Source organism: Dyella sp., assembly GCF_035503745.1.
In the GTDB taxonomy this organism is placed as follows: Bacteria; Pseudomonadota; Gammaproteobacteria; order Xanthomonadales; family Rhodanobacteraceae; genus Dyella_B.
In genome coordinates this window covers 57,672-115,342 of record NZ_DATJTC010000002.1, presented here as the reverse complement: position 1 = coordinate 115,342, position 57,671 = coordinate 57,672, and the positions used below count along the sequence as shown (strand labels likewise).

Genomic DNA, 57,671 nt, shown 5'->3' with positions numbered 1-57,671 from the left:
CTCGCCTTCCAGCGCCAGCTCACCGGGCACGAGCAGCAACTGGACGGCATGTTGCGCATCACGTCCTCCGACTGGTTCGCCGAATACATGCTGACGCCGGTGATCGCCGATTTCTCCCGGCAGTATCCGCACGTGGTCGTCGAATTGCTCACCGATTCGCGCTTTTTCAGCCTGTCGCGGCGCGAAGCGGACCTCGCCTTTCGCATCCAGCCTTTCGACGAACCGGACGTGGTTTCGCGCAAGCTGCTGCGCATGCCTTATGGCGTGTACGTCGCGGCCGATGCGCCAGTGCCGGCAGCCGGCGACGGCACCGGCGCATCGCTGCTGGTGATGAATGTGGCCTTCGGCGGCATGCCCGAAGTGGAATGGCTGCAACGCAAATTGCCCCATGCGCGCGTGGGCTTTCGCAGCAATGCGCGCGCGGTGCAGGCACGCATGTGCGTCAAAGGCGCGGGTGTCGCGGTTTTGCCGCGTCCGCTGGGCGACACCATCGATCACCTGCAACGCATCGACCTGGGCGAGGACCCGCCCGCGCGCGATATCTGGGTCGGCTACCACCGCGACATGCGCCGCCTCGCACGCCTGCGCGCCTTGCTGGACATGGTAGTTGCGCAATTGGCCAGCTGAGCCTTTCTGGCGTAGAAGCACGCACGCATGTGAGGTTCGGCACGGTTGCTTCAAGCCGCTGAAATTTCAATGTAACCTGTTCCCGCTCACATTCGTTTAGTTTGCAAGCAACCAGGCGTGTGTCGTTCGATACCCGCAAACTGAGTCAAGACATGGCACTACGGGAGAGCAAGAGAATGAAAACGCGTTTGGTGGGAACGACGTTGCCGGTGCTGGAAGTGGGCCTGGAGCAAGGCGACAGAATTATTTCCGAACCGGGCCGGTTTTCCTGGATGACCCGCAACATCGTGTTGCAGACCACCGCGCAAACGGCCGGCGCGAAGGGCTTTCTCGGCGTGGTGGGGCGCGCGCTTTCCGGCGGCGGCCTGTTCATGAATGAATACGAGACCTCCGGCTCGCCCGGCATGGTCGCCTTCGCGGCGAAAGTGCCCGGCTCGATCGTCGAGGTGCAGGTCAATCCGGGCCACACCTATTTCATCCACCGCCATGGTTTCCTGTGCGGCTCCGAAGGCGTGGAACTGAGCATCGGCTTCCAGCGCTCGCTCGGCGCCGGCATCTTCGGCGGCGACGGCTTCATTCTGGAAAAACTCAGTGGTAACGCGCGCGCCTGGGTGGAACTGGGCGGCGAAATCGTCACCTACACCCTCGCCCCCGGCGAAACGCTGCAAGTACACCCGGGCCACATCGGCATGTTCGAAGGCACGGTGAACTTCGACATCACCCTGCTGCCGGGCCTGAAGAACAAAATCTTCGGTGGCGACGGCTTGTTCATCGCCCAACTCACCGGCCCCGGCCAGGTGTGGCTGCAAACCCTCACCATGCCCAACCTCGCCCACGCGCTATCGCCCTATATCGGCCGCGAAGGCGCATCTACCACCTCCGTGATGAGCGGTATCGGCGGCGATGCCGGTGGACTGGGCGGCGCCATCGCCGGTGGCGTGATCGGTTCGGTGCTGGGTGGGTTGTTCAACAAGGACGACTGATCGACACAACGCGCGCCCGCAGCGAGCGCGTCGATTTTCAAAAGAGGCTGGCGCGCACTTCCCACCGGAAACCGCCCGGCCTCTTTCGTTTCACCGACACCCGATTCAAGCCGCCGCACATGCCGGTCGATAACGTTAGCGAAACGTGACGACCACTACCTGATTCGGGGAACCACCATGAAAGGGATCGTGCTGGCGCTGGTGCTCCACACCCAGATGTGCCCACAGTGTTCCAACGGCGAAGCCTGCCAGGAGGGCGAGCGGCTGCATGACAAATGGTTTGATCATGTGGTGAAAGCTGCGTTGGGAACGGAGGGAAATCAGCGGGATGTTCCCTTGGCCGCCTGATCCCATGGCGGCAACAAGTCATGCACGCTTATGCGCTTGCCGCCCACTCTCCCGTGAAATCGACAACGCCATCCCTGCACCATGCATGGCAGCCGGTCCGCGGCGAAAACGCCCCCATGCGCCTCGTTCGCGAAAAAAATTAATTGGGAGGTGCCTTTCCGACTCCGCGTAGATTGACCACCTTTCCCAGCAGCCCAAACCAGAAAGGTGCGCCAAACAGCGCCGCGCTTGCCGTCACTATCCATCCGAAGGCCGCCCAAACTATCGCTTCGTCGCGAATGGCCGGATTCAACGGCCACAGGCGGCTCCACCCGATGGGAAGCCTGTCGAATGTAGCCAAGGCATCATCCACCGAAGTTATCGCCTTGGGGTCTGTGGGTATCGCCGGCCCGTGGTGGTTGATCGCCAGGTTCCACAGGGCGGTCATGACTTGATGCGCGTCGACGTTGAAAATTACCGCCACGGCGAGAGCAAAAATAAAGGTCCACAGCTGCGCCTTGCGCTTGTAGGCACCGGAGACTCTATCCATGGCGGAATCGAACCAGCGCGCAACGCTGTCTTCAAACTTCTCGGTGCTTCCGACCGAGCGGTTGTACATACCTAGCAAGCAGGTTTCCAATTGCTTATCGCCGATGGTTGCTATGACGGCGGGCAATTGTTGAAAAGTGGCCCCGTCTTTTTGCAGTGAATCGACCAGAGCCCTGGAGAAATCCTCCGGACGTATATATGAGGGCGCATATTTCATCGATATATCCGCCATCGTACTGGCGCCGCCATCGGAACGCGGATTGGCCAGCGCATGGTTGTAAATATCAACAACCAGATCCCTGCCATTAAGCAAATTGCTGATGCCGGCCAGCAGCGTCCTCGCTCGCCACCGCAAAATGGATGCGACAGCCTCTTGAATGCTGCTGGCAATCAAAGCCACCGAACCAAAACAAAGGATCATGCCAAGCGCGACTTCGCAAACATTGCTGCCGAACATATAACCCCCTTCCCAGCGTAGACTTTGGGCCCGCCCGCGGTTAACCACGCAACCTTCGTTCTTGCATCATCCGCCGGGGCCTGACGGCAGGGCATATTGCGCATGATAATGCTCTGTCAATGCCTGAAACCCGTCGATAGTCAGATCCGTCATGCGATCTTGGCGATGAATCCTACCGCGTCGGCGACATAGCCCAGTACCTTCGTGGCAGTACCGACATCGCTGATAAGTCCCTTGATGGATTTTTCGTCCGTCTGCAGGGTATTGGTCTGCGCCTTGATATTGGCGACCGAAGACTTGAACGTCGCGTCATCGCGCACATTCTGCAACTGCAGAAGCTGGCTAAGGCACGCGTTGAGCTGCTGGTACGCATGATTGAGCTTTATGGCAGATACCGGATCGGTGGCGTCGCTAATCTGGCTGGTCAGCAAATTGGCCGCATTCTGGATCGCCTGTATGGCATTCAAAATGTTCTGTTGCGACATTGTGCTTGTCATGACTTACCCCTCGGTCAAGATTCACGTCATCACTTAGAAGCGTTGTAGACCGCAACAGCCTTCTGACCTTCGCTGACCAGGTTTGAAATCTCCTGCACCGCGCTTGCCTTGTCGCCGCTGGCCATGGCTTTGTTACTTGTAACCAGTGCATCGAGCGCTTTGTTTAGCTGCGTCACGTCCGACGGCACGGCAAGCGAACTGAGCAAGGCGTGGGCGTTGGCAACATCCATGAAGCTCGCCGCGCCCCGATGAGCCCGCGCCGCCAACATGGCGATCTGAAATTCGTTCTTTACTCCGTTCAGTTTTACCTGGATTCCGGCAGCATCATTCGTGTTCGCAGCCTTGAGGGCATTGACGATAATCTCCAAGGACGGCTCCACCTTCGCCGCCGCATCCTTGACATTGTCATACTCGTGACGATCGATGACCCATTGCGTAACGGCAATCACGGCAGCATTAAGACCTGCCACTTCGTTGCCGCCAATGGATGTAAAACCTTCCTGCTTGGCGACGCCTTGGATCGCCTTCGCCATCGTTTCGCCGTCCGTATCCAGCGTCTGGTCGCTGTTGCCATTCATCAGCGTTTGCATGGCATCGCCGTAGGCAGCGAGCGCATCCATCAATGACTGGCGCGTTTGCAATTGGGCGGCGGTCAGTTCTTTGGGCTGGCAAACAGGCAAGAGATCCAGCGGCGAAGCAACGTATTGATGCGTGCGAGGATCCTTATCCGCCGTCGCGAACGCGAAGGCGGCGCTGTAAAAGTCGCTGATGCATTCGCTATTTTGCACTTGGCGTAAAAAAGCGATTTCCGCAGAATCCACCGCGTGGGCACCGGCCGCAAATTGCTTTGTGGCACTCTGTTCTTGCGTCACTGGGGCCATGGATGCGCAGGCGCACAGCGTGCTCGCCCCTAGCAGGGCGATGCCTAGCTTCAAGTTCATGATCCCCTTCCCCCGTGGTCAGCGATGCGGCGTTCACGCGGCATCGGAAAACGTGACGAAGCTAACAATTTAGCAGTGAAGCCATCGTCAATGGTTAGTGACTGCATTTCTTGCTGGATGCATGCGCCGACAAACGGAGGAGCCCGGCATCCGTACCGTGAGAGGCGCGCACAAGAAGTTGCGAATCCTCGTGAGCCACCCTCCTGCCTGCGCTGTGTGATGGATGCCCTGGCGATGGGGTCCAGCCCAGGCGTCGCCGCCAGGCCACATCGACAGCTCCACCTCTTCGGCGAAGGTTGTCGATAGATGGCCGCTAGCGGATTTGCGCGCGATGGCGACATTGCATGTGCAGAGGTGCTGCCCAAGGTCCCTGGCTCAAAGCAGTGTTGGCAGGTGACTTAATCGCCACCACGCTCAGCGCGGGGGCAAGGGTTTTTCGGAAAGCCAGCGCACGGACGCACAGACCGGCCGCTATGCCGATGCGGTGGCCGACATGCCTGGTGCGTATCTTGAAAGCCTTGCGGGAAAGCGGAAGTAGCCCGAACACCCCTTCGTCTAAGGAACACCCAACAGCCCCCGCAGGGTCGTGCTTATCGGGTGAGGGCCATTTTTCAACCTGGTCGGCCGAAACGATAAGCGATGGGGCAACGACTTTTTGCCGTCTTCGCACGGCACCCTTTGTGAGATGCCCGCTTTTGTTGTCAATAAATTAAACATTGTTAATGATAAAAGATCAGGCGCGAAGGGTCCGACCGTGAATTTGGACATCAGCCATGCCATTCATTATCACCTCGGCAAGCCCCCCTTTGTTGAATCTGGCCCGGCTCATGCCAGGACTGCTGAGTGCCACTACCGCGCTGGCTCGCTACGACCAGATGCTACGCAGCCTGCACAACAGTGAAATCTTTCTTGCACCGTTGCGCGGACAGGAAGCGGTGGTCTCCTCGCGCATGGAAGGCACCACCAGCACCCTGGACGAAATCCTCCAGCTGGAAGCCACACAACACATCAGTGATTTCTACGACGAGACGAAACCGCGCTTTATTGAGTTTTTAGCGTCCAAATACGCCGTGGCGGCGCTGGACTATTTGTTTACCAATCCGGTGTTCAACAACAGCCGCTTTACGCGCAATGCCGGCATACCGTCACAAACTGCTGCCCGCTTTACCCGGGTCTTGCTCAATAACGGCATCCTCCAGGTGGTACGCGAAGCGGCCGGACGCCGCCCGGCGATATACCGATTTGAACCACTGATGGAACTGGTGCGCGTGTAGCGGCGTGCGGGTTAAGGTCATACGTGACACGACCTATTTGTCAGCACGCACATGGTGCTCTTGCCGCCAAGGCGCGCGCCGATTGATTGCACCTAAAGAAAAAGGCGGCATGCCGATGTGGACATGCCGCCCTACCACTGATCGAGCCGGGTCCTAGGCCGGCTCGATGGGTTCACGCCTTACCAACCAATACCAAACGCCATGTGCTCCGGATTCTGCGTGGCGATGGTGGTGCTCTGGTTGTTGTTGTCGTCGTAGGAGAAGCCGTAAGCCAGTCCGCCGACCGAGTGCTGATGCCAGAACCACGAGTAGAAGTTGGCGGGCGAAGATTGATAGTACGTCGACGCGTTGGCCCAGCTGCCCGGTGTCAGCAGCACGCCGCGGTTGGTGGCTGCGCAGATCTGGTTTTCCAGTTGCAGCTGGATGGCGTTTTCGTCTTGTTGCTGCGGCGTGCCGCCCGCCACGCCGCTGGCCATGGTGCCGGCGCATTGCAGGATGTCCTGGGTGGACGGTTGCTGCACCACGAAGGTTTCACCCACGTTGGCGGCCGACGGATTCACTTCGCTGAAAGTGAGAGTGCTACCCGAAGCGGTACCGGTGAACTGGCGGCCGCTGACGGTGAGGGTCAACGGCGCGGTGCCGTATTGCGTCCACGCATTGGCAATGTAGCTGTCAAAGTAGTTGCCGTTGGTGCCGCCGTTGCCGAAGGTGGTCTGCGCGGGTGCGATGATGCGCAGATTGTTCGGCGCAGGCGTGTGGAACGCGGCGGGTGTCTGATTGATGTATTCCTGGTCGATGTTGGCGATCGATTCGTTGATGCCCACCTGCATGTGGAAGGTTTCGTTGGACGCCCACACGTCCAACAGCAGCGGCAGGCCGAACTGGTTCACCTGGGTGGTGTTGATGAAGATGCCGCCGTTGCTGCCGTAGGTGAACTCATACCAGTCGTAGTGCACGTTGATGTTGGGATCGGTGGTGTTCAACGGGTTGGGCCCGGCATAGCCGTTGTTGCCGCCATTGGCGCCAGCCACGATCGACATGTACAGCGGACTGCCTTCGGATATGTAGATGCGGCCGGCGGTGAGCGGCGGCAATAACAACGTGTGGTTGGCCTGGGCCAGGGTGAAGGCGTAGTTGGGATAGGTTTGCCCGTTCGGCGCCACCAGCGCGTTGCTGGCGGTGTTGTCCGCGACGTTGGCCGGTGTGAGCGTGCCGTTGTAGTTGACCCACGACAGCACGCCGGTGACCGGATCGTTGCCGAGAATTTCGACGTAGATCTGGCTATCGGACCAGTGGCCGTTGGTGTTGTTGTTGAGGTCGGTAACGATGTAGCCCGGCACCACGGTGTAGCTGGGCGAGGTGTTGACGCTCAGCGTGGCAGCGGACGACGTGGCGGAGCCGGAGGAGTTGGTCACCGTGACGGTGAACGCGCTGGCGTTGTCGCCGGCGGTGGTGCCCGGCGTCGTATAGGTGGAACCGGTGGCGCCGTCGATGGCCACGTTGTTCTTGTACCACTGGTAGGTCAACGCACTGCCGCTGGCCGCCACGCTGAAGGTGGCGGTCTGGCCGATCGTTACCGTCTGGCTGCTGGGCGACGTGCTGATGCTCGGCGCCGTTGCCGTGGGCGGTGCGGCGGTGGTGCTGATGGCGGTGTTGGAGGCTGGCGACGTACCGGCCGCGTTCACCGCTTCGACCACGTAGGTATACGTGGTCGAAGCGGCTAGCCCGGTGTCGGCGTAGGCGGTGCCGGTGAGGCCGCTTGCCACGGCGGTACCGTTGCGCAGCGCCGTGTACGTGACGCCCGAGGTGGTCGAGGCAAGCCAGCTCAGATCGATCTCGCTGCTGGATGCCGCGGTCGCCGTAAGGTTGGTCGGCGCATTGGGAATGGCCATGGTGCTGGCGCTGGCCTGTTGCGTCGGCGCGGAAGTGCCGGCCGCGCTGGAGGCTTCCACCACGTAGTAATACGTGGTGTTCACCGCCAGGCCCGTATCGGAGTAGCTGTTGCTGCTGACGGTGGCGATCTGGTTGGCGCTGGATGGCGTGAAGCCGGCACTGGTGCTGCGGAACACGTCATAGACCACGCCACTGGCGGAGGAAGCCACCCAGCTCAGGTTGATCTGGCTCGACGACACGGCAGTGGCAGTGAGGCTGCTGGGCGAGCCCGGCGGCGGCGCGATCACTTCGATACCGTTGATCTCGGCATTGTCCGTGATGGTGGTGAATTGCAGCACGATCTGGCCTTGCACATTCGCCGTGGCGGTGAAGGGTTCGACGACGGCGATGTCCTGCCCGCCCGCGGTAGCGATGATGTCGAACTTGCTCAACACCTGCGTGCCGTTGATGGCGACGTTGAACACGCGCTGGCCCGCTTGCGTCCAGTAGAACTCGTCGAAGTGCAACCGCACCGTGTAGGTGGCGCCGGCGGTGAGGCCGGGCAGCGTGTAGCTGAAGTTGTTGCCCGAGCGCTGGTGCTGGTAGACCGACTGCGGCGCTGGGTTGGTGACACCGGCGGTGTTGATGGTTGCGCCCGTGCCGGAGGTGCCGCCACCGTTGAAGTACTCGTCGGCCGCGTAATCGCCCGAGGCGGTGCCGCCTGCGCTGATCGCCAGCGCATCCGTGCCGCAGCCGGATACGCAATCCACGTCGAAGGTGGTGGCGGTGGCGGTGTTGGAGGCCATCGACGTGCCGGCCGTATCCACCGCTTCGATGGTGTAGGAGTACGTGGTGGAGGATGTCAGCCCCGTGTCGCTGTAGGTGTTGCCGGTGAGGCCGTTGCTCACCGGTGCGCCATTGCGCAACACCGTGTAGGTGACGCCGGAGGTGGCCGAAGCCGTCCAGCTCAGATTGATCTGGCTGGACGAGGCGGTGGTGGCGGTGAGGTTAGACGGTGCACCGGGCGGCGTGTTGCTGGCCGTCGCGTTCTGCACTTCGATGCCGTTGACGGCCGCGTTGTCGATGACCGACGCGAACTGCAGCACGATCTGGCCCTGCGCATTGGCGGTGGCGGCGAATTGCTCGGCGATGGCGATGTCCTGCCCGCCCGCCGCGGCAAGGATGTCGAAATTGCTCAACACCTGCGTGCCGTTGATGCTGACGTTGAACACGCGCTGGCCCGGCTTGGTCCAGTAGAACTCGGCGAAGTGCAGGCGCACCACGTAGGTGGTGCCGGGCGTGAGGCCGGGCAGCGTGTAGCTGAAGTTGCCGAAGCGCTGGTTCTGGTACACCGACTGCGGTGCGGGATGGGTGACGCCATTGATGTTGATGGCGGCATTGCTGCCCGACGGCGTGCCGCCGTTGAAATCTTCATCGGCGGCGAAGTAGCCCGCGCCGGGTCCGCCCGCGCTGATCGCGATCGCATCCGGGCTGGTGCACTGGCTGGTGCAGGTGGAAACCGGCGTGGTCACCGTGGCGGTGTTGGACGATGCCGAGGCGCCGGCCGAATCGCTGGCTTGGACGATGTAGTAGTACGTGGCTGCCGCCGCCACGCTCGCGTCCGCATAAGTGGTGCCCGAAGTGGTGGCGATCTGGTTGGCGCCTGACGGCGTGAAGCCATTCACTTCGCTGCGGTAGATCGTGTAGCTCACGTTGCAGCCGCTGCCCGCGGTGCTTGCCCCCCAGCTCAGGTTTACCGGGCCGGACCCGCTGAGCGACGCCGCCAGGCCATTGGGTGCGCCGGGCACGGCCGTGCACAGGTTCTGCTGCACGGCAAGCGTAGCGGCGCTGCTGGTGGTGGCGCCGAACACATCGCCCACCGCTACCGTGAACACCGAACCGTTGTCGGTCACCGCCGTGGCGGGCGTGGTGTAGCTGGGCTGGGTGGCACCGATGATCGGCGTGCCGTTCTTCAGCCACTGATAGCTCACGCTGCCAAGGCCGGTGGCCGCCACGGTGAAGGTGGCGGTTTGTCCCACGGTCACCGATGCGTTGGCCGGTTGCGTGGTGATGGTGGGCGCGGCACCGGCATCCGTGCCGGCGGTGCACAGCGTGGCGCCAGGGTAGTTGTCGGTGACCTGGTAGGAGGAGGTGCCGTCGAAGTTCACCACCGCGCTCTTGGTGGAGTCATCCGGATCGACGGTGGACGTCCACGTGCTCCACGTACCGGAGAACGCACACGTGTTGTTGTTGGCGCCGCTGATGGTGGTCGCTTCAGACTGCGTGGGCACGCGCATGTTGATACCCGCGCAATACGACTGCGCATTCACGCCGGTGAACTGCGAACCGGGCGTGGTGTAGGTCATCACCGTACGCGTCCAGGTAAGACCGGTGAGGTTGTCCGTCACCAGGTTCGGGTTGGCGGCATTGACGGTGTAGCGCTCGCTGCTGCCGCCGCATTGGGGCACGTTGTAGACCTGAAATTCGTAGACCGAATAGCCGTACTGCGTGGCGCGCTGGGTGCCGTTCAAGCGGATGTAGCGGGCGCTGACGGTTGGGAAGGTCAGCGTTTCGGTGCCGCCCACGCCGGCGTTGTTGGTCGTGGCAACCTGCCAGGTCGGATGGGTCGCGGGATCCTGGTTGGTGTAAAGGATCTGGTACTGCGTCGCGTACGCGTTTTCCCAATTGATGACGACGGTATTGAATGACTGCGTCGAACCCAGGTCGATCTGCAGCCACGACGGATCTACGCCCGGCACGGCCGGCGTCGGCGGCGCATTGGCCGTGGCCGAACCCCAGCGCGAGGAAAGATTGCCGTCCACCGCGTTCTCCGGACCCAGGCAACCGGTGCCCGAATACGGCGGCGAGGTGGTGCCGTCGGTGCACGCGTTCTGCGTGCTGCTGGAGGTGGCCACGGCATCGAGCGCCAGGTTGGTGCCCGGCGGCGCGAGCGTGATCTGCGCGGCGTTGCTGGTAGCCGGCGCGCTGGCGGCGTTGTTCACCGTCACTGTATACGCACCGACATTGGCCGCGCTCACCGCCGCGATGGTGTAGCTGAGCGTGTTCGACTGCGAGGTGCCGCTGCTCAAGATGATGGGCGAACCGCCCGCGGCGGTGAATTGCCATTGATACGTATACGGCGCGGAACCGGCGACCACGGCGGTGATCTGCACCGGCTCGTTCACCGGCACGATCGCATTGACCGGCTGCGTGGTGAACGATACCGGCGTCGCCGCGCCGACCGTCACGGTTGCGTTGTTCGATTGCGCCGAATCGATGTCGTTGGTCACCACCGCGTAGTAGCTCGCGCTGCCGGCGGTGTTGAAGATCGGCGTGACGTAGGTGGCGCTGGTCGCACCGGCAATGGCGCCGACGCCTGCCTGGTACCACTGGTAGCCGAGCGGCGGCGAACCGGTGGCCGCCACCGTGAGCGTGGCCGATTCACCCACCACGACCGCCTGCGACACCGGCTGCGTGCTGATGACGACGTCGGCCGGCGCATCGACCGTTAGCGTCACCGGCGTCGATGTCACCGAACCTTGGCTGTTGGCGATCGTCACCGTGAAGGTATCGCCGCTGTTGGCCGCGGTGGTCGGCGGCGTGGTGTAGATGGCGCTGGTGGCGCCGGCAATGGGGCCGTTCTTGTCGGACCATTGATACTGCAGCGTGCCCGAGCCGGACGCCACCACACTGAAGGTGGCGGTGTAGCCGGAAGTCGTCTGCGCGCTGACCGGCGCCACGATGATCGCCGGCGCCTGGTTCTGCACCGGCGCGGGCGGTGCCACCGAACTTAAGGTGACGCTGCCGCTGGCAAGACCGGGCGCACTGGCGGTGATGGTGACGGTGCCCGGCGTGAACGTGCTGCGCAGCGCGATCTTCTGCAAACCGCCTTCGAAGTTCAGCTCCGGATCGCCGGGTGAATGGAAGAACGCATACGGCAGGCCCTGGATCACATTGGCGTTGGCTTGCGAGAAAGCATCCTGGTAGTAATTCGTCCACGACGGATCGGCTACCAGCTGCTGCGTGCCGCCCATGTAGGTGGCAGGGCCGGACACCGAGAAGGTGACGTTGTCCGCCGCGGTGGGCACGAGGTTGCCGTCGGCATCTTCCACCTGCGCCACCACGAAGGCGGCGTCCGAACCGTTGGCGGTCCACTGGAAACTGCTGCCGTCGGGCTTGGTCACGTCGGGCACGACGCTAAGCACGATCTTGGCTTCGGGGCCGGCGGTGGTGCGCGTGTCGCTGACGCCTGGCACCGGATTGCCGTTCGCATCCAGGCATTGGGCGGTTACCGTGCCCGGCGCCCAGTTCACCATCCAGTGCACCTGGCCCGGCATCACGGTGGTGTTTTGCGTGAGATTGCTACTGGAATTGATGTTCCACGGATTGGGCACCTGATCCTGCAGCACCGTACCGGTAGCCGGATCGTTGGGCACGCCGTTGATCAACAAACGCACGCCCGGGCAGTTGCTGAAGGCGTTCTCTTGCAGCGGCGTACCGGGGGTGTATTCGTAGGCGCGGTTCCAGTGATGCGCCAAATGCACCACCGGCTGCACCGTATAGGGAATCCAGTTGGCCTGATAGATGTAGTAAAGCAGGCGCGGAAAACGATTTGCGTCGGTGGAGGAGTAACCCAGCGAACGCACATAGTTCAGCATGTTCGGGTTGTTCTGGTATTCGGCCCAGAGGCTGATTTCGCCGGGCGATTCGGCGAAATACCACTGCGCCATGCCGAACGCGTTGGCCTCCCTGCCCTTGCGCCAGTCGTCCAGATACGGTGCGGCGAAAGCCAGCTGGTAATCATAGGCCAGGCCGCGGCCGGTACCCATGTTGTCCCAGTATTCGGCACCGAACGCAGGATTGTTCGGGTTCTGCTGCTTGTTGCCGGCTTCGCAGCCGGCGCCGTCGCATTCGTCGATCAGGCCGAACGACGGGCTGAACGTGCGATCGGCACTCCCGCGCGGGTTGATGTTGTCCCAGGTGGTTTCGATCGTGCCCAGCTCGCTGGCGAGCGTGGTGTTCATGCCGCCGTTATCGCGTTCCCAATCGAGAATGGACGGATGGCTGCGATCGCGGATGATCATGTCCCGATGCAGCTCCTGCTTCAGCTGCAGGTCGTCGGCGGTGGGGTTGGAGCTGGCGTTCCAATAGCCTTCGCCGTCGCCGCTGGGCTGGTCGATCATGATGCCGTAGGCGTCGGCGGCGGCGACCAGCTCTTCACTGCTGGTGGAATGGCCGGGGCGCCAGATATTGCCGCCTTGCGCGGCGATCTGCTGCATGTCGCGCCACACTTGCTCGTCGGGCACGGACGAACCGAGCGCCGGATAGTCGTAACGACCCGAGCCGCCCCACAGGTACACCGCGTGGCCGTTGAAGTACGGGAAGTTCGCATCCCAGGTGATGGTGCGGATGCCCAGCGTGTCCTGAGTGGCATCGACCACCACGCCGTTGACGCTGACGATATGGTAGACCTTGTACAGATACGGCGAGCCGCACAGCACCGGCGGCGTGCCGCAGGTGGCGTTGTTGGGATACCACAGCGTCGGGTTGTCGATCGTGATCTGCTGATCGAACATCGGCGTGGCGCCGGATGGGAAATTGGCGGCCGTCATCGGCGGCACCGCCTGCGTTGCCGGCGGTGCGGTGGCAACGACGTTGCCTTTGGCGTCCACGATCTGCGTGGTCAGCGTGACCTGCTGCGTCGAGGTGGTTTCGTTGACCACGTTGGTCTGCACTTCGACCACCGCCGACGCCGCGGTCGCCGTGCCCTGCGCGGCCGGCACTTCCGACACCGTACCGACATAGGTGCCCCAGGTCTTCTGGTTCGAATAGACGTTGGGCGGAATGTGCACCGGGTTGGTGATGTAGAGCTTCACGTTGCGGAACAAACCCGCCATCGCCTGGCCGAAGCGGAACGCACCGGAAAAACCGGGCTGTTCGAACCACGACGCACCGCGCGATACATCGATGGCGATGACGTTGTCGGTCTTGCCGTCCGCGGCGATGTACGGCGTGAGATCCACGATCACCGGAATGAAGCCCACCACATGCGTGGCCTGCGCGTCGGCGGCCACCGCGCTTACGCCCGGAAGCAGCGTGCCGTTGATGTAGACCTGCACGCCGGTGTGCGAACCTTCCAACTTGAGCAGAAATTTCTGCCCGGCGTAGCTGGGATCGACCTTGAAATGCAGCCGATACCAGTTGTCGTTGCCGGTCAGCGAACCCTGCCCGCCGCCGGATGCCTGGTTGATGAACGTACGCGGTATGTTGGCGTCGTAGGGCAGGCCCACCTGCATCCACGAAGCGCTGCCATCGGTACTTTCGTTGAAGCTTTGCGTTGCGTAGGCGGTGGAGTTGTTGGTGTTTTCAAACCACCAATGACTCTGCGGCGCGTTTGAGGTGCTGCCGGCGTTGCCGACGTATTGCGGCATGCCGGCGGCGAGGTTGATCGTCTGCCGCGGCGAGGAAGGCAGCGTCGATTCGACTTGTTGCGCGTGCGCACGCGGCAAGCCGGCGAAAGCCAGCAGCGCTGCAAACGTCATCAGCAAGGTCCGCCAAACGCTGGAACCGTGTTGCCGCATCCCCTGGCGACGGCCGGCGGAATCGCCGGCCCAAACCACCCATTTCCATGTGCCGTACGTATGCAGTCTCACCGTCGTCCCCCTGTTAGACAACTTGAGCCTTGAGTCGATGCCGGCGCATGAGCGCGCATGACGAACACCTTGTCACCCGGTGCGCCGACGGTGGCTGGATCGATTTAAAAAAGCGGCGCTATGGTGCGACCAAACGCATGCGCAAGAGAGAGACGTCCATCACGTTGCTGAACACCGCTGCCGCAATCTTCGTGGCGTGACACATTTCTTACCGAGCGATGGGCATCTGCTTCCTATGCAACCCAACGCAAAGCGCGATGCACATACCTCCAAGCTTTAGTGCGACTTACGAAAGCGTTCGGTCTGAAAACGTTCGAAAGCAGGCACGGCTTCGGTTCGTTGTTTACCGGTCGCGTGATACACCGGGTAAGGCGCGATCCACCCACGTGCCCTTGAGTCATTTAGACGTCTAAATATCATGAACCCATGACGCGCCGTACACACCGCCTTTGCTAAGGTGAATCGAATAACTGCCGCCGCGCCTCGCGCGGGGGGGGGGGGGGGTTTTGTGGCCGCGATCAACGTCCTTGTCGTGGGCGATGGCCCTTACCAGGCAAACGTACCGCCGCATCTTGGCATCAACTTTGCCCCGTCGCAGGACGAAACGGACGACACGTTCACCGTTTCGGAGCTTGTTTATCTGCTGACGCAGGGATCGGACGTGGCGATCTCGGTGGATACCGCGCATCGGCGCGCCGACGCGCATGCCACCTTCCAGAACTTCGTGTTCACGGCGGCAAGCATCGCCAAGTACGACGTGCTTTGGCTGCTCGGCTACGAGGGATGGAACGGCATCGACCCACCACCGGGCGGCGCGATCAGCGCAGCAGAGGTGGCCGCGATCACCGCCTTCATGGACCAGGGCGGCGGCGTGTTTGCCACCGGCGACCACGCCGGCATGGGCTCGTTCATCAGCGGCGGCATTCCGCGCGTGCGCACGATGCGCAAATGGTTTGTGCGCACACAGGATCTTCCAGCCGGCTACCCCAGCACCGCGATCAATTACGCAGGCAGCAGCGTGACGTCGCTCAATTGGGGCGGGGCCACCAACTTTCCCAATATGGGCGTAGGGCGCGCCGATACGCTGGTGATGAATCCCAGCGACACGCCATCGCAATACGCCTTCGACGACCAGTCGGACAACCTGCCGCAACAACTGGCCTTTCCCAGCAACATCGTCCATCCGATCCTGGAAGGTTCGACCGGCGGGCTGTCGCGCTTTCCCGATCACATGCACGAAGGCGAAGTGGTGACGCCCAGCAACCTCGGCGCCACCATGACCGTCAATGGGCAAAACTACGCCGAGTATCCGGCGGCAGGCGGCTTTCAGCCGGCGCCGGCGGTGGTGGCGACGGGCACCATCACTGGCGGCCACAGCACCATCGTGAACGCGTCGTCCAGTTGCGAGACGTTCAATTTTACGACGGACGATTCGGCGACCACCGCGGCGACGATCGGCATCCTGTGCGCTTACGACGGTCGCGGTGCCAATGTCGGACGCATCGTCACCGATTCGTCGTTCCACCACTGCCTGGACCTGAACCTGGTGGGCGACCCCTGCGGCTCCACGCCCGACCGCCGCGCCGGCTTCGGTCCCGCCATGTCCGCACCGGCCAGCGGCAGCGTGCTTGCCGACATGCAGGCGTTCTATGTCAATACGGCGATCTGGCTGGCTCGCCCCGCTGTGAATTTTTATTTTGCGGTCGACAAAGGCAGCTTCGGTTATGACGAAGCCTCCGCCAACGAAACGTTTCCACTCTTTTCCAACAGCTTCTGGCTGGTGGTGGACGGCTACAGCAAGAGCCAGGTACAGGCCGCCATCAATGCCAATGCGCTGACGCTGGGTGGCGCGTTCAGCGCGATCAGCGGCATTTCCATCACGCGCGGAAGCCTGGTGGCGACGCAGGCGCAGCGCGTGATGATTCCCTACAGCGTACAGTTTTCCGGCGCGGCCATGAGCGCGTTTCCCACCGGCAATGCCAACCCCGTGCAGATGCTGCTGCAAGCCGGCATCACGGTGGCCGGCAAGGCGTACACGGCCGAAACCACCATCGAACTGGTGGCCGGTGCCGACCCTTATTTCGAGAACATCAACCCTCAAACCGACAACGTGTTCTGGCTGAGCCAGGATCTTTGCGTCTTCACCATCAATCCGGTCACGAAGCCGTCTGTGCCCGGTATCCCGGTGACCTTCAGCACCAGCGATCCGAACGGGCAGGACCCCACCGCCGCCAGCGCCTTCATCGAAGGCGTGCTCAACTACATGAATGGTTCGGCGCAGTTCACCGATGCGGGCAACAACAATCCCTTTGCCTCGTTTCCAAGCGCCACCTCATCGGGCGATTCGTCCGTCACGCCGACCACCGACGGCCATACCAATTACAACTTCGCCATCGCGCGCGTGCGACTGCGCGGGCCCGCCGGCACCAAGGCCGATCCGGTGAAGGTGTTCTTCCGCCTGTTTCTTACGCAGAGCAACGATACCGACTATCAACCCGCCACCTCATACAAAAGCATGCTCGACGCCAGCGGATGGCCGGACCAGCCGCTGGCCGCGCCCGATGGCTCCACGACGCCGTTCTTCGCCAGCGGCTCGGCGGCCGGCGACTACGGTGCGGGCGGCATCAACGTCAAGCCGATCACTGTGGATGCAAGCGGCGATACCTCGGTGTATTTCGGCTGCTTCCTCGATGTCTACAGCGGCGCCTACAACTGGAAGGCGCGCGGTACGCATCATTGCCTGGTGGCGCAGATCGCCTATGACGACGCGCCCATCATCAACGCCAACGGCATTACCGTGGGACCGGCCAATTCGGACAAGCTGGCCCAGCGCAATCTGCAGATCACGCCGTCGGGCAATCCCGGCGGTCCCGCCGCGCATCGCATACCGCAAACGTTCGACCTGCGGCCCAGTCCGCCGATCAGCGACACGGGCGGTGAGCTATTGGATTACCCCGATGAACTGATGATCGATTGGGGTAACACGCCAGCCGGCAGCACCGCCACGATTTATTGGCCGCAAGCGCAGGCGCTGGAAGTAGTACGGATGGCCAGACGGCTATATGGCACCGATGAACTGAGCGTTGCCGATCCGTCCACCGTGCAATGCACGGTGAAAGGCGGGGTGACATGCGTGCCGATTCCGATCGGGAGCACGGAGCGGCTGGCGGGACTGTTCACCGTCGACCTGCCCACCGGTGTTCGCGCAGGCCAGCAGTTCGATATCGTAGTACGGCGGCTCTCCACCCGGCGCGTGGTCGACATTGAAGTTGCGCGGGCTTCGGCACGCGTCGCGGCCGAGGTGAACGCCGCCGCCACGCAGCGCAACTGGCGTTATGTGGTGGGCACGTTCCAGGTGACGATTCCGGTCGCGCTGGAGGAATCGCTGCTGCCGGCCGAAGAAAACACCTACGCGATCATGCTGTGGCGGCTCAGCCAGCTCGCGCCCGGCGACCGCTGGTATCGGGTGTTGCAGCGTTATTTGACCTACGTGGCCGGACGCATCGTCGGCTTCGGCGGCGATCCGACCACCATCCTGCCCTCGCCCACCGGCATTCCGCTTCCGGCTGGAAGCGGCGGCGGCGGCGGCGTACATCATCACACGCACGGGGCCGAGGAATTCACTGGCAAGGTGGAAGGATTGCTCTATGACCGCTTCGGGGATTTCGAAGGATTCCTGCTGCGCACCGAGCATGGTCACGAACACCGCTTCCACGCTACCGAACGCGCCATCGAGGAGCGTGTGCGCGAGGCCTGGGAAGACCGCATCGTCATTTCGGTGCGGGTGCACCGGCATCATCCGTCGATCCCGGTCTCGATCGTGTTGCGCCGCCTTCCGCATTAAGCGCGCCACGCGGTGGATATCCGGTGCCCCCGCCGCAACGGCAGGGCACCCCCGGGTCAGGACGTGGCTTCTTCTTCGGCGTACTTAACGAAGCGGTCGCGCATCCGCATCAGCGTGTTCTGCAGCGCCACCATCTCTTCCACCGGCACGTCGGCGAATACCTTGGCCAGGCGGCGCGCGTTGAGATCCATCGCGCTGGTGAAAATGTCGCGGCCCTTTTCGGTGAGCGTGGCGAGCAGCCGGCGACGATCGGTCTGATCGCCTACCGACTGCACCATGCCTTCCTGTTCCAGCGAATACATCATCGCCGACACGGTGGCGCGCTTGACCTGCAGCGCCGCGATGATTTCCTGGTGCGGCACCGGGCGATCGCCCGCGCCCCATAACAACGCCAGGGTCTGGAAGCGCGTGGGGGAGCCGGCGGTGCCCTCCAGCCATCCGTTCAACACGTTGATGATCTGCTGGCTCGCCACCCTGAGGGTAAACACCGTCTCCAGCCGCTGGGCCGCCTCGATCGGGAAGCGCTTCAGATAGGCCTCGCGCAGGGCGTGGGTCGGGTAGTTCGTGAGAACCGGTATTTCCTTATCTTTCAACGGCCTATCTCCCATAAAAGTTCGACACATGGACTGTATGGTACTTGACAAGTTGCCTCGGGGAGCTGAACCCCTCGCGACAAATAATACGTCTCCAAATTGTATGTCGCTTGACATATTTACTTCGCAAGCGTATTGTTCGTCACCATACAAATTACGGCATGGCTCGCGATCGGCGCCAGCCAGCCCGATATTGGAGGAGTGGGTCATGAGCAATACCGATAAACAGGAAGAGGCAGCGGCCCAGCCAACGCGGCAGCCGATGCCCCGCAAGAAGCGGATCGCGCTGGTGGCGGTGGCGGCGCTACTGGTGGCCGGCGGCGCGGCGTACACGGTGATGTCCGGCCGCGAGGTGTCCACCGACGACGCCTACACCGATGGCCGCGCGATCACCATCGCGCCGCATGTGGCCGGCTACGTCGCCGAACTGGATGTCAACGACAACCAGTTCGTGCACAAGGGCCAGGTGCTGATCCGCGTGGAATGCACCGACTATGTCGCCACGCGCGAGCACGCCCGCGGTGCGCTGGAGGCCGCGCAGGGCCAGTTGGCGGCAGCGCAGGCGGATCTGAGCCTGGCCAAGGTCACCTACCCCGCCAAGTACGCCGCGGCCCAAGCCACGCTGGCCTCCGAGCGCGCGGACCTGTTCAAGGCGGAGTCGGAATACCAGCGCCAGCACGGCATTCCCAAGGAAGCCACCACCTCGCATGACATCGACTTCGCCACCGCCGACCGCAACGCCGCGCAAAGCGACGTGGCACAGGCGCAGGCGCAGGCGCGCATCGCCCAGCCGGTGCAATTGAACATCGAAGAAGCGCAGGCGCGCGTGGAGCAACTGCAGGGCCAGGTGAAACTGGCGCAGGGCGATCTGGAGCAGGCCAAGCTCAATGTCGGCTGGTGCAATGTCACCGCGCCGCAAGACGGCTGGATCACCAAGCGTGGCGTCGAGAAAGGCGACTACGTGCAGACCGGCCAGCAGATCTTCGCCATCGTCAGCCCGCAAGTGTGGATAACGGCCAACTTCAAGGAAACGCAACTGGCGCACATGCACCCCGGCCAGCGCGTGACGATCGACGTCGATGCGTATCCCGATCTCAGGCTCAAGGGCCACGTCGATAGCATCCAGGACGGTTCCGGCGGCAGATTCACCGCCTTTCCGGCCGAAAACGCCACCGGCAACTTCGTGAAGATCGTGCAGCGCGTGCCGGTGAAGATCCTGATCGACTCCGGCCTGAATCCCAACCAGCCGCTGCCGCTCAACCTTTCGGTCGAACCGACGGTGGAACTGAAATGAGCGCCGACGTCCATGATGTCGCATGGAAACCGCGGGGCAATCCGTGGGTGATCGCGGTGGTGGTGACGCTGGCGGCGTTCATGGAAATTCTCGACACCACCATCGTCAACGTGGCGCTGCCGCACATCGCCGGCAGCTTGTCGAGCAGTCCGGACGATGCCACCTGGACGCTCACCTCCTACCTGGTCGCCAACGGCATCGTGCTGACCATTTCCGGCTGGCTCGGCACGGTGATCGGCCGCAAGCGCTACTTCCTGATCTGCATCGCGATGTTCACGGTCTGCTCGCTGTTGTGCGGCCTGGCGCAGAGCCTGCCGCAGCTGATCGTGTTCCGTCTGCTGCAAGGCTTTTTCGGCGGCGGCCTGCAGCCCAACCAGCAAGGCATCGTGCTCGACTCGTTCGAGCCGCAGAAGCGCGGCGCCGCATTCGCGATCACGTCCATCGCCACGGTGGTGGCGCCGGTGCTGGGTCCGGTCCTGGGTGGCGTCATCACTGACAACGCATCCTGGCGCTGGATTTTCTTCATCAACATTCCGGTCGGCATCTTTGCGTGCCTGGCGGTCAATGCGCTGGTCGAGGATCCGCCGTGGGCGGTCAAGCGCAAGCGCTCGGTCGATTACATCGGCCTGGCCTTGATCACGCTGGGACTGGGCTGCCTGCAGGTAATGATGGATCGCGGCGAAGACGAAGGCTGGTTCCAGTCGCCCTTCATCGTGCACATGGCGATCATCGCGGCGGCGGGCCTGGTCGGTGCAGTGGCGTGGCTGCTGGTGGCGAAAAAGCCGATCGTGAATCTGGATGTGTTCAAGGACCGCAACTTTGCCATCAGCTGCATCCTGATTATCGGCATGGGCTCGATTCTCTACGGCACGGCCGTGCTGATTCCGCAGCTGGCGCAAACCACGCTCGGCTACACCGCGACGTGGTCGGGCTTGATCCTGGCGCCTGGCGGCGTGGTGGTGATCTTGCTGATCCCCTTCGTGGGACGGCTGATGAAAGTGGTCCAGTTGCGCTACCTCATCGGCATCGGCTTTGGCCTGATGGTGCTGGCGTTGCGCTACTCCAACACCCTTTCTCCGGACGTCGATTTCCGCACGCTGGTGACCATGCGCGGTTTCCAGACGGCGGGCCTGGCTTTCCTGTTCGTGCCGATCAGCATCATGGCCTATCACACCTTGCCCAAGTCGCTGGGCGCGGATGGGTCGTCGCTGTTTGTGATGTTTCGCAACGTGTCCGGCTCGATCGGCATTTCCATCTCCACCGCCCTGGTGACCGAACGCGCGCAGGCCAGCCAGGCGCATTTGTCCACGTGGCTGACGCCGTACAACGAGTCGTTCAACGCGCTGGTGGCACGCAACGAAGCGGCGCTGCGCGCGCTTGGCCGCGCCACCACCTCGCTGCACAGCGAAGCGGTCGGGCACGCGTTCCAGACCATGCTGCACCAGGCCTCGGTGCTGGCGTACAGCGATGTCTTTCTTTATTGCGCGGTGCTGGCGGTGTTGATGATTCCCGCCGCGATGTTTCTTTCGCCGGTCAAGGACGGCGGCCATGAAGCCGCGCCCATGCACTGACAGCCATTCGAATTAGCGAGGATCCATATCATGAACGTCTCCAAATACCCAATGATCGCGGCCGCCTTCCTGCTGGCCGGATGCACAGTGGGCCCGAACTTCACCCGGCCCGATGCCAAATTGCCGGACGCGTGGTGCGCCAGTCACTGCCAGGCGGCGCAGACCGGCCCAAGCCGTACCACCGTCGCACCGGTCAACACCGCCTGGTGGACCTCGTTCAACGATCCGGAGCTGGTGAAGCTGGAACAGCGCGTGGCCGCTGAAAACCTGGATCTGAAGGTCGCTTCGCTGCGCCTGGCCGAAAGCCGTGCCGAGCGTTCGATCACGGCAGCCGATCAGTATCCGTCCATCAACGGCAATGCCAGTGCGGTGCGCGAACGCGCCAGCGCCAATGGCGTCACCAGCATCGCCGGCGCACTGACGCAGTCCACCAGTGCGGCGACCGCGGCCAATGGCACCGGTTCGGGCATCGCCAGTTTCAAGTCCGGCGGAAAATCCTCGGGCGATGCGCCGTTCAACCTGTTCCAGGCCGGTTTCGATGCATCGTGGGAGCTGGACTTGTGGGGCCGCGTGCGCCGCGAAGTCGAAGCGGCCGATGCATCGGTGGATGCGCAGGCCGATGCGCGCCGCGACCTGTTGATGTCGACCATGGCCGAAGTCGCGCGCGACTATATCCAACTGCGCGGCACGCAGACCGACTACGCGATCACCCTCGACAATCTGAAAGCGGCCAAGGATGCCGAACGCGTCACGCGCGAGCGGCAGGCGCACGGTTTGGCCACCGAACTGGACGTGACCGAAGCCGCCTCGCAGGTGTCGGCCGAAAATGCGATCCTGCCGCAGCTTGCGCAACAGGAAGATGAAACCATCAATCGCCTGAGCTTCCTGCTCGGCCAGGCACCTGGCGCGCTGCGCGCGGAGCTGGAAGAAACCAAGCCGGTGCCGCCGACGCCACCGGTGGTGCCGGTGGGCATTCCCTCGGAGCTTGCGCGTCGCCGTCCGGACATCCGCGAAGCGGAAGCCACGCTGCATCAGGCCACGGCGGAAATCGGCGTGGCGAAGGCCGATTTCTATCCCACCATTACGCTCTCCGGCAGCGGCAGCTTGCAGGCGCTGCAATTTAGCAAACTCGGCAACTGGGGTTCGCGCCAGTTCTCCTTCGGCCCCTCGATGAGCCTGCCGATTTTCGAAGGCGGCCGCCTGAAAGCCACGCTCAATCTGCGCAAGGAACAACAGCAGGAAGCGGCGGTGAATTACCAGCGCGTGGTGTTGTCGGCATGGCATGAGATCGACAACGCGCTGACGCAGTATGCCGCGCAGCAGGACCGCCACGATCAACTCGCCGCGGAAGTGGCGGACAACCAGAAGGGGCTGCGCCTGGCGCAGTTGCAATACGCGGCCGGCACCGGCTCGTTCCTGCAGGTGCTCGATGCCGAGCGCCGCCTGTTGTCGTCGCAGCAGGATCTGACCGACAACACCACCGAAATCTCCACCACGCTGGTCTCGCTGTACAAGGCACTGGGCGGCGGCTGGGAGTCTGCCTATCCGGATGCGGCATCCACCGACAAGGCCGTTGCATCGGTGGCGACGCCGCGTTCCTGAAATGTCCGGCGGGAGTGACGATTGATGAGCAAATATCGTTCCATCGATGCGCGCGAAGGATCGTCGCGCCCCGCACCGGCCAGACGTGAAAGCCCGGGCGTGGCGACACAAGCCGACACCGATGCGCTGTACAAGATGGCCCAGGTGTGCCGCGTGCTCAAGAGCGCGGCGTCCACCATGGAGAAACTCGCGCACGCCGCTTCCGGCAGCGACGAACTGACCTTGATGCATTGCCTGGTGCTGGTGCACTTGTCGCATAGTGCCAGTTGCAAGCAAGGCGACTTGAAGGGCGCCACCGGCATCGCGCCAACACAGCTGACCAAGCTGCTGGACGAACTCGCTCATCGCGGCCTGGTCAGCCGCCACCGCTCGTCGTGGGACCGCCGCCAGGTGATCCTGGCGCTGACCGAACAAGGACGCGACACCGCGCTGCGCCTGCTGGCATCGCTGCACGGCTTCACCGACAAGACGCGGCTGGATGCGATCGAAAGCCTCGGTTCGTCGCTGCAGCGTTTCGTCGCCAGCACGGCGGACGACGAAGCCTTCGAAGCGAAACGCGACGAACAGTAAGCGTGTAAGGCAGCGTGCGATCCAAGCTCATACGGCACGGTGCAAAAGGTCGATGCAGCGCATACCGCCCCTATGCACCGGCTACCGGCCATTATGAAGAAAACGCGGCGTTGTGCTTTTTCGCGCTTCCACAGCGGGCTTGCGCGATACCCAAGGCGGGGCGCTTGCTCCCGATCCGCGATCAGGCCATGCTTCCCGGTCTGTCGGTCCAACGCACCACCGCGTTGATCGCAGCCACATACAAGCATCGGCGCCAAGTGCGCACGCTTGCAGTTACTACCGTTTCTTCGCAACAGGTACACATCACATGGAAGGCATGCAGAACATGGATTTCAGTCGAACCCTCGTCATCGGCAACACCGGCGCGGGCAAAAGCTGGCTGGCCGAGCGCCTGGCCGAACACCAACGCGCAACCTGGGTGGATCTCGATACCATCCACTGGCTTCCGGGCCGCTACGACGCGGCGCGAGAGCGCGAGAACGCGATCGCACTTGCGCAAGCGCAAGCCCAGGCCGATACATGGGTCATCGAAGGCATTTACGGCTGGCTGATCGAGGCGATCCAGGCGCGCGCGACGGCGCTGGTATGGCTGCGGCTGGACGAAGCCGAATGCCTGGCCAATCTTTCCCAGCGCGGTATGCGCCGCGGCGGCACGCAACCGTTGCAGGCCAAGCTGATCGGCTGGATGCGAACCTACAAGACCCGCACCGGCTCCAGCTCATACGCGGCGCATGCACGCATTTTCAACGACTTTCCCGGCGCGAAGACCTGCCTGGACTCCCGCGCGGACGTCACCGGCTTCATCGAAACCCTTGCCTGATGGCAACACCGATGCGCAGCCAGCCGCGCATCGTTCAAATGCCAGGCATGCGACGACTCATGGCGCCCTGGCGATCTGCCTGAGCCCGCGGACCGAGCCATGTTTATGCCGCGGACAATGCGCGGTTGATCGCACGCATGCGTATTGAAGAGGACCAAGCCTGCGGCAATCGCGGATGCCGCGGGTCAATGTATGACCTGGCGGCGTGTCGCGAAAATGCACCGCCATGCGATAGAAGCGAAGACAGGCCAGCCCGCTAACGCCTTGTGCCGATCCGCGCCGAAGAGGACGCCGTGTCCAGGCGACACGGCGTCTGAGATTTACAGCTTCGAACCGCCATCGACGTTCAACGTATCGCCGGTGATCCAGCGCGCATCGTCGGAAGCGAGAAACGTCACGGCGCCAGCGATATCGTCCGGCTGCGCCACGCGCTTGAGCGCCTGCATCCCCAAGGCGGCGTTGCGGCCCTCCTCGGTCTTGGTGAAGTTGGACATGTCCGTATCCACGATGCCCGGCGCCACGGCGTTGACGCGGATACCGCGTGGACCCAGCGCGGCGGCAAAGTGCTTGACCATGGTATCCACCGCGCCCTTGCTGGCCGCATACGCCGACAGATTGCCCACAGCCGAGCGTGCCGCGAGCGAAGAGGTAAAGATGATGCTACTGCCCGTGCTCAAGGTCGGCATCAGCTGTTGCACCAGAAAATACGGTGCGCGTACGTTGACGGCGAAAAGGCGATCGAAATCTTCCACCGAAAGTTCCTCGATCGGCGCGGCCTTGGAAACGCCCGCGTTGGCAACAAGGATGTCCAGCCGGTCGCCCACGATGCCGCGTACTTGCTTGGCCAGATCGTGCGGACCGTTCGGCGCGCTGAGATCGGCACCGACTTTTTCCGCGCGTCCGCCGGCCTTGCGGATTTCTTCGACCACGGCCTCGGCTTCGCTCTGCGCGCTGCCGTAGTGAATCAGGACTTGTGCACCGGCCTTGGCCAGGGCCAGCGCGGCGGCGCGGCCGATGCCGCGCGATGCACCTGTAACCAGTGCGGTTTTACCAGTGAGATGACTCATGGGGGTTCTCCGGGATGAAAAGGGGGAGTAGCTAAAGCATCAGTGTTCGAGCAGTTCGATCGCGTCCACGCGATCGGGATAGAAAGCCAGGTGTTCCTTGATCGATGCGACAGCGTCGTACGGGTGTTCGTAGGTCCACACCGCGTTGACGCCACGTTCGCCGGCCTCGGCGATGCTGTAGTAGCCGCAGTCGCCCTTGTAAGGGCAGTAGGTAGCGTGATCGGTGCGCGCGAGCTGCGACATGTCCACGTCCTTGCGCGGGATGTATTGCACGGGCGGATAGTTCGCTTCTTTCAGTGTCAGCGCATCGCGCGTATCGGCCAGGGTGCGGCCGCCGCTCTTCACCACCACGCGCCTGCCGGTGCGCTCGACGGTGATCGGATGATCCGGACCTGGGATTTTCTTCGGACGTTGGCTGGAGGAAGTGTTCATGGCGTTGCTCCTCGGATGGATTGACGATGGGGAGAGATGATGTCGTATTGCAGATAGCGGCGCGCGTCACTGCGCCAGGAAGGTCGACACGTGCTGTACGAAAAGTTCGGGATACTGATACTGCGAACCGTGGTTGGCATCCGGGTACAGGATCAGCTGCGCATTGGGAATGTTCTGCTGCAGGATGTAGGAGTTGATGGTGTAGATGATCACGTCGGCATCGCCGTTGATCACCAGCGTCGGCTGCTTGAGGTCATGCAGGTACGCATACGGGTTCTCGCGCGCGGCGCCCCACTTGGAGAGTGCCTCAAGCTGCGCCGGTGCGACCTTTTCGTTCGCTTCCGGATCGCGGCCTTCAGTGCGCAGGCGGAAACGCTGCAGGAACGCGCGCCCCGCTGCCTGGCTGGCCTGGGAATCGGTGAAGAACACTTTCAGCCACAGGTGATCGGGCTTGTCGTAGCTGGCGCCGAAGATGCGTTGCGCCTCGGGCGTAAGCGTGGTCATCGCTTCGCCGCTGCGCGGACCGGTGCCGACCAGGATCAGCTTGCGCACCAGCTCCGGCGCGTTCAAGGCGATGGTCTGCGCCACCAGGCCACCGAGCGAAAAGCCCAGCACGTCCACCTGCGTCAGGCCCAGCGCCTTGATGAAGGCGACCGCGTTGGCGGCCATCTCCTCGATGCTGGTGGGCACTTCGCCGGACGTGCTTGAGATGCCGGCGTTGTTGAACAGGATGACTTCGCGATCCTTGGCCAAACCATCGGTGAGGAGCGGATCCCAGTGGTCCATGGTGCCGGTGAAGTGCATGTTGAAGACCAGCGGCACGCCGCCGGCCTTGCCGAAGCGGCGATAGGCGAAACGGATACCGTTGGCTTCCACGAATTGGGTCGGTGCGGTCTGGTGGGTATGAGCGTTCATGTCAGAACTCCGGGCAATGGGGTGATTTTCAAGGGCGGCGGGGGTAGTGCTCGGTTAGACCTGTTAGGCATCGCCTGAGCGCCGTTCGCTTCGCCATGGGATGCACTGTAGGCCGCCCTGGCGCCCTTGAAAAAGACTTTGTAAGCTGGATGCCATGCCTAGAAAGCATGGCTAGCGGAGATACCATGGAACTGCGCCACCTGCGGTACTTCCTCGCCGTCGCCGAGACCGGCAGCCTTACCGTGGCTGCCGAGCGGCGCCTGCACACCTCGCAGCCCTCGCTGAGCCGGCAGATCAAGGACCTGGAAGACCAGGTCGGCGTGGCGCTTTTGCTGCGCAGCGCGCGCGGTGTCGCCCTGACCGAGGCGGGCAAGGTGTTTTTCGATCACGCGCGCATGGTGTTGAGCCAGATCGACGCCGGCATCGAAGCGGCGCGGCGCGCGGCGCAGCCGGCCAAGCAGCGCTTTGCACTGGGCTTTCTCACCGGCCAGGAAATGATCTGGCTACCCGAGGCGATGCATGCGTTGCACGCGGAGCTGCCCAACCTCGATGTCACGGTATCGAGCGATTACTCGCCCGATCTCGCCGATGCGGTGGCGCGCGGCAAGCTCGACCTGGCTTTTTTGCGTGCCGAACCCGGATACGATCTGGTCTATCGCCCCATAAAGCAGGAGCCGCTGGTGGTATTGATGCCCAGCGACCACCGGCTGGCGTCGCGCGATGCGATCAGGGCCAGCGATCTGGTCGGCGAGCCGTTTATCGGTTTGGGCAGAAAGGCGACGGTGTTGGCCGGCGTGATCAAGACGTACCTGGACGCCCAAGGCGTGGAGATCGTTCCGGAGCAGTTGGTGGACAATCCGGCGATGGTGATGTCGCTGGTGGCATCGACGCGCGGGGTGACCTTGATCCCCGCGTACGTGCAGAACTTGATGCCCTGGTCGGTGGTGAGCCGGCCGCTGGCGGGCAAGGCGCCTACGATCGATTTGGCGGTGGGGTACAGCCGGACGAATCCGTCGCCGATCTTGAAGATGTTCCTGGCGCAGCTGGATGCATTGATCGAGCGCGTCTCGGGGGCACCACCGTGATCGCGAAGGCTTCGCTGCACCTTCGCCACGCCAGCGCCGTTACACGCCGCCAACCCTAACGATCCGCGTCGATCGCCGCCAGAGGCACCGGCCAGATAATCCCACTCGGCGTGCCGTCGCGGCTGTTCGCCTCGCTGGCGCGCCCGGATTCGCTCGCGTCGCTCGATAAGCATGCAGCCCCAGCGGTCGGGCGATGCACCTTGAAAGGCGGGAAGGACGGGGTACGGTGCGTAACGGTTGGGCCGTGACCTTGGCGCAGGGAAGACGACGGCCCAGCACGGAGCAGGCAAAAGGTCGAAACGGCAGCGTCAAGCCTGGCGGAAATTCCTGCGCAATTCCTGCTGCGCGCGCTCCACCAGCGCATCCGGCAACCGGTCCGCCCGCGCCGTTGCCGGCGGTGTGCCGCGGTCGATCACGTGGTTGTCCGCCAGCATCTGGATCATGGCCAGATGATCGGCGGCCAGCAGTGCATTGCCCAGCTCCGTGGTCGGCGGCCTGGAACGCACTTCCAGCCGCTCGCGCAAGGCCTCGATCACGTTTGGCGGCATTTCCCAATGCCGGGCCGCGCGCAGCGTAAGGTGGTTGGACATGCTGACGTAGCTGTTGAGAAATGCACGGCTGAACACACCCAGCGTCGGCGGCGCTTCCTGATCGAGCAAGCGGATCATCGCGCCCACGCCGGCATTGCACATGACGCCAGCCAGGTACGCTTCGAACGGATCGCCATGGCCTTTGGCCAGATACGCACAGGCATGGGCGCAGCGCTCGGCGTGGTCCCACAGGCGCTGGCCGGCTGCATGTCCCAGCATGCCGGCGCTGGCTTGCAGGATCGGTTTCATCACATGCTGCGCCACCATCTGGCGCAGACCGTCGTAGCCCAGCAGAACGACTGCGTGCTGCAAGCTGGAGATCGGCCGGGCCGTGCGGTAGTGCGCGCTGCGGCTCACACGCATCACCTCGCCCACCAGCACCGGATCGCGACCGATCAGCTTGGCGACCTTGGTGCCGTCGGAGTTTTCGCTTTTGAGCAGGCGCAGCAGTTGCGGCAACACCTCCGGCAGGCGCGGCAGGGTGGTGATGTCGAAGCGGTCGCCGCCGCAAAGTTCGTCCAGCCGCTTGAGCATCACCTGCTCGGGCGCACGCAGCTCGGAGACCTCCGAGCCGGGCATGCCCAGCACCAGCCGGTAGAACCAGTCCTGCACGTCGGCACTGCCGAGCGCGGGCGCGGCTTCCGGCTCGGCGGGCTTGGCGTCTTCCGGCCAGGGAAGCACGACGTTGAAGCGCGGTCGCGGCTGGGGCGCCTCGCGCGCAAACAGTTTCTTCCAGAACCTAGCCATCGCCCTACCCCGGCAACCATTTGCGAGGAAATCCCCGCACCTGCCCGCTATATCGGCAGAGATCGGCAAGGCTTGACGAGCGCCCGGGCGGCCGGAAACGAAGAGGGGCGGCCACCGGCCGCCCCTCCCCTTTGCCCACCGGTCGTGCGGCGCGATTACTTACGCGGCGCGACGATCGCCCCGATCAGGTCCTTGCCATCGGCACGCTCCAGGTGCGGATAGCGCAGGCCGCCGTGGTAATCCACCTTCGCGGTGCTGTACACATCCACGTTCTTCACCAGCAGCTCGATCGGCGCCTGCGAGGACTTCGCCGCCGTAATCGCGTCTTTCAGCGCATCGGCCGAATAATCGTGGCCGTTGACGGCAACGATGGTCAGGCCCGGCACCAGTCCGGCCTGGAACGCGGGGCCGTTCCACTGCACGTCGCCGATACGACCGCTTTGGCCGACCACCAGGCCGATCGAATAGGCCAGGTTCACGCCGCCGTGGCGCAGGCCCTCGAGGGCTTTCTCTTCGCCGTTGGGCTTGTCGTTGAAGACCAGCTTCCAGCCGCCGCGCTCGATGCCGTGTTCGGGCAGGTCGGCGCCGGTGTAGTCCAGGCGCTCGCGCAGGAACTTCGCCCAGTCGAACGGCTGCACCTGGTTGAGCGTGTTGACGACATCCTGGAAGGTGTAGGTCTTGGTGACGTAGCTGCCGTTGTCCATGCCATAGAAAGCATGGGCGAAGTCATCCAGTGAATGCTTGCCGCCGCTCAGCTCGCGCAGCTTGGTGTCCACGTCCAGCCACAGCAGCTGGCCTTCGGGATAGAAATCGGTGTCGCGGATCCAGTTGATCCAGCTTTCCGAACCGTAATAAGTAAGCGGCGCGGCATCGGCGGTGTCCTGCAGCGAACGCCAGGCGCGGCCGGTGCGATAGGTCATGGAGGCGGCGATGTTGGCCATCGAATCGCGGTATTGCTCGGGCGTCCACAAACCGGCGCGTGCGGTGAGGACGCCGCACCAGTAATCGGTCAGGCCCTCGTAGACCCACAGCAGATCGTCCTGCATGGGCACGTTGAAGTTGGGCGTCCACAGATCGGCCGGACGGCGGAATTTGCCGTTCCACGAATGCACGAATTCGTGCGGCATCAGGCTGGCCGCGACCAGGTGCATGTCGTCGTCGGTGAAGAAATCGGCCGGCAGGCGGTCATCGCTGGACTGATGATGCTCTAGACCGAAGTGGCCGGTGTGATCGGACAGCGTCAGCAGGAAGTCGTAATGATCGTAGTGGTGCGCACCGAACAGCAGGTTGGTCTGCTTGACCACGTTGCGCTGCTGCTGGAGCTGCTTGTCGGTGAGCTTGACGTCTTTGGCCGAGTCACCCACTACGTTCAGATGCACCGGCACGCTGGCGCCCGGCGCCAGGTCCACGCGATTGAAATAGGCGCCCGCGATCAGCGGCGAGTCGACGAAGTTGTTGAAGGTCAGCGGCTTGAAGTGCGTGGTGTTGCCCGACTGGCTGTCCACCTGCAGCGCGGAGCCGAACTTCCAGCCCGCGGGCAACTCCACCGTGGGCTGGATCTGGATCTGGCGCGTGTAGTAGCCGGCCGGATAGAACGCCACCTGGTTGAATTCCACATCGACCAGGTCCGGCGTGGCCGATGCGCTGGCGCCGAAGTTGCTGCCTTCGCCGTCGCCGGGCGAGAGGAACTCAAATTGCAGGTCGAGCTGGCTCACGCCTTCGGGCACGTCCAGATGCAGCGCAAACATGTCGCGCAGGTCGCGCCGCCACGGCAGCTGCTTGCCATTGGCGCGGATGATCAGGCCCGACACGTTTTCCACCGGACCGGACGGCGCGTGCTCGCCGGGAATCCACTTCGGATAGAACAGGGTCAGCGGGCCCGGCTTCACCGGAATGGTTTCGTGCGAGCGGAAGATGCGCTTGCCGGCATCGGTAAGGTCGACGTCGACGGTAAGCATGCCCGCGTAAGGCTGGTCGACCGGCGCCGGCGCCTCGGCCGCGGCGGTTTGCGCGGCGGCCGTGGCCGAGAGGGCGCCGGCCGCGAACAGGGCGGCGGCGAGCAGGCTGACACGCATCGGTTTTACTTTCACAGGGCGACTCCCGGGCAGACACTGTCCGTGCGGAACGCCCGCAGAAACAGTAGGTAGGTGACTACCGCCTATGTAGCGGTTTACCTACGCATGGTAGAGCCAAGGCCCTACCCGCCCTCCCCTGCCAGAGGTCACGAATGCGTCGATGCGGGATTTTCTAAACGGCTATGCCGCATGCCGTATCCGAAATAGATCAGGCAGCCCAGCGCCATCCAGATCACAAAGCGCTCGAAGGTGATCCCCGGCAGACCGCCGATGCGCTGCCAGCCATCGGCATCCGGCCACGGCACGCCGAAGATCAGCAGCAGCGAAAACAGCACGCCCAGCGGCGCCACCAGCGCCAGCGCCGGTGCGCGGAAACTGCGCGGCACCTGCGGCTTGCGCACGCGCAGCACCAGCACCGCGGTGCAGATGATGATGAAGGCGCTGAGCGTGCCGATGTTCACCAGCTCGGCCACCTCGCCGATCGGCAACAGCCCGGCCACCACCGCGGTAAACACGCCGATGATCACCGTGGGACGCGCGGGCGTGCCAAAACGCGGATGGATGTGCGCGAACCAAGCCGGCAGCAGGCCGTCGCGCGCCAGCGCAAACCAGATGCGCGCCGCGGCCAGCATGAAGGCGAACAGCACGCTGGTGACGCCGATCACCGCGGCGGCGGCGATGGTGATGCTTAGCCAGTGCAGGCCGATCGATTCGAACGCATCGGAGACCGACGCATCGCCGCCAAGATGGCTGTAATGGGTGATGCCGGTCAGCACCAGCGACACGGCGATATACAGCACCATCGCCACCGCCAGCGACAGCAGCACCGCGCGCGGCAGGTCGCGTTGCGGATGCCTGGCTTCTTCGGCGGCGGTGGTGAGCGTGTCGTAACCGAACACCGCAAAGAACACCACGCTCGCGCCGGTGAGCACGCCGGCCCAGCCGAAGTGCCCCACGCCCTGCGCATCGACCGTGCGCGCGGGAATGAACGGCTGCCAGTTTGCCGCATGGATATAGAACACGCCCACGCCCACCACCAGCAGCACGCCGATCACCTTGATCGCCACGACCAGCGTGTTGAAGCGCGCACCCCATTCGGTGCGCACGGTCAGCAGCGCCGCCACCAGCAGCGAGATTGCCGCGGCGATCACGTTGAAGCGATGCCCATCGCTGGGCCCGGCGATGGGTTGCGCGCCATGCGTGCCTAGCAGCTGCTGCAGGTAATACTCCATCGTCTGCGTGCTCATGCTCTGCTGTGCCCATACCGGCAAGTGGATGCCGGCCGAGCCGAGCAGTACCTGCACGTAGCCGGACCAGCCGATCGCCACCACCGCCACCACCAGCGCGTATTCCAGCAGCAGGTCCCAGCCGATGATCCAGGCCACGAACTCGCCCAGCACCGCGTAGCCATAGGTGTAGGCGCTGCCGGTTACCGGGATGAGCCCGGCAAATTCGGCGTAGCACAGCGCGGCGCAGGCGCTGCCGAAGCCGGCGATGATGAAGCTCAGCGCCACCGCCGGCCCCGCGTTCGTCGCCGCCTGCTGCCCGGCCAGCACGAAAATGCCCACGCCGATAATGCCGCCGATGCCGATCGCGGTGAGCTGCCACAAGCCGAGCACTCGCCGGAAATCGCCGCGCCCGCCCGCTTCGGTCTGCAATTGTTCAACGGATTTGTGGCGCAGCATCCTGCTTAGGAAACTCATCGAGTGCTCTCCGGGCGAAAGCGCCGATGATAGCGAAAGCCGGTTGCCGGCACGGCGGCTGCCAGGGATATCTGACAGCCGTTACCATGCTGCGCTGCAGCTTAAGCGGTGGCGCCGGCGTGAAAGAACGTCTCCGGGCACCGCATGCAACGCCGGCTCGGCGACCGGCGCTAGCGCCGGTCGATCGAATACTTTCCCGGCCCGGTCAGGCACAACAGCAACAAGCCGCCGGTAATGCTCATGTTCTTGTAGAAATGGATCATCGTGTCCAGGCGCATGCCGCCGGTCAGCGCCCAGAAGCGATGGCCGATCAGCGCCGTGATCAGGGTATACAAGGCCAGCAGCAACGCCAGCGGCCGCGTATAGAAGCCCGCCAGGATGGTGAGCCCCACGAACAGCTCCATCACCAGCGCACTGAAGGCGGCGAGCCTGGCCAGCGGTATTCCCACCGATTCCATGTAGTCGGCGGTGCCGGAGAAGTTCATGAACTTGTCCCAGCCGAAGATGACGAACAGGCTCATCAGCAGGATGCGGGCGATCAGTAGCAGGACGTCCCTGTTGCGTTCGAACAGCTGTGTGTAGCGCATGGTCATTCTCCCAGGGAGAACACGTGCATCACACCCGGCTCTGGCGAGGATGCCAGGCCAGGCGACCCTCTGGTGTGCACTATGGAACAAACCGGCGCATGTTCCAACTCGATTGACTGCAGTTTTCCGCCTGCTTGCCGCGTTTTGCGCACTAGGCGCTACGATGGCGTGATGCACGCGGCGACGATGCTCGCGCTTGTTGCAGCGCAGCTATCCCTGCGCGGCTGCAACCGGCGAACGTACCTGGGCGTATCCGTACCGGCAGCGGCATGAAGCGCGTCAGCCGAGCGCGGGCCGCACCGGGACCGGGTGGCGTCGTTCGTAGCCGGCCACGCACAACAGCGCCACGGCGCCCAGACCGAACACCGCCGTCATCGCCACCGCCCAGCGCGCATCCAAATGCGCAATGCCGAACCATCGTCCGCCCAGCAGCACTGCCACGGCGGTGCCGCCGGTGCGCAGCAGTTCAAGCCACACGCCAACGCCGCGCCCCTCCAGCAGAAAACCCAAGGCCCACAGGCTATAGACCAGATACGCCGCATACGCGGCGGCCTGCGGCAAGGCCATCTTCGGCGCCGCGCCGAGAAAGTGCACACCGATGACCAGCATCAGCGCGAACTGCGCCAGGCAATAGAACTTCAACGCACGCGAGATCGGCGGGTCGTAGCGCGCATGGGTCATGTCGAAGTCCGGTTTGGGAAAACGCGCCGCCACGTCGGCGGGACGCCAGCCTGGCGGCTTGACCCACACGCGCAGCTTGTCCAGCCAGTTGCGCGCGTGCCAGCTGTCTTTGAGCATGGCCCAGTACACCTCCACATTCGCCCACAGCGGATTGAAGCTTTGCAGCGGTGCGCGCGTGCCGTAGACCGGCCGGTCCTGATCGTCTTCCTCGACGAAACTGCCGAAGATGCGATCCCAGACGATCAGGATGCCGCCGTAGTTGCGGTCCAGGTAGCGATCGTTCACCGCGTGGTGCGCGCGATGATTGGAGGGCGAGCAGAACACGCGGTCGAACCAGCCCAGGCGGCCGATCACCTCGGTATGCACCCAGAACTGATAGAGCAGATCGACGATCGCGATCACCGCGAACACTTCGGTCGGATAGCCAAGCAAGGCCATCGGCAGATAGAACAGCCAGCCCAGCAGGAAGCCGCTGCCGGTCTGGCGTAGCGCGGTGGTGAGGTTGTAGCTCTCGCTTTGATGATGCACCACGTGCGCGGCCCACAGCACGTTCACCTCGTGACCCATGCGATGCAGCCAGTAATACAAAAAGTCGTAGAGCAGCAGGCCGCTGACCCACACCCACACACTGTTCGCGGGCAGGGTCCAGCGCGCAAGATGCGCGCCGCACCATCCATAGATGCCGATGGCAAACAACTTGGTGAACACGCCGACCACTTGCGAGATCACGCCAAGGCCCAGGCTGTTGATCGCATCGTTGCTGTAATACACCTGGCGCCCGCGCCACCTGGCGACCAGCAACTCGATGCCGATCAACAGGAAAAAGCCCGGTATGGCCCAGGTCATGATCTGTTCGGGTGTCATCATCTCAGCCTTGCCCGCCTGTGGGCGCCGCGGGGCCGCGTTCGACAGAACGGGCGATCAACCACAGCGCCGCGTAATACGTGGCCAGTATATATAGCGCGGACCACGCCAAAGGGGTGCGAAAACGATCCCAAGCCAGCAGCCCGTCGCTGACCATGAACAGCAGCGCGCCGATGCCCGCATGGCGGGCAGAGGCGGCCCTGGCGTCGCCCCGCGCGCGCAGCCATGCCGCTCGCCCCAGGGCCTGGCCGGCCATCGTTGCCAGCACCCCTATATAAAGCAGCACCGGTCCGCGCAGCGCCGCAGCCATGCCCGGCCATAGCAACCCGGCCATGCCCGCGCCGAACGCCAGGCATGCCAGCCATGGCCATCCGCGTGCGGCGAAGCGCACGTCGCTGCAGAAGGCTGCCATGAAGCATGCATGCGCCAGCAGGAAGCTCACCAGGCCAGGCACAAACAGATCCAGCGGCAGCATCAGCAGCACGTCGCCGACCAGGCAGAAGACGATGGCGATGAGCACGTAACGGCGATAGGCCACCGACACCGGCGGTACGGCGCGCCAGGCGACCCGAAAAATGGCCAGTGTCGCCAGTGGCTTGCACAGCCAGTGCAACGCGTGCCACGTGTCCGCGCCACCGCCGGTGGCCAGCGCGCCGGCGATGGCGCCGGCGGCGAGCACGGTCACCGGCAACAGCCCGCGAAGCGATGCTGTCGATGCAGGCGTGGGCGACAAAGCGGACACGCGCTTTCCCCGTGCGAAGCGATGCCTTGAGCATAGCCGGTGTGGCGCTGCCGCGAGGGACGTGTCGTTTGAATCGCTTCAATCGAAAGGCTTGCGTACCCTGCCGCGCGGCAAGGCGCGGGGCGGCACTCAGTGCTTGTTCTGCTGCAGCGAAATGCGTCCAAGCGCATACAGCGGTCCATTCGTCGGCGCGGTGAATATCAGGCACAACAAATGTTCGCCGTGCTGCGCCGGCACCTTCGCATCGAGCGCGATCTGCCGCCCGCTTTTGGCCGGATCAGGTAGCGGCATGCTGGCGAGCACCGCGCCGTCGCACGTATCCAGGTGCACCACGAACTCGCCGTAGGGCGTACGGTGCGCGCGCGACTTCACCAGGCCAATGTCATGCGCAAGCGCGAAGTTGCGTTCCAACCGCACCACGTCGGCGTGAATGCCGACCACGCCATCGAGCGGCGCGGAGGGAAACACTTGGCAGGCGTCGAACAGATTCACCGCATACACCGGCGCCATGCTGCTTGCATCGGGCATCGGCTGCAGGCGCAGGCGGAAGTCGCTGCCCGGGCAGTTGGGCAATACCACGCCTTCGCGGCTCAGCAGGTTCGCGCGATCGATTACGCGCGTGCGCGGCGCGGCAAGCATGCTGCCGTCGGGCGCGAAGCTTGCGGCGGTGATCGTGATGGGCCACTGCAACACCAGCGCGCCGCTGTACAAGGGCGAATGCAAGGTCGGTACGCTGCCGTCGAGGGTGTAGTGGATGGCACCGAAGTGGGCCTGGTTCGACAATACGATGTCCGCCTTGCCGCTCTTCAATGCGCGATCGGCATCGACCTGGATGTCCGGCGCGAACGCGCTATCGGCATAGTCGATGCGCTGGTCGGCGTAGCGCTCCAGCTGCGCCGGCAGGCGCGCGAGAAAACCTTTCCAGTTCCTGGCCGAGGCCGGCGACCACACCACTTCGCTCAAGGCATCGAGCCGGGGAAAGACCGCATGCTCGACGTGCCGCATGGTGGGCATATGCTCGGTCCACACGTTCACCTGCGCACCCAGCACATGGCTGTCCTGCGCGGGCGTCAAGGCCGATGGCACCGGATTGAAGGCGTAGATGCTGGCCAGATCGCGCACGGGCAGGCGCCCGGCCGTTTCATCCGCGCGGTCGCTTTGCACGCTGTCCAGGTACAGGTCCGGCGAGGGCGACATCACGACGTCGTGCCCCATCTTTGCCGCCTTGATCGCGCCATCGGTGCCACGCCAGGACATCACGGTCGCATCGGCCGGCACGCCGCCGTCGAGAATTTCATCCCAGCCGATCAGGCGGCGTCCATGCGCGGACAAGTAGGTACCGATGCGACCGATGAACCAGCCTTGCAGCGCATCCTCGTCCTTCAGGTGCAGCGCCTTGATCTTGGCCTGCACGGCCGGGGAGGCCTTCCATTGATCCTTGATCGCCTCGTCCCCGCCGACGTGGATGTAGTGCGAGGGAAACAAGGCCATCACCTCGTCCAGCACGTTGTCGATGAACTGGAACGTCGGATCGTCAACGTTGTACAGATACGGATTGACGCCCCAGTCCACCGACACCGGCGGACGCTTGCCGGTGACGCCAAGCTGCGGATACGACGCCACCGCCGCCTGCGCATGGCCGGGCATGTCGATTTCCGGCACCACCGTGATGTGCCGCGCGGCGGCATAGGCCACCACCTGGCGAATCTGATCCTGCGTGTAGTAGCCGCCATAACGCAGCGGTTCGCCGTCGTGCCCCGCGTCGGGCGGGGTGCGCCATGCGCCCAGCCGCGTAAGGTCGGGATAGCGTTTGATCTCGATGCGCCAGCCCTGGTCGTCGGTGAGATGCCAATGCAGGACATTGAGCTTGTGTTGGGCCATCTGGTCGAGCAATGACTCCACCTCGGCCGCCGACTGGAAATGGCGCGCGGAGTCGAGCATCACGCCGCGCCAGGCGAAGCGCGGCCAGTCCGCGATATGCACGGCCGGCACGCGCACCGCGCCCTGCGCGGCGTCGGGCGTAAGCATTTGCCACAGCGTGACGGCGCCGTAGAACACACCGGCATCGTCGCGCGCGCCGATGCGGATGCCCTTGGCGGTAACGTCCAGCGTGTAGCCTTCGGCGTGCGCCACCGCCGCCTTGGCGTCCCTGGCGAACACGATCGCGTTCGATCCGGCGCCATCGTCCACCACCTTCAACCTAAGGCCGCGCGTGCGCGCCAGGAGGTCGGAGAAATAGGCCGCCGACTGCCGTGTCGCCGCATCGTGCGAAGCGGGCACGATGACGGTGTGCTCATCCACCGTGAACGATCCGGCCACGGCACGCACCTGCGCCGGCAGCGGGATCACCGGTATGGCGGCCCGTGGCGCCGAAGCCGCCTGCGCGAGGCCGCAGCATGCTAAGCAAAAAGCCAAACCGGCCAGGCGCAAGAATGTATTCAATGCATGATCCTTAATCGTGCGGCAGGCTCACGGCGTAGAGGTACCACGCATCGTGCGGCAGCCATTGTTCGGTCCAGCGCCAGTCGTCGTCGCGTCCGGTCTGGGCATAGCCGAGATTGAAGGCGATCCCGTCCTCATCGTCCAGTCCCGCGGTGATGCCGTTGATGATCGCGCCGGGCGCGCTGGTGTATTGGTAGGAACGGAAATACATGTATTGCGCATTGCGCTGGCCGCTGCCCATCAACATGCTGGTGTCGTAGGGATTGCGGCCGAGGATCCAGTGCAGTTGGTTCCACGCGTAGCGTTCCAGTTGCGCCTGGAACGCAGGATCGTCGGCAAACAGCGGCGCGGCCATGCGTGCGGCGGCGGCGAGCGACGCCAGGCGCGCATTTTCGCCCTGCCACCACGGCGCCGCTTCGCTGTCGTGCGGAAAGAAAAACGCGGTACGCACGCGGCCATCGCCCATGCGCACCAGTTGCCGCGCGTAGCCGAAGGGATTGTTCACCTCGCCGGTGACGCGCAATTCGTAAGCCAGCGAGCGCCTCACCACATCACGCACGGCGCGTTGCTGGGCGGGCGAAGCAATGGATGCGTATTCGAGCAGCGCCACCACCGGCAGGCCCGCGTCGGTAGGATGGAAGAACGGCCGCGTACCGGCATCGGCGCGCCAGTAATCGTGTTGTCCGGCGTGCGTGACCAGGCGCGCCATCAGGCTTGCCGCACGCTTTTCGGCGGCGTTTCGCCACGCCTGGTCGTGCGTAGCGCGGTAAAGTTCGGTGGCTGCCAGCAGCGCGCAGTAGTCGTCGACGATGTTCTCCACACCATCGTTGAGCAGTTCCTTGTTGTGCGCGTCGAGAAACCGATACGCCGACTCGGCGGCATGCAGGTAGTCCTGCCTGCTGAAATCGCCATCGGCATCGGCGGTGCCGGCCAGCGCCAGCGCGGCGATCGCCATGCCGCCGCCGGCACGGAAACTCGCCTCATAGGCATGCGGACCGCGCGCAGGCTCTTCCACCCGCGCACCGGTGTCGCTGGCCGAGCGCTTGATCTGCGTGCGCCAATTGGGATCGCCAATGCGCCGATCCTGCGGCAGCTTGCCGCTGCCGGGCGCGTCGATCGATTGATAGAACGAACCGTCCGGCCGCTTGTCGCGGACCAGGAAATCGGCGCCGAACAAACCTTCGTCCAGCAAGCGCCGTTGGTATTGGCTGAAATCCGGATCGTGGCGCGCGTCCATCTGCTGCAGGCTGCGCAACAGGCTCCACACCACCAGCGGCAACTGCTGGGTGTTGAAATACGAGGTGAGGTTCTGGTGCGACAGATGGATGCCATAGTCGCCCGTCGCGTCGTACCAGCCGCCGTGGATGTCCAAGGTTCCGGAGCCGCCGTACGGATCGGCTAAATGGCGATCGGCTTTGTCCAGCAAACCGCTGGCGCGCTGGCCCTTGAAGTAATAGATGACGTTGGAGAACGTGTCGCGCTCCAGTACGTTCTGCTGCACCAGAAATTCATCCGAGCGCACGCACTGGCCGGGCAGGTCCAGTCGCAGGTAATAGCGTCCGGGTTTCTTGAGCGCGGAGAAATCGGCGCGCCAGTAATGCTGGCTGCCCCACTTGGCCACCGGGCCGGTGTCTTGCAGCAGTGCGGTGAGAACGGGTTTGCCGTCGTCGGCGTCGATCACGTCCAGCGCGTGCAGCGCCTGCCCCGCGTCAGCCTCCACGATAGCCTGCTTGCCGGCATTGAGCTCGTATCCCACCTGATCGACCAGCACCTTCGGTTCCCCCGCCCATGCGTTGAGCGCGAGCAGTGCGAAGCTGGCCAGGACGCATTGCGCGAGGAACTTCATGCAGCCTCTCCGGCAAGGCGGCCGCGGCAACGCCGGTAGCCGGCGTTGCGGGCCTTTGTTGCGATCGACGTCCCCGCTTGAAAAAAAACGGACCTGGCAAGATCGCCAGGTCCTTGGCGGGGAAGAAGAAAGGTCGAGCTTTGGATCAGAACTTGAAGTGCGCTTCGAGCATGAACTGGCGACCGGTTACATACTCTTCCGACAACTGCGTCTTGCTGCCCAGGTACGCGTAGTACTTTTCGTTGAGCAGGTTGAGCATGTTGAGCGTGAGGCCGAAGTTCTTGTTGAACTGATAGCCGGCCGAACCATCCAACTCCTTGAAGCCGGACACATAGGTGGACGGCGCGCCGGCCACGTAACCGCCGGCGAGATAATCGTCGCGGTAGTTGTAAGACACGCTTGCGCTGTACGGTCCCTTCTCGAAGTACGGCCCGATGTTGTAGGAGTTCTTCGAGTTGTACGGCAGCCAGCCGCCGCTTTCGGTGCGGCCGTCGGAGTAGGTGTAGTTGGCGCGCATGCCGAAGCCGCTTTCACCGAAGGCCTGCTGATAGCTCAGCGTGGCGCCCTTCACCTTGGCGCGACCGCCGTTCACCGGCGCAGTCACGTCGTACTGGCAGATACCCGCCGCGGTGCAAAGGCCCGCCGCGATCTGTGCATTGCCTTCGCTCTGCAGATAGCCGGGCAGGGTCCAGGAACCGTTGATGCGCGACTGGGTGGTGGCTGCGTTGACGATGTAGTTGAGCACGTCCTTGTAGAACACGGACGCGGCAAGCACCGACTCGGAGTTGAAGTACCACTCGGCCGACGCGTCGAAGTTCGCCGAACGATAGGGCTTGAGGTTGGGATTGCCGCCGCTGGCCGTGAGCACCGTGTCGTTGGCTTCGAAGTACGGGGCCAGCTGGTTGTACGGCGCATACGCAACGGTTTCCGACGCTGCAGCACGCAGGATGACATCCGGCGTGACGTTCCACGCGATGTTGGCCGCGGGCAGCACGTTGTCGTAGGTGGTTTTCTGCGTGACCCAGCCAAAGCCCGCCGGGAAGTAGCAGTTGAACGTATCGTCGGCGGAGCACGTGCTGGGAACGTTGTAGCCCGAGGAGTTGAACTGGGTACGCACGAAACGCAGGCCGAAGTTGCCGTGCACGTCGTCGTTGCCGAAGTTCAGCTGCGCATAGGCCGCTTCATTCTGCTGCTGCACGGCCCAGGTGTTGTCGAAGTACACGTTCGCATCGCGCGAAGCGCCGAAACCGGGCGTGCTGAGCACGGCGTTCTTGATCGCGTTCAAGCCCAGCGTCTGCACGTGGGTGACGAAGCTGTCGGAAAGGCCCAGGTCGCTCAGGCCCGACAGATTGGTCAGGCCGCCGTAGCCGATCTGGTTCAGCGTCAGCTGCTGCGGACCGGTATAGGCCTGTTCGACCTGGCTTTCCCAGTGGCTGGCCCAGCGCACGCCGACCAGCAGTTCATTGAAGAAGCCGTCGAAATCCTTGCTGAAATCGAGCTGGCCGTAGGTGTCCCTGGCCTTGTAGAGCAGGGTTTCCTCGTTGCCGCCCCAGCCGTTGTCGGCCCAGTAGTTGGGATTGTTGGCGGTGGACGGATCGGTGAACTGCACACCGTTGTTGATGTTCCAGGTGAAGCCGCCGCCGTAGTAGATCTCCTTGATGAAGGAGGTCATCGGGTTGCGCGAAGAGCTTACGCCCACGTCTGCGGCCAGGCGCCAGCCGTCGCCGAAGTAGGTGCCCTTCCAGTCGATACCCTTGGTGCTCACCATCGACTGGCGCGCGTAGTTATCGGAGAAGGTGGAGGCGGTGCTGGTGCAGGAGGTGGAGTTGTAGCAGGGCGTACCCACCGAGGTGCCGCCGGTGATGATGCCGTTGGGGCCTTCGGTCAGCGAGGTGATGCCCGCCGGCCGGTTGGTCGCCCACGGATACATCGACTGGTTGGTGTTATCCAGCCCGTCCTTCATGTACATCAGGCTGAGCGTGCTCTCGATGCTCTCGTTGGGCTTGTACTGCAGGTTGACCAGGATGCTGTTGCGCTTTTCGATCTGCTGGAAGTTGGCGGCGCTCAGCTGGTTGGGGATCAGGTCGCTGGCCTTGATCTTGCCCGACGCAAGCTCGGCCTCGATGTCGGGGTTGCCGGCGGCGATCGAACCGACGGTGCTGTAGCCGTAGTTCTCCATGCCCTCGCGCGAGGTGTATTCCTCATAGTGCTGGGCGGAAACGTCCACGCCGAAGGTCTTGTCGGCGTTGTGCCAGGAGTAGAACACCGAGCCGTTCGGACGCTGCTGGCCGACCATGTCGTTGTAGTTCGTGCCGAACGAACCGGACAACGTGTTGGGCGCCACGTCCAGCGGCTGCACCGTGTGCATCAGCACCGTGCCGCCCAGGCTGCCTTCAACCAGGCGCGCCTCGGGGCTCTTGACGATTTCCAGCTGGCCAAGGATTTCCGGCGGCAGCAGCGAATAGTTGAAGCCGCGGTTGGGGTTGTCGCCGAACAGCCAGATCGCCTGCGCTACCGGGTGGCCGTCGAGCAGGCTGAGGTTGAGGCTGGGGTCCAGGCCATCGATGCTGACGCGCTGGGTACCCGGAATGCTGCGGTCGAGCGTGACGCCCGGTACCTGGGCCAGCGCTTCGGCCACGTTGGTGGCGGGGAACTTGCCGATGTCCTCGGCGGTGATCGCATCGACGATGGCGTCGGCGTTGCGCTTGGTGTCCATCGACGCCTGCAAGCTGGCGCGGATGCCGGTCACCGTAACCGTAGCCAGCTGCTTGGCATTGGCCGCGCTGGCGCCGTGCGTCTGGGCGGTGTCCTGCTGGCTCTGGGTGATGGCACCGACGCCGTTGTTGGTCGTGCTCTGGTTTTGGTTCTGGTTCTGGTCCTGCGCATGCAGGGCACCGGATATACACAATCCGGCGAAGATGCTCGCGGCTAGTAGAGTCTTACGATGTGACATGGCTTCCTCCCCTCAGAGGCGTTTTTCAGCACAGGAAATGTTCGCGGCATGCCTGTGCTGTGTGGCGTATGGGCTTGCGCCCGGTTTAGTTGAAAAAAACCTCGTTCCTAAATGACCTCGGCGCGCCCCTCACTGGGCCTGCTGTCCGTCCAAATACAGGCCAGCAGCGCCGATGACACCCAGCTGGCCGTGCTCCATCAGTCGTACGGGAACCTGTTGCAGGAAAGGGCGCATCACGCCCTTGTTGAAGAACCGCTCGGCGAACGTGCTGGTCAGCAGCAGATCGCGGATCTGCGGCAGGATCCCGCCGGCCAGATACACGCCGCCGCGCGCGCCGTAGAGCAGCACCAGATCGCCGACGAAACTGCCGAGCAATCCGCAAAACACGTGCAGCGCCTCCACGGCGGCGGCATCGGATTTTTCTACCGCGCTGCGCGTCACCTCGGCCGGGATGCGCAAGGCAGGTCTCATGCCGCGCAGCGTGCAGATGGCGTTGTAGAGATTGACCAGCCCCGGGCCCGACAGGGCCTGTTCGAACGACACATACGAACGATCGCGCGCGAACAGCCGCAGAATCTCGATCTCCAGTTCGTTGCCGGGCGCCAGCGCCACCTGCCCCGCCTCGGTGGCGAGCACCGTGGCGTGCGGTTTGCCCGGCAGCAGCACGGCCGAACCCAGGCCCGTGCCCGGGCCCATCACCAGTACCGGGCCGCTCACCTGCGGCGAACTGGTCTCGATCACCGGCGTGGTGTCCGCCTGGGTCATGAACTGCGTGGCATAGGCCACGGCTTCGAAATCATTGATCACCGCCAGGCTGGAGATGCCGAGCGTTTCGCGGATGTCGCGGATCGATACCGGCCACGGCAGGTTGTCGTTGACGATCGCATCGCCCAGCACATAACCGGCGCTGGCCACCGCGCAATGTTCCAGGCGCACGTTGACGGCCATCTGCGAAACGAAATCCTTCAGCACCGCGGTGAGGCTGGGCCATTCGGCGCAGGCGTAGCGGCGGTATTCCAGCACCGTGACGGGACGGTGGCCATCCGGACGCGGGCTGACCAGGCCGATGCGCGCGTGCGTGCCGCCCACATCGGCGGCGAGGAACGCCAGCTCTGCCGACGGCATCGAATGCACGTTGCCATGTGTTACAGCCTGTATCACGCCCCCTCCTCGCGTTGCCTGTCGCGCCTGCCCGATCGATCCGTGGGCACTGGTCTGCTCTGCGCGACTTTCGTTGACGGAGTCTGGTCACGAATGACAACGCTGTCAACAGGTCGTAAAGATGGCCTTCAAAGACTGTTTGCCGCGCCGCGAAACATAATCGCCGGACGGGGCGGGATTAGATATTTAAATTATTGATTTGTTTATACATTACCGAATGCCATTTAGGCCAAAAGACCTATGTGGCAAACTGTTGCGGCGCACCAAGAAATTAAATCGGGCGAGGTAAAATGACGCACGTTGTCGGGGCCAATTTGTCCACCTTCATTGACAACGTTATGCCTTGAGGACAATAAAGACCGTCACGGTGATGTCGCATGATCGTCGGCATCGCGTTATCCACGGGGAATCGTAAATGTCGTCCACCACGTACACCGCCGACGCGCCTCGCACGTCGACACTGCTGCCCATGCTGATCATCGGCGTGCTGTTTTTCGTCATGGGATTTTTCACCTGGCTCAACGGTCCGCTGATTTCGTTCGTGAAGGTGGCTTTTACGCTCGACGACATCAATGCTTTCCTGGTGCCCTTTGCGTTCTACATGTCCTACTTCTTTCTTGCCTTGCCCGCGGGCGCCGTGCTCAAGCGCACCGGCATGAAAAAAGGCATGGTGCTGGGGCTTTTCATCATGGCCATCGGCGCGGCGGTGTTCGGCCAATTCGTCCGCATCCGCGTATATCCGGGCGCGCTGGCCGGCTTGTTCGTGATCGGCGCGGGGCTGTCGCTGCTGCAGACCGCATCCAATCCGTACATCAGCATTCTCGGGCCGATCGATAGCGCCGCGCAGCGCATCGCGCTGATGGGCATCTGCAACAAGGTGGCCGGCGCGCTGGCGCCGCTGGCGTTCGGCGCGCTGGTGATGGCGGGCATCGATGCCTTCCTTGGCCAGGTGACCACCATGGCCCAGGGCCCGGCCCGCGAAGCCCTGCTCAATGAATTCGCCGCCCGCGTGTTTTGGCCGTATATGAGCCTGGCCGGCCTGCTGGTGGTACTGGCGATCTGGATCGTGTTTTCCTCGCTGCCGGAGATCAAGCCTTCCGGCGCCAACAGCGAACGTTCGATCGGCCATGCCCAGGGCGGCATTTTCAGCTTCCCGCATCTGTGGCTGGGCGTGCTGTGCCTGTTCGTGTACGTGGGCGTGGAAGTGATGGCGGGCGATGCGATCAATACCTACGGCCAGGGCTTTGGACTGCCCCTGCAGGTGACTTCGCATTTCACCACCTACACCATGGCCTCGATGCTGGCCGGCTACCTGGTCGGTTCGGTGCTGATTCCGCGGTTCATTTCGCAGCAGCGCTACCTGGCCGTTTCGGCGGTGCTGGGCGTAGTGTTAGCCTTCGGCGCCTACGTCACACACGGCTATGTATCGGTGGCATTCGTCGCCGCGCTGGGTTTCGCCAACGCCATGATGTGGCCGGCCATTTTCCCGCTGGCGATCAAGGGCCTGGGCAGCCACACCGAACTGGGCTCGGCCGTGCTGGTGATGGGCATCGTCGGCGGCGCGCTGTTGCCGCAGGTGTTCGTGCACCTCAAGCAGCACATCGACTTCCAGCTCGCCTTCCTGATTGTCATAGTGCCGTGTTATCTCTACATCCTTTACTACGGGATGCGCGGACATAACGTGGGCAACCACGCAGGCTGAGGCATACTTAGCGATGTCAGGCGCCGGCACCCTTGCGGCCACCACTACACCCGGTGACTGGGCTACGATGCCCACCCGACACCCGGGAGGATTTTTCGTTGCACAGTCCCACCATCAAGGATGTCGCCAGACACGCCGGCGTTTCGCTGAAAACGGTGTCGCGCGTAATCAATCACGAGGCAGCGGTTCGCCCGGAAACCCGCGAGAAAGTGGAACGGGCGATCGAGCAACTGGGCTACCACCCGGACCCCTCCGCACGCAGCCTGCGCAGCAGCTCGCACGCTTATGCGATCGGCCTGGTCTACGACAACCCGAACGCGCACTACGTGATCGACATGCAGAACGGCGTGCTTTCGGCCTGCCGCGAACGCGGCTTCGGCTTGCAGATCTACCCGTGCGATTCGACCGCCCCGCATTTGGCCGAGGACCTGATCGCGCTGGTGCAGCGTGCGCGCCTGGCCGGGCTGATCCTGGCGCCGCCGATGTCCGAACAGTCCACGCTGCTGGCCAAGCTCAAAGCCAGCGGCGTGGCCTTCGTGCGCATCATTGCCTCGCGCGAGGATCCGCAGGACGGCATGCCCTGCGTCTACGTGGACGACCACGACGCGGCCTACGCGATTACCGAGCACCTGATTCAACTGGGCCATACGCGTATCGGCTTCCTGTGGGGCGAACCGCACCACCGCTCCAGCCCGGAGCGCTATCAAGGCTACGCGGACGCCTTGAAGGACTACGGCATCCCGATCAACCGCAAGCTGATCCTGCCCGGCCGCTATGCGTTCGACGATGGCTTCCGCGGCGCGCGCAAACTGCTTGCCCTGAAAGAACCGCCCACCGCGATCTTCGGTTGCAACGACGAGATCGCCGCGGGTGTGCTGGCCGCCGCGCGCTCGGCGGGGCTGGACGTGCCCTGGGATCTTTCCATCGCCGGGTTCGAGGACAGTCCGTTTTCCAAGCAGGCGTGGCCCGCCTTGACCACCGCGCGGCAATCGACCAGCGAAATTGGCGCGCATGCCGCCCTGCACCTGATCACCAGCTTGCAGAACCAAGGTCCGGAACCGGCCAACGAAGGCTTCATGCCCGAACTGGTGGTGCGCGGTTCGACCGCGCCGCCGCGCCAGACCTGATGCCGTTGCGCCGGCATCCTCGCGTCGGCGCGCCATGCTCATTTTGTCACCCCACCCAGCGAGCCGTTCGCGCGCATCGCACCGCGATGCGTGGCGGCGCCTGCTGCACTTTTTCTTTTCCCCGGAGTCCCCATGAAATCCGCTCCTGACACCCTGATGTACAACGAGGCGCAGGAAAGCGCCGCAGCGGTGGAGCGCCAGCTGGCGCAGAACGCATCGCTGCTCAAAGCGCTGGGCGAACGGCTGCGCGCGCAGCCGCCGCGCTTCATCGTGACCTGCGCACGCGGCAGTTCCGATCATGCGGCGGCGTACGCCAAATACGTGTTCGAAACGCGCCTTGGCCTGGTCACGGCGTCGGCGTCGCCCTCGATCGCATCGATCTACGACGCCAACCTCAAGGTGGAGGGCGCGCTGTTCCTGGCCATCTCGCAATCGGGCAAAAGCCCCGATCTTTTGCGCAGCGCACAGGCGGCCAAGGATGCCGGTGCCTATGTGGTGGCGATGGTCAACGTGGAAGATTCGCCGCTGGCCGCGCTCGCGCATACGGTGATTCCGCTGCGCGCCGGCCCCGAACAAAGCGTGGCGGCGACCAAAAGTTATCTGGCGACGCTCGCCGCGATCCTGCAGCTGACTGCGCATTGGAACAACGACGACGCCCTGCATGCGGCAATCGCACGCCTGCCCGGCGATCTTCGCCGCGGCTGGGAAGGCGACTGGAGTGCGCTCGAGCGCGGCTTGGTCCAGGTGCACAATCTCTACGTCGTCGGCCGCGGCTACGGCTTCGGCGCCGCACTGGAAGTGGCGCTGAAATTGAAGGAAACCTGCGGCCTGCACGCCGAGGCGTTCAGCGCGGCCGAAGTCAAGCACGGACCGATGGCGCTGGTCGGCGCGGGTTTTCCCGTGCTGTTCCTCGCGCAGGACGACGGCACGTTGCAAAACACCCTGGCGCTGGCGGCCGAATTTCGCGCGCGCGGCGCACGCGTATGGGTGGCCGCACCCGGCGCGCAAGGCGACGATGCGTTGCCGCTGCCCACCGGCATCGAACCGATCGTGACGCCGTTGCTGGCGGTGCAGAGTTTCTATCGCGCGGCCAGCGCCTTGTCGCTCGCGCGCGGCTACGACCCGGATGTGCCGCCGCACCTGCGCAAGGTCACGGAGACCGTGTGATGCCCGCCAATCCGCTGATTGCCCTGGTCCATGGACGCGTGCTGGGCGACCACGGCCCGCGCGAGGGCCTTGCCGTGCTGGTGCGCGGCAGGCGCATCGTGGCCATCGTCGCGCACGACGATCCGCGCGTGAACGATGCGCAGCGGCACGATCTGCACGGCCATCTGCTGCTGCCCGGCTTCATCGACGTGCAAGTCAACGGCGGCGGGGGCCTGCTGTTCAACGACGCGCCGACGGTGGAAACGCTGCGCGGCATCGCGCAGGCGCATCGCAAGTACGGCACCACCGGCATGCTGCCCACGCTGATCACCGATACCGCCGAGCAGATGCACGCCGCGCTCGCAGCGGTGGACGAGGCGATCGAACAACGGGTCCCAGGCATCCTGGGCATTCACGTGGAAGGGCCGTTCCTCGCCAGCGCACGCAAGGGCATCCATAACGCCGCGCTGTTCCGGCATCCCGACGAGAGCGACATCGAAGCACTGATCGCCGCGCACCGCGGACCGGTGATGCTGACGCTCGCGCCCGACGAAGTGTCGCCGCAAGTCATCGCCCGCCTCAGCGCGGCCGGCGTGATCGTCGTGGCCGGACACACCGGCGCCGACTACGCCACCACCCGCGCCGCACTCGATGCCGGCGTAAGCGGCTTCACGCATCTTTTCAACGCCATGACGCCGCTGGCGAGCCGCGATCCCGGCGTGGTCGGCGCGGCGCTGGACGATCCGCACAGCTGGTGCGGATTGATCGTGGACGGCCACCACGTGCACCCGGCAACCTTGCGCGTGGCACTGGCCGCCAAAGCGCGCGGCAAGTGCGTACTGGTCACCGACGCGATGCCGCCGGTGGGCAGCGACCGCCCCGACTACGTGCTCAACGGCCAGACCATCGTGATGCGCGAGGGCATCTGCCAGAACGAGGCCGGCGTGCTGGCAGGCTCGGGCCTGGACATGGCCGGCGCCTTGCGCAACACCGTGCACATGCTTGGGGTGCCGCTGGCCGAGGCTTCTCGCATGGCCAGCGCCTATCCCGCCGCGTGGATCGGCCTGGAGCGCACGCATGGACGTATCGCCGCAGGCTACAGCGCCGATTTCGCAGTCATGGACGATACGCTGACGGTGCGCGAAACCTGGATCGGCGGCATCGCGCACCCTGTGGAGTGATGCCTGCCCGGGACTTGGCCATCGCAACGCCAAGTCCGGGCGATTGACGTGCCCCTGCGATATTGAAACCATGGCGCGACAGGGAGCGAGCGCATGCGCGTCATGGTAGTCGGGGCCTACGGATTCATCGGCGCGCATATCGTTGCCGCGTTGACGGCTGCCGGGCATGAGGTGACTTGCGCAGTGCGCGGCGCGCGCATCGATTCGCGCTTTCCCGGCCTCAAGGCCATCGCCTGCGACATGGCGCGCGATACGCGCGTATCGGACTGGCTACCGCGGCTCGAACACATCGACGCGGTGGTCAACTGCGCCGGCATTCTGCGCGAAGACGGCGCCAACACGTTCCGCGCCGTCCACGAGGATGCGCCGCTGGCCTTGTTCCGCGCATGCGAACAACGAGGCATCCGGCGCGCAATCCAGATCTCTGCGCTGGGCGATCCCGCCGATGGCGAGTTCATCGCTTCCAAGCATCGCGGCGATGCGGCACTTTCCAAGCTCGCGCTGGACTGGCTGATCCTGCGGCCGTCGCTGGTATACAGCGCATACGGCTCCTATGGCGGCACATCGCTGCTGCGTGCGCTGGCGTCATTGCCCTGGGTATTGCCGCTGCCCGGCAAGGGCGAGCAGCCGCTGCAGCCGGTGTCGGCCAACGACGTGGGCGCTGCCGTGGCGGCGGCACTGGCGACACCGGCCTGCGCGCGGCAAGTGATCGAGGTGGTCGGGCCGCAGGTAATGCCTCTGCGCGATTATCTGCTCGCCTGGCGGCACTGGTTCGGCTTCGCCACACCGCGCATCTGGAATGTGTCGCCGGTGTGGGTGCGGATCGCGGCGGCCATCGGCGAACGGATCGGTCGCGGTCCGCTGGGCCAGACCATTTCGCGCATGCTCGACCGCGGCAGCGTCGGCTCGGTCGGCGCACTGGCACAGATGCGCGACAGCCTGGGCCTGGCACCGCAACCGCTGGCCCAGGTCCTGCGTGCATCGCCCAGCCACGTGCAGGACCGCTGGCATGCGCGGCTCTATTTTCTGCTGCCGCTACTGCGCGTCTCCGTGGCGCTGCTGTGGCTCGGTTCGGGCATCGTGGGCTGGTGGCTGCCCGAAACCGATGTTGTGCCCGCCGCATCCGGACACGCGATCGCGCCCCATCTGGCGCTTTGGCTGGCAAGAACCACCGCCACGGCTGATCTGCTGCTGGGCGCACTATGCCTGCTGCGCTGGCATTGGAGGTGGGTGCTTTCGCTGATGCTGGCGATGTTGCTGGGCTATACCGTGGGCATCGGCACACTCTGGCCGGCGCACTGGCTTGATCCGTTCGGCGGCCTGCTGAAGAATCTGCCGCTCATCGTCGCGCTGACCATGCTGATCGCCACGGACGAACGCCGATGAATGCCTATGTCGTGCTGAAAACGCTGCACATACTTTCTTCCACGCTGCTGTTTGGTACCGGATTGGGCACGGCGTTTTTCATGTGGTTCACGCATCGCACCGGCGAGGTCGCGGCCATCGCCACCGCCACGCGCCTGACGGTGCGCGCCGATTTCCTGTTCACTACGCCGGCAGTCATCGCGCAGCCGCTTACCGGCTATGCGCTGATGCGGCTGATGGGCTTGGACCTGCATGCGCCGTGGCTGCAGGCGGCGATGCTGCTGTACCTGTTCACCGGCCTGTGCTGGCTGCCGGTCGTGTGGCTGCAATGGCGCGCGGCACAACTGGCCGCCGCCGCGCTGCGCGATGGCAACGCGCTGCCGGCGGCGTATTTCCGATACATGCGCATCTGGTTCGCACTCGGCTGGCCGGCATTCTTGTCGGTCATCGCGATTTTCTGGCTGATGGTGGCCAAGCCGCCGCTGTGGCATTGAGTCTCCCGCGGCGCGCGGCGCAAAGGTGCGATGCCTGAACATAGGCCGCTGCCGGCCGCGCGACAGATAGGGAGCTGCCCCCGAAACCTGCGGCCGGCGGCGTCCGCGCGCGGTGCTGATGGACTTGCGCCACGGGGCAGGACCGGGTTGGGAGTGGCATACTCGCCGCTTCCAAAACGCTCCGGAAGCCGCACGATGCCCCCGCTCCGCACCCTGGCCCTAGGCACCCTGCTCTTGCCTGTGGCCGCCTATGCCAACGACCCCTATTCCTACGCCCAGCCCGACGCGGTGCGCGTCACCCACCTCGATCTGAGCCTGAAGCTGGACTTTCCGCACCGTCAGCTCGCCGGCCAGGCGACCCTGACGCTGGACTGGAAGAACCCCAAGGCCGCCTCGCTGGTGCTGGACACGCGCGACCTGCACATCGCCAGCGTGCAGGCGGTGGATGCGCAGGGCAAAACCTCGCCGCTGCCCTATGCACTGGCCCCGCGCGACAAGCAGCTGGGCAGCAAGCTCACCATCCAGGCGCCGCGGCATCCGCACGAGGTGCGCATCGTCTACACCACCTCGCCCGACGCCTCGGGCCTGCAATGGCTGCCGCCGGCACAGACGGCGGACAAGAAGCAGCCGTTCATGTTCTCGCAATCGGAATCCATCCACGCCCGCTCGTGGGTGCCGCTGCAGGATTCGCCCGCGATTCGTTTCACCTACGATGCTCACGTGAGCGCACCGCAGGACGTGCGCGTGGCGATGAGCGCACCCAATGATCCCAAGCATGCCTTGAACGGCAGCTTCGACTTCCATCAGGCGCACCCGATTCCGTCCTACCTGCTGGCCATCGCCGCGGGCGATCTCGATGTGAGGGAAACCGGTCCGCGCTCGGCGGTGTATGCCGAACCTTCCGTGGTCGGCAAGGCCGCGCACGAGTTCGAAGATACCGAAAAGATGATCCAGACCGCCGAGCAGTTGTACGGACCGTATCGCTGGGGCCGCTACGACATCCTGGTGCTGCCGCCGAGCTTCCCTTACGGCGGCATGGAAAATCCGAACATGACCTTCGCCACGCCCACGGTACTGGTCGGCGACAAGAGTCTGGTCTCGCTGGTCGCGCATGAATTGGCCCATTCTTGGTCGGGCAACCTGGTGACGGCGGCCTCGTGGCGCGACATCTGGCTCAACGAAGGGGTGACCACCTACGTGCAGGGCCGCATCACCCAGGCGCTGTACGGCAAGCGCCAGGCCGACGAGGAAGCGCTGCTGGACATCCATGCGCTGCAGCGCGAAATCGCCACGCTGCCGCCCAACGCGCAGCGCCTGGCTCCCAAGCCCGGCGGCATCGACGCCGACGATTCGCTCTCCGATGTCGCCTACAACAAAGGTTCCTGGTTTCTGCGCACGCTGGAGCAACGCTTCGGCCGCGCCACCTTCGACAATTACCTGAAAAGCTACTTCAACCACTTCGCTTTCCAGAGCATTACCACCGAACAGATGCTCGCGTTCCTCAAGCCCAACCTGATCGACAAATACCCCGGCAAGATGAGCTGGGACGAAGTGCAGGACTGGGTCTACGGCACGGGCATTCCCAAGAACGCGCCGATTCCCGATTCGCCGCGCTTTGATGCGATCGACAAGGAACGCGCCACGTTCCTCGCCGGTACGCTGCCGGCCGGCAAACTCGATGCGCACGACTGGAACACGCAGGAATGGATGTACTTCCTGGACGGCCTGCCGAACACGCCCCCGCTGGACAAGATGCAGGCGCTCGATGCGGCATGGCATCTCACCGGCACGCCAAATGCGGAAATCGGCATGCGCTGGTACGTGCATGCGATCGGCGCGGGCGACAAAGCCGTGTGGCCCGCCGCCGCCGAGCACATGACGCGCATCGGCCGCTTGTACTTGACCGTGCCGGTGTACCGCGCGCTGAGCGCGACGCTGGACGGCCTCGCCTTTGCACGGCAGGTGTATGCCAAGGCGAAGGACGGCTATCACCCGCTGACGCAGCAGGCGGTCGAAACCTTGCTGGCGAAAGCCACGCCAGGCCAGCATTGAAGTTCGAAACAACGCCCCACGCCGGCGCGAACCGCACCGGCGTGGGGCATCGAGTTCCGTCTACGCACGAGCCTTGCCATCATGAACACGCCACCCAATCCCCAAGCCCGCCCGCTATGGCAGCGACTGTTGCTGCGCCGGCTGAAATTCCTCGGCATCGTCGCCGCGCTGCTTGTCGTCCTGCTCGGCGGCAGCTACCTGTTCGCGCCGCAATGGCTGATGAAGGCCGAGGTGGCGCGCGAGGCGATGAATGCGCAACTGGAAAAGCACGCCGTGCAGGCCGGCGACACGCGCTGGGTGTACTACGAAGGCGGCCAGGGTCCGACCATCGTCCTGCTGCACGGCTTTGCCGCCAACAAGGAAGTGTGGCTGAAAGTCGCGCCGATGCTCACCGCGCATTTCCGCGTCGTCATCCCCGACCTGCCGGGCTGGGGCGAATCCTCGCGCATCGCCGGCGCAAGCTACAACATCGACAACCAGGCCGAGCGCCTCAATGATTTCGTCCAGACGCTGCACCTTCAGCACGCACTGTTCGTGGGCCATTCGATGGGCGGCGCGATCGCCGGCGTGTACGCGGCCGAGCATCCCGATGACGTTGCCGAGCTGGCGTTGATCGATTCGTTCGGCTTGAAGTTCAAGGAAAACGACTTCGCCAAGCAAGTCATGGCCGGCATCGACCCCTTCGTCTACCACGATCGTGCAGGTTTCGAACGTGCGACGTCGCTGGCGTTCCTGCACGTGCCCTATGTGCCGGGACGCTTCATCGATGTTTTCGTGAAGGAAAACATCGCCAATCACACGTTTATCGACAATACCTTCAGAGAGCTGCGCGAGGATTCGCAGGTACTGTCGCTGCAGAATCGCCTGGACAAGCTGACCATGCCGACGATGGGCCTGTGGTGCCGCGATGACAAGATCATCGACATCTCCGCGCTCGACAGCCTGCGCAACGGCCTGACCCATGCGCCTTCGATCAACACCAGCATCCTCAACGGCTGCAATCACATGCCGCAGCTGGAGAAACCGCAGGAATTCGCCCAGTCGCTGACCAGCTTCGCGCTGGCGCACTAGGAATGCCCACGCAGGATCGCGCGCCGCAGTCGTTCGATGGCTCCTGCCATTGCGGCGCGGTGCGGTTTTGCGTGCGGGCGACCGTCACCGAACTCACCACCTGCGACTGTTCGCTGTGCCGTATGCGCCACGCGCTGATGCTCAAGGTGCCCGAACGGGATTTGCGCATCGTGCAGGGCGAGGACGCGTTGACGCTCTATCAATGGAACACGCACCGCGCCAGGCATTACTTCTGCCGGCACTGCGGCATTTACGTGTTTCATCGCAAGCGCGCCGCACCCGATCACTTCGGGATCAACGTGTTCTGCCTGGCGGGGTTCGACCCCGCCTCGGTTCCCGTTCGCGCCACCGAAGGCGCGGGCATGAGCGTCGAAGATCCGGCCGCGCGGCCGCAATGGCCCGGGCCGCGCACAGGCTGATCAAGCCTCTACAACAGCCATGGCACCAGCGCTTTGACGCGCGACATGTATTGCCGGTATTGATCGCCGAACAACTCGCACATCCAGCGCTCTTCCAACCGCAGCTTGCGCCAGAACGACAAGGCCACGATCGCCAGCGCCAGCAGCGCACGCCACACGCCGACGGCCAGCACCGTGCCCAAGAGAGCCAACAGCAGGCCCGTGTAGATGGGGTGGCGCACCAGGCTGTAGGGGCCGCGCACCACCAACTCGTGATCCTGCTTCATCTGCACCACGCCGCTCCAGTTGCGGCCCAGCGTTACGCGCGCCCAGCATGCGAAACCAAGGCCCACGACGGTGAGGAAAAAACCCAGCCACACGATCCACAGCAGCTCGGGCACGAAGCGTTCGTTCAGCAGCGCGCTGCGAAAGGGCGGCAAACCGCGCAACAACAGGATCGCCACGATCAGCGGCAACCAGTATTTGCCAAAGCGCGACCACATCGATTCCACCCGCGCCGCACGCTTCACCCCAAGCGCGCTGATGCCCCAGTACCCCAGCCACAACAGCCACACGCCCACGAACAGAGTACCGAACGGCATCGCCTTTCCCCTGCGTTGAAGTTAAGTGAAGTTATACACGGTACGGCAGCGTAGCCGCTGGCAGGTGCAGCACAGGTGAGCACCGCGTAAACGGCCGGTGCGCCGCGCGGGCCCTTAGTCGGCGACGTCGGCGATCAGCCGATCCAGTTCCGCCTTCAACATCGCGCCGTTCTGGCGCAGCCAGTCGCGCTGTTCGCGCCAATCGGGGAAGATCGACTCCACGTGCGCCCAAAAGCGCGGCGAATGATTGCGCACCTTCAGGTGACACAGCTCGTGCGCCAGCACGTAACGCAAGGCGGACGACGGCGCCAGCGCCAGCGCCAGATCGAGATTGATGCGATCGCGCGTATCGAGGCTGCCCCACAAGCTCTTCATCGGGCGGATGCGCAAGGCGGTCGGCGCCAGCCCGAGCTGCGGCACGTAACCGGCCAGCCAGCGCGATACGTCGCGGCGAATCTGCGTTTCGAAATACGAGGCCAGCAGGCCGCGCGCCACCGGCAAGGCACGGCTGTGCGGACGCGGAATTTCCAGCGTAAGGCCGCCCTCGAAGGCCATCACGCGCGGATAGGCGCCTTCGGCCCAGTCCAGCGTGGTGGTTTCGCCACGGAAGGGAAATTCGATCGGCGTACCCACGCGCAGCGGCGGCAGCGGTTCGATGACGAGGTTCAGCTCGTCCAGTTTCTTTTCCAGCCAATCCGCGTTGTGGCGCAGGAATGCGTTGACCTGCGACGGATGGGTGCCCTGCGGATAGGTGATCCGCGCGCCCTTCGGCGAAACGGTAAGACGCAGCCGGCGCGCCCGCGGGTGCGCCGCTTTGAGCACGCGAATCGTGTTGCCGCTGGGTGTGGCCAGCTCCAGCCAGTCGCCGTCGAGGTACGCCATGATCCTGCCCTTCGGTACTACCGCCGGGGGCCGAAATAACCCCCGGTTGCAAGCAGAATGTGGGGCGGCGGGGGCCCCGCGCAAGGGCTATTTTGCCTAGCCGGCGGGAAGCCCGGCCTGGCGCGCGTCTCAGCTGTCAGTGGGACGGGGAAGGCCGAACCATTCTTCCAGTTTGGCCAGCAAACGCTCCAGTTCCAGGGTCAGCAGGGCGAAGCGGGCGTCCATCTCGGCGGCCGCATCCTGCTGGCCGTCGCCGAGCTCGTCGAGTACCGCATCGAGGAACTTCAGCTTGCGCACCACCAGGTCTTCGCCCAGCACGAAGCTGATGCGATCGTCGAACACCAGGCCCAGCTGGAACACCTGCTTGCCGTTGCGCAGATGCTCCTTGACCTCTTCCGCGTCCAGGTCCTGGCGGCGGCAGCGCGCGATGGCACCGGTGGCGGTGGCCGGATCGCGCAGTTCGCATTCGTCGCCCAGCACCAGGCCGCCGGGCAGCTTGCCGCCGGCCAGCCAGTCGGTCATCAACACGCGCGGACCTTCCTCGGGCGCAAGCGGCACCGCGGGAAAACTGCCGAGCGCCTCGCGCACCTGCGTCAAGGCGTTTTCGGCGGATTTACGACTGGCGGTGTCAAGCACCAGCCAGCCATGCTTGCGGTCGACGTAGGCGGACATGCGCGAACTGCGCACGAACGCGCGCGGTAACAGTTCGTTGAGCAGGTCTTCCTTCATGCGCTTGCGCTCGCGCCCGCCGACCTTGCGGCCTTCTTCTTCGGCGATCTTCTGCACCTTGCGCTGCAACTCGTCGTTGATCACGGCGGCAGGCAGCAGCTTTTCCTCGCTACCGGTGGTGAGCAACGTGCAAGCGTTGACGAGGTGCGTCATCGCGGCATCTTCGCCGCGCCCGACCGGCGGCACGAAGCCGCGCGTACCCATTTCCATCGGGCCGCACGGACGCAGCCGATGCTCGCCCAACACCTCTTCGAGGCGTTTGAGATCTTCGGCAACGGCGGGAGAAAAGCGGAACAGCGTGAGGTTGCGGAAAAACATGAAGACCTTGTCGTGATGCGTGCGTTTGTTTTAGCCCCTCCCCCTGCTTGCAGCGGGAGTCTGGGTGGGGGTGTCTTGCACCAGCCTGGACGCAAGATTGCTTTACCCCACCCCAACCCTCCCCTGCACGCAGGGGAGGGAGCACCGGTTACAGGGAATCAGCGGATAACCGCGGCGACCGCCGCAACCACGTTGTCGAGGTTGCCCTGGTTGAGCGCCGCCACGCAGATGCGACCGGTG

The 57,671-nt window shown here is 64.0% G+C and carries 43 protein-coding genes (2 of these 43 cut by a window edge); 21 read left to right on the top strand and 22 right to left on the bottom strand.

What is annotated here, in order from left to right:
* The 3 genes from VME63_RS00665 to VME63_RS00655 form a co-directional block, all read left to right on the top strand.
* Positions 1–627 carry the 3' portion of a LysR family transcriptional regulator gene (locus VME63_RS00665; protein ID WP_325429200.1) on the top strand. Its footprint begins 225 nt before the window's first position, so only the last 627 of its 852 coding nucleotides appear in the window; its start codon lies off the left edge, out of view; it ends in the stop codon at positions 625–627.
* Positions 628–803: 176 nt separating this feature from the next.
* Entirely contained in the window at positions 804–1,610 is an 807-nt protein-coding gene (locus VME63_RS00660; RefSeq protein ID WP_325429198.1) for an AIM24 family protein, read from the top strand.
* Between the two features lie 177 nt (positions 1,611–1,787).
* Positions 1,788–1,958, top strand: coding sequence for a hypothetical protein (locus VME63_RS00655; protein ID WP_325429197.1), 171 nt, complete (start codon positions 1,788–1,790; stop codon positions 1,956–1,958).
* A 139-nt stretch (positions 1,959–2,097) separates the two neighbouring features.
* Here VME63_RS00655 and VME63_RS00650 read toward each other — a convergent pair whose 3' ends face one another.
* From VME63_RS00650 to VME63_RS00640, 3 genes are all read right to left on the bottom strand, one after another.
* Positions 2,098–2,943: a hypothetical protein gene (locus VME63_RS00650; protein WP_325429195.1), complete on the bottom strand. Its 846-nt coding sequence runs from the start codon at positions 2,941–2,943 to the stop codon at positions 2,098–2,100.
* 149 nt (positions 2,944–3,092) lie between these two features.
* The gene (locus VME63_RS00645) at positions 3,093–3,440 is read right to left on the bottom strand and encodes a hypothetical protein (RefSeq protein WP_325429193.1); all 348 of its coding nucleotides are present in this window, start codon (positions 3,438–3,440) and stop codon (positions 3,093–3,095) included.
* 29 nt (positions 3,441–3,469) lie between these two features.
* A complete protein-coding gene (locus VME63_RS00640; RefSeq protein WP_325429191.1) occupies positions 3,470–4,381 on the bottom strand; it encodes a hypothetical protein in 912 nt (303 codons plus the stop codon).
* Positions 4,382–5,154: 773 nt separating this feature from the next.
* Here VME63_RS00640 and VME63_RS00635 point away from each other — a divergent pair.
* Positions 5,155–5,655, top strand: coding sequence for a Fic/DOC family N-terminal domain-containing protein (locus VME63_RS00635; protein ID WP_325429189.1), 501 nt, complete (start codon positions 5,155–5,157; stop codon positions 5,653–5,655).
* 179 nt (positions 5,656–5,834) lie between these two features.
* Here the strand turns inward: VME63_RS00635 and VME63_RS00630 are convergent, their stop codons facing one another.
* Positions 5,835–14,069 (bottom strand): beta-1,3-glucanase family protein, encoded by an 8,235-nt coding sequence (locus tag VME63_RS00630; protein ID WP_325429187.1) that lies wholly within the window; start codon positions 14,067–14,069, stop codon positions 5,835–5,837.
* Between the two features lie 158 nt (positions 14,070–14,227).
* Between VME63_RS00630 and VME63_RS00625 the strand changes: the two genes are divergently transcribed.
* On the top strand, positions 14,228–14,380 hold the full coding sequence (locus VME63_RS00625; protein WP_325429185.1) for a hypothetical protein: 153 nt from the start codon (positions 14,228–14,230) through the stop codon (positions 14,378–14,380).
* Between the two features lie 308 nt (positions 14,381–14,688).
* Complete coding sequence (locus VME63_RS00620) at positions 14,689–18,024, top strand: hypothetical protein (RefSeq protein ID WP_325429183.1); 3,336 nt, start codon at positions 14,689–14,691, stop codon at positions 18,022–18,024.
* Between the two features lie 56 nt (positions 18,025–18,080).
* Here the strand turns inward: VME63_RS00620 and VME63_RS00615 are convergent, their stop codons facing one another.
* Entirely contained in the window at positions 18,081–18,617 is a 537-nt protein-coding gene (locus VME63_RS00615; protein WP_325429181.1) for a MarR family winged helix-turn-helix transcriptional regulator, read from the bottom strand.
* Positions 18,618–18,825: 208 nt separating this feature from the next.
* Here VME63_RS00615 and VME63_RS00610 point away from each other — a divergent pair, with 208 nt between their 5' ends.
* The 5 genes from VME63_RS00610 to VME63_RS00590 all read left to right on the top strand — a co-directional run bounded on the left by VME63_RS00610 (position 18,826) and on the right by VME63_RS00590 (position 24,474).
* On the top strand, positions 18,826–19,911 hold the full coding sequence (locus VME63_RS00610) for an HlyD family secretion protein (RefSeq protein ID WP_325429179.1): 1,086 nt from the start codon (positions 18,826–18,828) through the stop codon (positions 19,909–19,911).
* Positions 19,908–21,482: a DHA2 family efflux MFS transporter permease subunit gene (locus VME63_RS00605; protein ID WP_325429177.1), complete on the top strand. Its 1,575-nt coding sequence runs from the start codon at positions 19,908–19,910 to the stop codon at positions 21,480–21,482. The genes VME63_RS00610 and VME63_RS00605 overlap by 4 nt, the downstream gene beginning before the upstream one ends.
* Positions 21,483–21,512: 30 nt before the next feature.
* The gene (locus tag VME63_RS00600) at positions 21,513–23,084 is read left to right on the top strand and encodes an efflux transporter outer membrane subunit (protein WP_325429175.1); all 1,572 of its coding nucleotides are present in this window, start codon (positions 21,513–21,515) and stop codon (positions 23,082–23,084) included.
* A 24-nt stretch (positions 23,085–23,108) separates the two neighbouring features.
* Positions 23,109–23,654 (top strand): MarR family winged helix-turn-helix transcriptional regulator, encoded by a 546-nt coding sequence (locus tag VME63_RS00595; protein ID WP_325429173.1) that lies wholly within the window; start codon positions 23,109–23,111, stop codon positions 23,652–23,654.
* Between the two features lie 325 nt (positions 23,655–23,979).
* A complete protein-coding gene (locus tag VME63_RS00590) occupies positions 23,980–24,474 on the top strand; it encodes a hypothetical protein (protein WP_325429171.1) in 495 nt (164 codons plus the stop codon).
* 320 nt (positions 24,475–24,794) lie between these two features.
* Here the strand turns inward: VME63_RS00590 and VME63_RS00585 are convergent, their stop codons facing one another.
* From VME63_RS00585 to VME63_RS00575, 3 genes are all read right to left on the bottom strand, one after another.
* Positions 24,795–25,541 (bottom strand): glucose 1-dehydrogenase, encoded by a 747-nt coding sequence (locus tag VME63_RS00585; protein ID WP_325429170.1) that lies wholly within the window; start codon positions 25,539–25,541, stop codon positions 24,795–24,797.
* A 39-nt stretch (positions 25,542–25,580) separates the two neighbouring features.
* Positions 25,581–25,973 (bottom strand): DUF427 domain-containing protein, encoded by a 393-nt coding sequence (locus tag VME63_RS00580; RefSeq protein WP_325429168.1) that lies wholly within the window; start codon positions 25,971–25,973, stop codon positions 25,581–25,583.
* 66 nt (positions 25,974–26,039) lie between these two features.
* Positions 26,040–26,888: an alpha/beta hydrolase gene (locus VME63_RS00575; protein WP_325429166.1), complete on the bottom strand. Its 849-nt coding sequence runs from the start codon at positions 26,886–26,888 to the stop codon at positions 26,040–26,042.
* Positions 26,889–27,073: 185 nt separating this feature from the next.
* Between VME63_RS00575 and VME63_RS00570 the strand changes: the two genes are divergently transcribed.
* A complete protein-coding gene (locus VME63_RS00570; protein ID WP_325429164.1) occupies positions 27,074–27,973 on the top strand; it encodes a LysR substrate-binding domain-containing protein in 900 nt (299 codons plus the stop codon).
* Positions 27,974–28,281: 308 nt separating this feature from the next.
* On the opposite strand, the gene VME63_RS00565 is transcribed toward VME63_RS00570, so the two are convergent.
* From VME63_RS00565 to glk, 10 genes are all read right to left on the bottom strand, one after another.
* Complete coding sequence (locus tag VME63_RS00565; RefSeq protein WP_325429162.1) at positions 28,282–29,310, bottom strand: HDOD domain-containing protein; 1,029 nt, start codon at positions 29,308–29,310, stop codon at positions 28,282–28,284.
* A 155-nt stretch (positions 29,311–29,465) separates the two neighbouring features.
* Positions 29,466–31,385: a M61 family metallopeptidase gene (locus VME63_RS00560; RefSeq protein WP_414648182.1), complete on the bottom strand. Its 1,920-nt coding sequence runs from the start codon at positions 31,383–31,385 to the stop codon at positions 29,466–29,468.
* A 146-nt stretch (positions 31,386–31,531) separates the two neighbouring features.
* Complete coding sequence (locus VME63_RS00555) at positions 31,532–33,088, bottom strand: amino acid permease (RefSeq protein WP_325429158.1); 1,557 nt, start codon at positions 33,086–33,088, stop codon at positions 31,532–31,534.
* Positions 33,089–33,258: 170 nt separating this feature from the next.
* Positions 33,259–33,675: a DoxX family protein gene (locus VME63_RS00550; RefSeq protein ID WP_325429156.1), complete on the bottom strand. Its 417-nt coding sequence runs from the start codon at positions 33,673–33,675 to the stop codon at positions 33,259–33,261.
* A gap of 279 nt (positions 33,676–33,954) precedes the next feature.
* Entirely contained in the window at positions 33,955–35,223 is a 1,269-nt protein-coding gene (locus VME63_RS00545) for a sterol desaturase family protein (protein ID WP_325429154.1), read from the bottom strand.
* 1 nt (position 35,224) lies between these two features.
* A complete protein-coding gene (locus tag VME63_RS00540; protein WP_325429152.1) occupies positions 35,225–35,962 on the bottom strand; it encodes a lysoplasmalogenase in 738 nt (245 codons plus the stop codon).
* Between the two features lie 129 nt (positions 35,963–36,091).
* Entirely contained in the window at positions 36,092–38,404 is a 2,313-nt protein-coding gene (locus VME63_RS00535; RefSeq protein WP_414648180.1) for a beta-N-acetylhexosaminidase, read from the bottom strand.
* 10 nt (positions 38,405–38,414) lie between these two features.
* Positions 38,415–40,250, bottom strand: a complete 1,836-nt coding sequence (locus tag VME63_RS00530) for a glycoside hydrolase family 9 protein (protein ID WP_325429150.1) — start codon at positions 40,248–40,250, stop codon at positions 38,415–38,417.
* Between the two features lie 145 nt (positions 40,251–40,395).
* Complete coding sequence (locus VME63_RS00525; protein WP_325429148.1) at positions 40,396–43,203, bottom strand: TonB-dependent receptor; 2,808 nt, start codon at positions 43,201–43,203, stop codon at positions 40,396–40,398.
* 129 nt (positions 43,204–43,332) lie between these two features.
* A complete protein-coding gene (glk, locus tag VME63_RS00520; protein WP_325429286.1) occupies positions 43,333–44,328 on the bottom strand; it encodes a glucokinase in 996 nt (331 codons plus the stop codon).
* Between the two features lie 451 nt (positions 44,329–44,779).
* On the opposite strand from glk, the gene VME63_RS00515 reads away from it, so the two are divergent.
* The 9 genes from VME63_RS00515 to VME63_RS00475 all read left to right on the top strand — a co-directional run bounded on the left by VME63_RS00515 (position 44,780) and on the right by VME63_RS00475 (position 54,921).
* A complete protein-coding gene (locus tag VME63_RS00515; RefSeq protein WP_325429146.1) occupies positions 44,780–46,066 on the top strand; it encodes a sugar MFS transporter in 1,287 nt (428 codons plus the stop codon).
* A 98-nt stretch (positions 46,067–46,164) separates the two neighbouring features.
* On the top strand, positions 46,165–47,193 hold the full coding sequence (locus tag VME63_RS00510; protein ID WP_325429144.1) for a LacI family DNA-binding transcriptional regulator: 1,029 nt from the start codon (positions 46,165–46,167) through the stop codon (positions 47,191–47,193).
* A gap of 132 nt (positions 47,194–47,325) precedes the next feature.
* Entirely contained in the window at positions 47,326–48,360 is a 1,035-nt protein-coding gene (locus tag VME63_RS00505) for an SIS domain-containing protein (protein ID WP_325429142.1), read from the top strand.
* Positions 48,360–49,520 carry an N-acetylglucosamine-6-phosphate deacetylase gene (gene nagA, locus VME63_RS00500; protein ID WP_325429140.1) on the top strand — a complete coding sequence of 387 codons (1,161 nt, stop codon included), beginning with the start codon at positions 48,360–48,362 and terminating at the stop codon, positions 49,518–49,520. Before VME63_RS00505 ends, nagA begins: the two co-directional genes overlap by 1 nt.
* A gap of 93 nt (positions 49,521–49,613) precedes the next feature.
* Positions 49,614–50,906, top strand: a complete 1,293-nt coding sequence (locus VME63_RS00495; protein WP_325429138.1) for an SDR family oxidoreductase — start codon at positions 49,614–49,616, stop codon at positions 50,904–50,906.
* Positions 50,903–51,379: a DUF2269 domain-containing protein gene (locus VME63_RS00490; protein WP_325429136.1), complete on the top strand. Its 477-nt coding sequence runs from the start codon at positions 50,903–50,905 to the stop codon at positions 51,377–51,379. The genes VME63_RS00495 and VME63_RS00490 overlap by 4 nt, the downstream gene beginning before the upstream one ends.
* 195 nt (positions 51,380–51,574) lie before the next feature.
* A complete protein-coding gene (locus VME63_RS00485) occupies positions 51,575–53,431 on the top strand; it encodes a M1 family metallopeptidase (RefSeq protein WP_325429134.1) in 1,857 nt (618 codons plus the stop codon).
* Between the two features lie 81 nt (positions 53,432–53,512).
* Complete coding sequence (locus VME63_RS00480; RefSeq protein WP_325429132.1) at positions 53,513–54,502, top strand: alpha/beta fold hydrolase; 990 nt, start codon at positions 53,513–53,515, stop codon at positions 54,500–54,502.
* A gap of 2 nt (positions 54,503–54,504) precedes the next feature.
* The gene (locus VME63_RS00475) at positions 54,505–54,921 is read left to right on the top strand and encodes a GFA family protein (RefSeq protein ID WP_325429130.1); all 417 of its coding nucleotides are present in this window, start codon (positions 54,505–54,507) and stop codon (positions 54,919–54,921) included.
* An 8-nt stretch (positions 54,922–54,929) separates the two neighbouring features.
* Here the strand turns inward: VME63_RS00475 and VME63_RS00470 are convergent, their stop codons facing one another.
* The 4 genes from VME63_RS00470 to VME63_RS00455 all read right to left on the bottom strand — a co-directional run.
* On the bottom strand, positions 54,930–55,502 hold the full coding sequence (locus tag VME63_RS00470) for an isoprenylcysteine carboxylmethyltransferase family protein (RefSeq protein ID WP_325429128.1): 573 nt from the start codon (positions 55,500–55,502) through the stop codon (positions 54,930–54,932).
* 114 nt (positions 55,503–55,616) lie between these two features.
* Positions 55,617–56,384 (bottom strand): M48 family metallopeptidase, encoded by a 768-nt coding sequence (locus tag VME63_RS00465; RefSeq protein ID WP_414648178.1) that lies wholly within the window; start codon positions 56,382–56,384, stop codon positions 55,617–55,619.
* A 129-nt stretch (positions 56,385–56,513) separates the two neighbouring features.
* Positions 56,514–57,431 carry a recombination-associated protein RdgC gene (locus VME63_RS00460; protein ID WP_325429126.1) on the bottom strand — a complete coding sequence of 306 codons (918 nt, stop codon included), beginning with the start codon at positions 57,429–57,431 and terminating at the stop codon, positions 56,514–56,516.
* 158 nt (positions 57,432–57,589) lie between these two features.
* Positions 57,590–57,671: the 3' end of an amino acid aminotransferase gene (locus VME63_RS00455; RefSeq protein WP_325429124.1), read on the bottom strand. The gene runs 1,118 nt beyond the window's last position; the window shows 82 of its 1,200 coding nt (coding positions 1,119–1,200); its start codon lies off the right edge, out of view; the stop codon is at positions 57,590–57,592.

What these genes read in the sequence shown, in the direction of transcription:
- VME63_RS00660 (WP_325429198.1), top strand. Translation starts at nt 804, where the DNA reads ATGAAAACGCGTTTGGTGGGAACGACGTTGCCGGTGCTGGAAGTGGGC.
- VME63_RS00655 (WP_325429197.1), top strand. Translation starts at nt 1,788, where the DNA reads ATGAAAGGGATCGTGCTGGCGCTGGTGCTCCACACCCAGATGTGCCCA.
- VME63_RS00650 (WP_325429195.1), bottom strand. Translation starts at nt 2,943, where the DNA reads ATGTTCGGCAGCAATGTTTGCGAAGTCGCGCTTGGCATGATCCTTTGT.
- VME63_RS00645 (WP_325429193.1), bottom strand. Translation starts at nt 3,440, where the DNA reads ATGACAAGCACAATGTCGCAACAGAACATTTTGAATGCCATACAGGCG.
- VME63_RS00640 (WP_325429191.1), bottom strand. Translation starts at nt 4,381, where the DNA reads ATGAACTTGAAGCTAGGCATCGCCCTGCTAGGGGCGAGCACGCTGTGC.
- VME63_RS00635 (WP_325429189.1), top strand. Translation starts at nt 5,155, where the DNA reads ATGCCATTCATTATCACCTCGGCAAGCCCCCCTTTGTTGAATCTGGCC.
- VME63_RS00630 (WP_325429187.1), bottom strand. Translation starts at nt 14,069, where the DNA reads ATGACGTTTGCAGCGCTGCTGGCTTTCGCCGGCTTGCCGCGTGCGCAC.
- VME63_RS00625 (WP_325429185.1), top strand. Translation starts at nt 14,228, where the DNA reads ATGAGCGCGCATGACGAACACCTTGTCACCCGGTGCGCCGACGGTGGC.
- VME63_RS00610 (WP_325429179.1), top strand. Translation starts at nt 18,826, where the DNA reads ATGAGCAATACCGATAAACAGGAAGAGGCAGCGGCCCAGCCAACGCGG.
- VME63_RS00605 (WP_325429177.1), top strand. Translation starts at nt 19,908, where the DNA reads ATGAGCGCCGACGTCCATGATGTCGCATGGAAACCGCGGGGCAATCCG.
- VME63_RS00600 (WP_325429175.1), top strand. Translation starts at nt 21,513, where the DNA reads ATGAACGTCTCCAAATACCCAATGATCGCGGCCGCCTTCCTGCTGGCC.
- VME63_RS00595 (WP_325429173.1), top strand. Translation starts at nt 23,109, where the DNA reads ATGAGCAAATATCGTTCCATCGATGCGCGCGAAGGATCGTCGCGCCCC.
- VME63_RS00590 (WP_325429171.1), top strand. Translation starts at nt 23,980, where the DNA reads ATGGATTTCAGTCGAACCCTCGTCATCGGCAACACCGGCGCGGGCAAA.
- VME63_RS00585 (WP_325429170.1), bottom strand. Translation starts at nt 25,541, where the DNA reads ATGAGTCATCTCACTGGTAAAACCGCACTGGTTACAGGTGCATCGCGC.
- VME63_RS00580 (WP_325429168.1), bottom strand. Translation starts at nt 25,973, where the DNA reads ATGAACACTTCCTCCAGCCAACGTCCGAAGAAAATCCCAGGTCCGGAT.
- VME63_RS00575 (WP_325429166.1), bottom strand. Translation starts at nt 26,888, where the DNA reads ATGAACGCTCATACCCACCAGACCGCACCGACCCAATTCGTGGAAGCC.
- VME63_RS00570 (WP_325429164.1), top strand. Translation starts at nt 27,074, where the DNA reads ATGGAACTGCGCCACCTGCGGTACTTCCTCGCCGTCGCCGAGACCGGC.
- VME63_RS00565 (WP_325429162.1), bottom strand. Translation starts at nt 29,310, where the DNA reads ATGGCTAGGTTCTGGAAGAAACTGTTTGCGCGCGAGGCGCCCCAGCCG.
- VME63_RS00560 (WP_414648182.1), bottom strand. Translation starts at nt 31,385, where the DNA reads ATGCGTGTCAGCCTGCTCGCCGCCGCCCTGTTCGCGGCCGGCGCCCTC.
- VME63_RS00555 (WP_325429158.1), bottom strand. Translation starts at nt 33,088, where the DNA reads ATGAGTTTCCTAAGCAGGATGCTGCGCCACAAATCCGTTGAACAATTG.
- VME63_RS00550 (WP_325429156.1), bottom strand. Translation starts at nt 33,675, where the DNA reads ATGCGCTACACACAGCTGTTCGAACGCAACAGGGACGTCCTGCTACTG.
- VME63_RS00545 (WP_325429154.1), bottom strand. Translation starts at nt 35,223, where the DNA reads ATGATGACACCCGAACAGATCATGACCTGGGCCATACCGGGCTTTTTC.
- VME63_RS00530 (WP_325429150.1), bottom strand. Translation starts at nt 40,250, where the DNA reads ATGAAGTTCCTCGCGCAATGCGTCCTGGCCAGCTTCGCACTGCTCGCG.
- VME63_RS00525 (WP_325429148.1), bottom strand. Translation starts at nt 43,203, where the DNA reads ATGTCACATCGTAAGACTCTACTAGCCGCGAGCATCTTCGCCGGATTG.
- glk (WP_325429286.1), bottom strand. Translation starts at nt 44,328, where the DNA reads ATGCCGTCGGCAGAGCTGGCGTTCCTCGCCGCCGATGTGGGCGGCACG.
- VME63_RS00515 (WP_325429146.1), top strand. Translation starts at nt 44,780, where the DNA reads ATGTCGTCCACCACGTACACCGCCGACGCGCCTCGCACGTCGACACTG.
- VME63_RS00505 (WP_325429142.1), top strand. Translation starts at nt 47,326, where the DNA reads ATGAAATCCGCTCCTGACACCCTGATGTACAACGAGGCGCAGGAAAGC.
- nagA (WP_325429140.1), top strand. Translation starts at nt 48,360, where the DNA reads ATGCCCGCCAATCCGCTGATTGCCCTGGTCCATGGACGCGTGCTGGGC.
- VME63_RS00495 (WP_325429138.1), top strand. Translation starts at nt 49,614, where the DNA reads ATGCGCGTCATGGTAGTCGGGGCCTACGGATTCATCGGCGCGCATATC.
- VME63_RS00490 (WP_325429136.1), top strand. Translation starts at nt 50,903, where the DNA reads ATGAATGCCTATGTCGTGCTGAAAACGCTGCACATACTTTCTTCCACG.
- VME63_RS00485 (WP_325429134.1), top strand. Translation starts at nt 51,575, where the DNA reads ATGCCCCCGCTCCGCACCCTGGCCCTAGGCACCCTGCTCTTGCCTGTG.
- VME63_RS00480 (WP_325429132.1), top strand. Translation starts at nt 53,513, where the DNA reads ATGAACACGCCACCCAATCCCCAAGCCCGCCCGCTATGGCAGCGACTG.
- VME63_RS00475 (WP_325429130.1), top strand. Translation starts at nt 54,505, where the DNA reads ATGCCCACGCAGGATCGCGCGCCGCAGTCGTTCGATGGCTCCTGCCAT.
- VME63_RS00470 (WP_325429128.1), bottom strand. Translation starts at nt 55,502, where the DNA reads ATGCCGTTCGGTACTCTGTTCGTGGGCGTGTGGCTGTTGTGGCTGGGG.
- VME63_RS00465 (WP_414648178.1), bottom strand. Translation starts at nt 56,384, where the DNA reads ATGGCGTACCTCGACGGCGACTGGCTGGAGCTGGCCACACCCAGCGGC.
- VME63_RS00460 (WP_325429126.1), bottom strand. Translation starts at nt 57,431, where the DNA reads ATGTTTTTCCGCAACCTCACGCTGTTCCGCTTTTCTCCCGCCGTTGCC.